Origin of the sequence: Streptomyces sp. ISL-1 (assembly GCF_018614585.1) — a bacterium.
Lineage (GTDB): Bacteria > Actinomycetota > Actinomycetes > Streptomycetales > Streptomycetaceae > Streptomyces > Streptomyces maoxianensis.
The window spans coordinates 1-57,671 of the sequence record NZ_JAGGOI010000027.1 but is presented as its reverse complement, the minus strand read 5'-3'; the positions used below and the strand labels follow the sequence as shown (position 1 = coordinate 57,671).

The 57,671-nt window shown below is 70.3% G+C and carries 36 protein-coding genes and 3 pseudogenes (1 of these 39 running past the window's edge); 25 read left to right on the top strand and 14 right to left on the bottom strand.

What is annotated here, in order from left to right:
* Nucleotides 1–752, top strand: partial view of a phenylacetate--CoA ligase family protein gene (locus J7E87_RS19570; RefSeq protein WP_215095717.1) — the 3' portion only. The gene continues 559 nt to the left of window position 1, outside the view; the window shows 752 of its 1,311 coding nt (coding positions 560–1,311); the start codon falls outside the window, past its left edge; the stop codon is at nucleotides 750–752.
* 190 nt (nucleotides 753–942) lie between these two features.
* On the top strand, nucleotides 943–6,321 hold the full coding sequence (locus J7E87_RS19565; protein ID WP_251017695.1) for a type I polyketide synthase: 5,379 nt from the start codon (nucleotides 943–945) through the stop codon (nucleotides 6,319–6,321).
* Between the two features lie 119 nt (nucleotides 6,322–6,440).
* On the opposite strand, the gene J7E87_RS19560 is transcribed toward J7E87_RS19565, so the two are convergent.
* Entirely contained in the window at nucleotides 6,441–7,139 is a 699-nt protein-coding gene (locus tag J7E87_RS19560; protein ID WP_215095715.1) for a TetR/AcrR family transcriptional regulator, read from the bottom strand.
* 195 nt (nucleotides 7,140–7,334) lie between these two features.
* Here J7E87_RS19560 and J7E87_RS19555 point away from each other — a divergent pair, with 195 nt between their 5' ends.
* From J7E87_RS19555 to J7E87_RS19510, 10 genes are all read left to right on the top strand, one after another.
* Nucleotides 7,335–8,885, top strand: a complete 1,551-nt coding sequence (locus J7E87_RS19555; RefSeq protein WP_251017694.1) for an MFS transporter — start codon at nucleotides 7,335–7,337, stop codon at nucleotides 8,883–8,885.
* A gap of 211 nt (nucleotides 8,886–9,096) precedes the next feature.
* A complete protein-coding gene (locus J7E87_RS19550) occupies nucleotides 9,097–11,013 on the top strand; it encodes a BTAD domain-containing putative transcriptional regulator (protein ID WP_215095712.1) in 1,917 nt (638 codons plus the stop codon).
* 272 nt (nucleotides 11,014–11,285) lie between these two features.
* Nucleotides 11,286–11,555, top strand: a complete 270-nt coding sequence (locus J7E87_RS19545; protein ID WP_215095710.1) for an acyl carrier protein — start codon at nucleotides 11,286–11,288, stop codon at nucleotides 11,553–11,555.
* A gap of 407 nt (nucleotides 11,556–11,962) precedes the next feature.
* Entirely contained in the window at nucleotides 11,963–18,742 is a 6,780-nt protein-coding gene (locus J7E87_RS19540) for a type I polyketide synthase (protein WP_215095708.1), read from the top strand.
* Nucleotides 18,743–18,876: 134 nt separating this feature from the next.
* Complete coding sequence (locus J7E87_RS19535) at nucleotides 18,877–26,208, top strand: beta-ketoacyl synthase N-terminal-like domain-containing protein (protein ID WP_215095706.1); 7,332 nt, start codon at nucleotides 18,877–18,879, stop codon at nucleotides 26,206–26,208.
* 37 nt (nucleotides 26,209–26,245) lie between these two features.
* A complete protein-coding gene (locus J7E87_RS19530; protein WP_215095703.1) occupies nucleotides 26,246–27,871 on the top strand; it encodes a PfaD family polyunsaturated fatty acid/polyketide biosynthesis protein in 1,626 nt (541 codons plus the stop codon).
* The gene (locus J7E87_RS19525) at nucleotides 27,868–29,598 is read left to right on the top strand and encodes an acyl-CoA dehydrogenase family protein (RefSeq protein WP_215095701.1); all 1,731 of its coding nucleotides are present in this window, start codon (nucleotides 27,868–27,870) and stop codon (nucleotides 29,596–29,598) included. The genes J7E87_RS19530 and J7E87_RS19525 overlap by 4 nt, the downstream gene beginning before the upstream one ends.
* Nucleotides 29,598–31,391 carry an acyl-CoA dehydrogenase family protein gene (locus J7E87_RS19520; protein ID WP_215095699.1) on the top strand — a complete coding sequence of 598 codons (1,794 nt, stop codon included), beginning with the start codon at nucleotides 29,598–29,600 and terminating at the stop codon, nucleotides 31,389–31,391. Before J7E87_RS19525 ends, J7E87_RS19520 begins: the two co-directional genes overlap by 1 nt.
* 117 nt (nucleotides 31,392–31,508) lie before the next feature.
* Entirely contained in the window at nucleotides 31,509–32,252 is a 744-nt protein-coding gene (locus tag J7E87_RS19515; RefSeq protein ID WP_215095697.1) for a 4'-phosphopantetheinyl transferase superfamily protein, read from the top strand.
* 26 nt (nucleotides 32,253–32,278) lie between these two features.
* Complete coding sequence (locus J7E87_RS19510; protein WP_215095695.1) at nucleotides 32,279–33,604, top strand: NAD(P)/FAD-dependent oxidoreductase; 1,326 nt, start codon at nucleotides 32,279–32,281, stop codon at nucleotides 33,602–33,604.
* 83 nt (nucleotides 33,605–33,687) lie between these two features.
* Here J7E87_RS19510 and J7E87_RS19505 read toward each other — a convergent pair whose 3' ends face one another.
* Nucleotides 33,688–34,752 carry an AfsR/SARP family transcriptional regulator gene (locus J7E87_RS19505; RefSeq protein ID WP_215095693.1) on the bottom strand — a complete coding sequence of 355 codons (1,065 nt, stop codon included), beginning with the start codon at nucleotides 34,750–34,752 and terminating at the stop codon, nucleotides 33,688–33,690.
* 181 nt (nucleotides 34,753–34,933) lie between these two features.
* On the bottom strand, nucleotides 34,934–35,551 hold the full coding sequence (locus J7E87_RS19500) for a MerR family transcriptional regulator (RefSeq protein WP_215095691.1): 618 nt from the start codon (nucleotides 35,549–35,551) through the stop codon (nucleotides 34,934–34,936).
* 85 nt (nucleotides 35,552–35,636) lie between these two features.
* Between J7E87_RS19500 and J7E87_RS19495 the strand changes: the two genes are divergently transcribed.
* The 4 genes from J7E87_RS19495 to J7E87_RS19480 all read left to right on the top strand — a co-directional run bounded on the left by J7E87_RS19495 (nucleotide 35,637) and on the right by J7E87_RS19480 (nucleotide 39,968).
* The gene (locus J7E87_RS19495) at nucleotides 35,637–36,050 is read left to right on the top strand and encodes a DUF3291 domain-containing protein (RefSeq protein ID WP_215095689.1); all 414 of its coding nucleotides are present in this window, start codon (nucleotides 35,637–35,639) and stop codon (nucleotides 36,048–36,050) included.
* Between the two features lie 1,200 nt (nucleotides 36,051–37,250).
* Nucleotides 37,251–37,733 (top strand): hypothetical protein, encoded by a 483-nt coding sequence (locus J7E87_RS19490; RefSeq protein WP_215095688.1) that lies wholly within the window; start codon nucleotides 37,251–37,253, stop codon nucleotides 37,731–37,733.
* A 100-nt stretch (nucleotides 37,734–37,833) separates the two neighbouring features.
* On the top strand, nucleotides 37,834–38,427 hold the full coding sequence (locus J7E87_RS19485; protein WP_215095686.1) for a carbonic anhydrase: 594 nt from the start codon (nucleotides 37,834–37,836) through the stop codon (nucleotides 38,425–38,427).
* The gene (locus J7E87_RS19480) at nucleotides 38,424–39,968 is read left to right on the top strand and encodes a SulP family inorganic anion transporter (RefSeq protein WP_374195195.1); all 1,545 of its coding nucleotides are present in this window, start codon (nucleotides 38,424–38,426) and stop codon (nucleotides 39,966–39,968) included. Before J7E87_RS19485 ends, J7E87_RS19480 begins: the two co-directional genes overlap by 4 nt.
* A 67-nt stretch (nucleotides 39,969–40,035) precedes the next feature.
* Here the strand turns inward: J7E87_RS19480 and J7E87_RS19475 are convergent, their stop codons facing one another.
* From J7E87_RS19475 to J7E87_RS36505, 3 genes and pseudogenes are all read right to left on the bottom strand, one after another.
* A complete protein-coding gene (locus tag J7E87_RS19475; RefSeq protein ID WP_215095684.1) occupies nucleotides 40,036–40,404 on the bottom strand; it encodes a VOC family protein in 369 nt (122 codons plus the stop codon).
* 81 nt (nucleotides 40,405–40,485) lie between these two features.
* Nucleotides 40,486–41,001: a hypothetical protein gene (locus J7E87_RS19470; RefSeq protein ID WP_251017692.1), complete on the bottom strand. Its 516-nt coding sequence runs from the start codon at nucleotides 40,999–41,001 to the stop codon at nucleotides 40,486–40,488.
* Nucleotides 41,002–41,025: 24 nt separating this feature from the next.
* Nucleotides 41,026–41,124 (bottom strand): annotated as a pseudogene (locus tag J7E87_RS36505) (hypothetical protein); the annotation flags it as partial.
* Nucleotides 41,125–41,202: 78 nt separating this feature from the next.
* Between J7E87_RS36505 and J7E87_RS19465 the strand changes: the two are divergent.
* A complete protein-coding gene (locus J7E87_RS19465; protein ID WP_308312975.1) occupies nucleotides 41,203–41,514 on the top strand; it encodes a helix-turn-helix transcriptional regulator in 312 nt (103 codons plus the stop codon).
* 32 nt (nucleotides 41,515–41,546) lie between these two features.
* Here J7E87_RS19465 and J7E87_RS19460 read toward each other — a convergent pair whose 3' ends face one another.
* A complete protein-coding gene (locus J7E87_RS19460) occupies nucleotides 41,547–41,984 on the bottom strand; it encodes a DUF6083 domain-containing protein (protein ID WP_308312974.1) in 438 nt (145 codons plus the stop codon).
* Nucleotides 41,985–42,440: 456 nt separating this feature from the next.
* Here J7E87_RS19460 and J7E87_RS19455 point away from each other — a divergent pair, with 456 nt between their 5' ends.
* Nucleotides 42,441–43,181: a hypothetical protein gene (locus J7E87_RS19455; RefSeq protein ID WP_215095680.1), complete on the top strand. Its 741-nt coding sequence runs from the start codon at nucleotides 42,441–42,443 to the stop codon at nucleotides 43,179–43,181.
* 379 nt (nucleotides 43,182–43,560) lie between these two features.
* Here the strand turns inward: J7E87_RS19455 and J7E87_RS19450 are convergent, their stop codons facing one another.
* Nucleotides 43,561–43,854: a hypothetical protein gene (locus tag J7E87_RS19450; protein ID WP_215095678.1), complete on the bottom strand. Its 294-nt coding sequence runs from the start codon at nucleotides 43,852–43,854 to the stop codon at nucleotides 43,561–43,563.
* Between the two features lie 133 nt (nucleotides 43,855–43,987).
* Complete coding sequence (locus J7E87_RS19445; protein ID WP_215095676.1) at nucleotides 43,988–44,785, bottom strand: aminotransferase class IV; 798 nt, start codon at nucleotides 44,783–44,785, stop codon at nucleotides 43,988–43,990.
* Between the two features lie 199 nt (nucleotides 44,786–44,984).
* Here J7E87_RS19445 and J7E87_RS19440 point away from each other — a divergent pair, with 199 nt between their 5' ends.
* The 6 genes and pseudogenes from J7E87_RS19440 to J7E87_RS19415 all read left to right on the top strand — a co-directional run bounded on the left by J7E87_RS19440 (nucleotide 44,985) and on the right by J7E87_RS19415 (nucleotide 50,747).
* Nucleotides 44,985–45,836 (top strand): STAS domain-containing protein, encoded by an 852-nt coding sequence (locus J7E87_RS19440; protein ID WP_215095674.1) that lies wholly within the window; start codon nucleotides 44,985–44,987, stop codon nucleotides 45,834–45,836.
* Nucleotides 45,833–46,207 carry an STAS domain-containing protein gene (locus J7E87_RS19435; protein WP_215095672.1) on the top strand — a complete coding sequence of 125 codons (375 nt, stop codon included), beginning with the start codon at nucleotides 45,833–45,835 and terminating at the stop codon, nucleotides 46,205–46,207. Before J7E87_RS19440 ends, J7E87_RS19435 begins: the two co-directional genes overlap by 4 nt.
* Entirely contained in the window at nucleotides 46,204–46,632 is a 429-nt protein-coding gene (locus J7E87_RS19430) for an anti-sigma regulatory factor (protein ID WP_215095670.1), read from the top strand. Before J7E87_RS19435 ends, J7E87_RS19430 begins: the two co-directional genes overlap by 4 nt.
* A pseudogene (locus J7E87_RS36500) lies at nucleotides 46,629–47,752 on the top strand (ATP-binding SpoIIE family protein phosphatase). The gene J7E87_RS19430 and the pseudogene J7E87_RS36500 overlap by 4 nt, the downstream one beginning before the upstream one ends.
* On the top strand, nucleotides 47,749–49,143 hold the full coding sequence (locus tag J7E87_RS19420; protein WP_308312973.1) for a sensor histidine kinase: 1,395 nt from the start codon (nucleotides 47,749–47,751) through the stop codon (nucleotides 49,141–49,143). The pseudogene J7E87_RS36500 and the gene J7E87_RS19420 overlap by 4 nt, the downstream one beginning before the upstream one ends.
* Entirely contained in the window at nucleotides 49,140–50,747 is a 1,608-nt protein-coding gene (locus tag J7E87_RS19415; protein WP_215095666.1) for a SpoIIE family protein phosphatase, read from the top strand. The genes J7E87_RS19420 and J7E87_RS19415 overlap by 4 nt, the downstream gene beginning before the upstream one ends.
* A 330-nt stretch (nucleotides 50,748–51,077) precedes the next feature.
* On the opposite strand, the gene J7E87_RS19410 is transcribed toward J7E87_RS19415, so the two are convergent.
* The 5 genes and pseudogenes from J7E87_RS19410 to J7E87_RS35155 form a co-directional block, all read right to left on the bottom strand.
* Nucleotides 51,078–51,647, bottom strand: coding sequence for a dihydrofolate reductase family protein (locus J7E87_RS19410; RefSeq protein WP_215095664.1), 570 nt, complete (start codon nucleotides 51,645–51,647; stop codon nucleotides 51,078–51,080).
* 280 nt (nucleotides 51,648–51,927) lie between these two features.
* Nucleotides 51,928–52,410 carry a hypothetical protein gene (locus J7E87_RS19405; RefSeq protein WP_215095662.1) on the bottom strand — a complete coding sequence of 161 codons (483 nt, stop codon included), beginning with the start codon at nucleotides 52,408–52,410 and terminating at the stop codon, nucleotides 51,928–51,930.
* Nucleotides 52,407–53,660 (bottom strand): IS256 family transposase, encoded by a 1,254-nt coding sequence (locus tag J7E87_RS19400; protein ID WP_215095660.1) that lies wholly within the window; start codon nucleotides 53,658–53,660, stop codon nucleotides 52,407–52,409. Before J7E87_RS19400 ends, J7E87_RS19405 begins: the two co-directional genes overlap by 4 nt.
* A gap of 168 nt (nucleotides 53,661–53,828) precedes the next feature.
* Complete coding sequence (locus J7E87_RS19395) at nucleotides 53,829–55,322, bottom strand: hypothetical protein (protein ID WP_215095658.1); 1,494 nt, start codon at nucleotides 55,320–55,322, stop codon at nucleotides 53,829–53,831.
* 185 nt (nucleotides 55,323–55,507) lie between these two features.
* Nucleotides 55,508–55,735: pseudogene (locus tag J7E87_RS35155) on the bottom strand (4a-hydroxytetrahydrobiopterin dehydratase); the annotation flags it as partial.
* 545 nt (nucleotides 55,736–56,280) lie between these two features.
* Between J7E87_RS35155 and J7E87_RS19385 the strand changes: the two are divergent.
* Nucleotides 56,281–57,519 (top strand): LPXTG cell wall anchor domain-containing protein, encoded by a 1,239-nt coding sequence (locus J7E87_RS19385; RefSeq protein ID WP_215095656.1) that lies wholly within the window; start codon nucleotides 56,281–56,283, stop codon nucleotides 57,517–57,519.
* Nucleotides 57,520–57,671 lie beyond the last annotated feature (152 nt).

Below are 57,671 nucleotides of genomic sequence, written 5' to 3'. Positions count from 1 at the left end.
TCGCGGCGGCGGCCAAGGCCGCCGGGCTGCGCCCGGACAAGGATTTCCCCGCGCTGCGGGCGATGTTCACGGCCGCGGAGCCGCTGACCGAGGCGCGACGTCGCCGGCTCAGTGAGATCTGGGGCGGCATTCCGGTCGTCGAGGAGTACGGATCGACCGAGACCGGCACGATCGCCGGCCAGTGCCCGGCCGGCGCCCTGCACCTGTGGGCGGACCGCGCCATCTTCGAGGTGTGGTCCCCGCAGACCGGTGAGTTGTCGGCGTCCGGCCGTGGCCAGTTGGTGGTGACCCCGCTCTACCGCGAGGCGATGCCGCTGCTGCGCTACAACCTCGCCGACGAGGTCGAGGTGTCCACCGCGGACTGTTCCTGCGGATGGCTGCTGCCGACGGTGCGGGTGCTCGGCCGGTCGGGAACGGGCTACATGGTCGGTGACTCGACGGTCACCCAACAGCGGCTGGAAGAGCTGGTGTTCGGCCTGCCGGCGAGCTACGAGGTGATGTTCTGGCGAGCCATGGCGCACCCGGACGTTCTGCGGGTGGAGTTCGAGGCGCCGGATGAGGTCCGCGGCCAGGCGGTCAAGGAACTGGCCGAGGCGATCGACCGGGAGCTGGGCATACCGCACCGGATCACCGGACTCCCGCCGCACACGCTGGTGCCCCACGAAGCGCTCACCGCGCAGCGCGACATCCTCAAGGCCCGCTATCTGTTCGGCGAGGGCGAGGACTGGGACAAGGCGGTCATGTACCAGTGAACCGCGTCCCGTTGCCGTCAGCGCCGTCAGCGCCGTCAGCGCCGTCAGCGCCGTCCGCGCCGTGCGGGCCGCCCGCGCCGTCCGCTCCAACTGCCCTCGGCGACCTTCGGGCGCCCCGCCGATCCCGGCCGACTTCTTCTCGTCCCGTCGTCCACAGCGGACGACACCCGACCCGTAAGCGGTGACCCCCATGGTGAGTGAGTTGTCCCCCCTCCCGCCGAGCTCCGAGGACCGGATCGCCATCGTCGGCATCGGCTGCCGCTTCCCCGGTGGCGTCGGTACGCCACAGGCGTTGTGGGAGTTGCTGATGGACGCGGGCGACGCGTCCGGCCCGATACCCGACGACCGGTGGGCCGCGCAGCGCGCCCAGTCGCGGGAGAACGCCGCCGTGTTGTCGAGAGTGACATCGAACGGCGCGTTCCTCACCGACATCAGCGGTTTCGACGCGGCGTTCTTCGGCATCTCCGCCACCGAGGCCCGGCAGCTCGACCCGCAGCAGCGCATGGCGCTGGAGGTGGCCTGGGAGGCGCTCGAGCACGCCGGCATCCCGGCGTCGAGCCTCGCGGGCACCGACACCGGCGTGTTCGTCGGCGTCGGGACCGACGACTACGGCCGCCGGCTGCTCGAGGACCTGCCGGGCGTCGAGGCGTGGACCGGGATCGGCTCCTCGCTGTGCGGGGTGCCCAACCGGATCTCCTACACCCTCGACCTGCGTGGCCCGAGCGTCGCCGTGGACACCGCGTGCTCGTCGTCGCTGGTGGCTCTGCACCAGGCGTGCGCCGCGCTGCTGCGCGACGAGGTGCCGGTCGCGCTGGCGGGCGGGGTCATGCTGATGGCGGGACCGGGGCTGACCACGGTGCTCGACCTGGCGGGGGCGATCTCGCCGGACGGCCGGTCCAAGGCGTTCGACGACGCGGCTGACGGCTACGGCCGAGGCGAAGGCTGCGGCATCGTGGTGCTCAAGCGGCTCGCCGACGCGGAGCGCGACGGCGACCGGATCATCGCGCTGGTCCGCGGCAGCGCCGTGCACCAGGACGGTCGCACCGACGGGATCATGGCGCCCAGCCCGGCGGCCCAGGCGCACCTGCTGCGCAAGGCGTACGCGGCTGCCGGGGTCGACCCGCACGAGGTCGATTACGTCGAGGCACACGGCACCGGCACCAAGGTCGGCGACCCGATCGAGGCCGCCGCGCTCGCCGAGGTCGTGGGCGGCCGGGCGGAGGGCCAACGCCCGTGCCTGATCGGGTCGGTGAAGACCAACATCGGGCACTGCGAGGCGGCGGCGGGGGTCGCCGGTCTGATCAAGACCGCGCTGGCGCTGGAGCACGGGATCATTCCGCCGACGCTGACCGTGGCAGGTCCGCGCCGGGAGATCCCGTGGTCTACGTCGGGACTCAGCCTGGTTGCCGAGGCCACGCCGTGGCCCGACTCGGGCCGGCCCGGCCTGGCAGGTGTGGCGAGTTACGGCTACGGCGGCACGATTGCCCACGCTGTGCTCGAACAGGCGCCCGCAACTGCCGGGTCGGCTGCGGTTGCGGCAGGGCAGAATGCCGTGCTCGCCGGGTCGGCCGGGGTTGCGGCCGGGCACGATGCCGGGCACACCGCGCGGTCCCTGGTCGCTGCCGAGCAGAACTCCGCCTTCGTCGAGGCGGGCGGGCCCGATTCCGGGCTCGCCGAGCCGGCTGCGGGGGTCGCGCCGGTTCCGGCAGTTTCGGTTGCGGTTGCGGCCGGGCAGGTTCCCGCGTCCGCCGCGCAGATCTTGCTCGCTGCCGGGCAGAACTCGGCGATCGCCGAGTCGGCTGCGGTCTCCCTCTTCCCCGTGTCCTCCGCGAACGGTCCCGGGCTCGCCGCGCAGGCCGGGCGGTTGGCCGGGGCCCTGCCCGCGTACGAGCTCCGCGACGTCGGACACACGCTCGCGCACCGCCGGGGGCACCTCGCGAGCCGGGCCGTCGTCGTCGCGGCCGACCAGGCCGAACTCGCCGCCGGACTCCAAGCGTTGGCCGAAGGCCGTACCGACCCCACGGTGATCACCGGAGAGGTGTCCGGCCCGACCCGTTCGCCGGTCTGGGTGTTCTCCGGGCACGGCGCCCAGTGGTCCGGCATGGGCCAGGGCCTGCTCGCCGACGAGCCGGTGTTCGCCGCCGCCATCGACCGGCTCGGCCCGATCTACGCCGAGGAACTCGGCGTCACCCCACGGGAAGTGCTCGAAAGCGGTGAACTCGGCTCGGTGGACATCGTCCAGTCGATGCTGTTCGCCATGCAGATCGGGCTCGCCGAGGTCTGGCGACGCTACGGCGTCACCCCCGGCGCGGTGATCGGGCACTCCGTGGGCGAGATAGCCGCGGCGGTCGTGGCCGGTGTGCTGTCCGAATCCGACGGCGCGAGGCTGGTCTGCCGCCGCTCGGCGCTGCTGCGAAAGGTCGCGGGCCGAGGCGCGATGATCATGGTCGACCAGCCGTTCGACGAGGTGCGGACCCGGATCGGCGCGACCGACACACTCTGCGCCGCCATCGCGGCCGCGCCCTCGTCCACCGTCGTCGCAGGCGACATCACCGCCGTCGACGAAGCCGCCGAGCAGTGGGAAGAGCTGGGCTGGACCGTACGCAGGGTCGACTCCGACGTCGCGTTCCACAGCGCGCACATGGACCAGATCTCCGCCGACCTGGCCGCCGCCGTGGCCGGTCTCGAAGCGGGGCAGGCGCGTGTGCCGCTCTACCTCACCGCGCTCGACGACCCGCGCTCCACCCGTCGGCAGGACGCGAGCTACTGGGCGGCCAACCTGCGTAACCCGGTGCGGTTCCACGGCGCGGTCCAGGCAGCCGTCGACGACGGGCACCGGATCTTCCTGGAGATCTCCGCGCACCCCGTGGTCAGCCACTCGATCACCGAGACCGTGTCGGCCGCGGCCGGCGCGCTGGTCACCCCCAGCCTGCGCCGCCGTCGCCCCGAACAGAGCACCCTGCTCACCTCACTGGCCGCACTCCACTGCCAGGGCGTCCCGGTCGACTGGTCGGTCCTGCAGCCCGCCGGGCGCCTCGCCGACCTGCCCACGACCGCTTGGCAGCACGTCCGGCACTGGGTCGACGGGCGGGAGCGTACCGAGTCGCCGGCGGACACACTGCTGGGCGCCGAGACCGCGGTGCAGGGTTCGCGCCTGAGGGTCTGGCAGACCACGCTCGATCTGCGTACGAGGCCGTACCCGCGCCGGCACCCCGTGCTGGGCACGGAGATCGTCCCGGCCGCCGTGCTGGTGAACACCTTCCTCACCGCGGGCAGCACCGATGTACTGACCGACCTGCGGCTGCGTCAGCCGGTCGTGGTGCCGGAGCAGGAGACCCGAGAGCTGCAGATCGTCCGCGACGAGAGCGGTCTGCGCCTTGTCTCCCGCAAGCTCGGTGCCCCCGAGTCGGCCTGGTCGACCCACACCCTGGCCACCGTCGGCGGCGGGGAGCGGCACACCCCCCTCGCCGCCGCCGTCGACATCGGGGAGGCGCCCGAGGCACTCGATCCCGGCCATGTCATCGACAGGCTGGCCGAGTTGGGCGTGGCGGACATGGGGTACCCGTGGCGGATCGAGGAACTGCGCCGCGGCGAGGGGACGTTGGTGGCCACCGCGAGCGCCGATCTCGACCGCAGTTGGGCGGCCGTCCTGGACGCCGCTCTGTCGATGGCATCGGTGGTCTTCTCCGGCCCGGCCATGCTGCGTATGCCCGCGCACATCGACCAGGTGACCCGCTCGGGCCCGCCGCCCCGGAAGGCCACCATCTCCGTCCGGCTCGACCGGGACCGTCCGACCACCGTGCATGTCGACATTCGCGGTGATGTGGACGGGAGCCCGTCCGTGCTCACCCTGCGCGGCCTGCACTACGGCGAACTCGACGGCGACGTCTCCGGCGACGAACAGAGCACCAGCGGCCGCTTCGAACTGGCCTGGCAGCCCTTCCCGGTGGACGCCGACGCGCACACCGCGCTGCCCGGCCGCACCGTGCTGGTGCTCGGCCCGACCGGCCTCGCGCGCTCGCTGGTCCCGGCGTGCGCCGCGCACGGAGCGACGGTGAGCGTCGATGGGGCCGGGCTCGCCGACGCCGACCACGTGCTGTTCGCGCCGCCCGCCGAGACGCCGGCGGCCGACGTCGCGGTGGAATTCGCCCGACTGGTCGGCGCGATCGACGCGCTGCCGGGCCGCAAGCCCGTGCTGTGGTGCGTGACCGCCGGCGTGCGGGACGCGGTGTCTTTCGAGGACCTCGGCCGGGCGCCGCTGTGGGGCATGGGCCGGGTCGCGGCGAGCGAACACCCGGAGTTCTGGGGCGGCGTCGTCGATCTCCCCGCGGGCCCCCTGGAGGAACTCCCCGCCAGGCTGTTGCTGAGCCTGCTGCATCTGCGTCCGGCCGAGCCGGTGATCGCCGTCGCCGACGGAGTGGTGCACGTGCCGCGGCTCGTCCCGGCCGCGCCCGCGCAGGACGGCGAGCCGTTCACCTGCCGGGCGGACGGTACGTACCTGATCACCGGCGGACTCGGCGTGCTCGGCCTCGAGCTGGCGGAGCATCTCGCCCGGCGGGGCGCGCGCAGGATCGTGCTGCTCGGGCGCACCCCGGTGCCGCCGCGCGCCGAATGGACCGACGGTGATCCGAGGACCGATGCGCTGCGGCGGCTCGAGGCCGCCGGGGTCACTGTCAGCACCGTGGCCGCGGACATCACCGATCCCGCCGCGACGAGGGCGGCGCTCGACGCCCTCCAACTGCCGCCGGTCCGGGGCGTCGTGCACGCCGCCGGCACGGTGCACAGCGCGCTCCTGCACCGGTTGGACGCCCGTCACCTGCGCGAGGTCATGCGCCCCAAGGCCGACGGGGCGCTGGTCCTGCACGAGCTGTTCCCGCCGGGGTCGACGGACTTCTTCGTACTGTTCTCCTCGGCCGGACCGCTGCTCGGGCTGCCGGGCCAGGGAGCGTACGCCGCCGCGAACTCCTTCCTCGACGCGCTCGCCGCACACCGGCGGACCGCCGGCCACCCGGAGTCGGTGAGCATCGCCTGGACGAGCTGGCGGGGTATGGGCATGGCGACCGCCGCCGATGCCACCGATGTCGAACTGGCCGCCCGCGGCACCGCCGACATCGCCCCGGACCAGGCGCTGCGCGCGTTCGACCAGACCGCCGCCTGTGCGCCGGGCGCGCTGGTCGCCGTGATCAGCCTGCTGCGCGGCCACACCGGGCCGCGGCCCGCGCTGCTGGCGGAGCTGGCCAGGGACGACGCCTCGCAGCCGGCGGAGGTACCCGACTGGGTCGGCCTCACCGGGGACGAACTGGCGGCGTACCTGCTCGACGATGTGCGTCAGCGGGTCGCCGTGGTCCTCGGCATGCAGCCCGCCGCGGTGGGTGTGCACCGGCCGCTGACCGAAGCGGGCGTCGATTCGCTGCTGGCCGCGGCCGTCCGCGTCGCGCTGGAACGCGACCTCGGTGTCGCACTGCCCGCGACTCTGCTGTGGAACTACCCGACGGTCAGCGAGATCGCCGGGTATCTGGCCGGTGTCCTCACCGACAACGCCGACCAGGAACGGCGGACCACCGCCTGACGGGAGTCACCGGGGAGCCACCGCCTGACCGGAGTCCCGTCCTGACGGAAGTGACCGGCCGGCAAGGGCGCGGTCAGCCCCAGCCGGTCAGCCCGTCTGTCGGTCAGCCCTTCAGTCGGTCAGCCGTTCAGGAGCGCCTGCGCGCCGTCGAGTGACCGCTCGACGGTGAGCTTGAAGAACGCCAGATCCTCCGCGGCGAGGTCGTCCGGGTCATCGGACCGGGCGACCGCCTGCGCGCCCGCGGCGGCCAGCCCGGGGCGGGTCGTGTCCGCGACGAACGCGGCCATGGCCCGCCCCATGTCGGCGCGGGCGCTGGGGAAGTAACTGTCCCGGTCGTCCTCCACGGCCACCAGCATGAAGGCGCTGTTGAGCAGATAGCGGTAGATCACGGTGGCGTGCTCGCCGAACCCGGCGCGCTGCAGCACCTTGATTCCCCTGTCGATGGTGGGCAGCGCGGACGGGACGTTCGGGCCGACCAGGACGAGACGGCGGGCCACACCGGGGAACTGCCGCAGGACGGCGCGCCCTTCCAGCATCAGCATGCTGAACCAGTCGCGCCACGGCACATCCGCGTCGGGCACCTGAATGCGGGCGATCACCCGGTCGGTGACCGCCATGACCACGGCGTCGCGGTCGCCGACGTGATGGGCGACCACACCCGGCCAGACATCGAGCTTGGTGGCGATCTGCCGGATCGTCCAGCCGTCGAGGCCGTGCTGCGCGGTCAGTTCGACCGCGGCATCGATGATCTTGTCCGCCGTGATGGGCGGCAGGCCTGCCGAGGCACGCGATCGGCGGCGGGGCGCTGACGCAGACATGTCCAAAAACCTAACGCTGAGGGGCTGTGGCCGAGGCAACTTGACGCCCGGCGACCCGCAGGGCATAGAGTCAGCCTAACCTATTAGCCACTGTCTAAGAGGTGCCCGTACAGACCCGTCCGCCGCCGGCGCTGTTGCGTGCGGTGCTGGTGAGGGCGCCTCTTTTTCTTCTCGCCCCTTGAGAGGCTCCGCGTCATGCGCAAATGGATGCCGCTGCTGGCGGTTTGCCTGGGCACCTTCATGCTGTTGATCGACGTGACCATCGTGAGCGTCGCCCTTCCCCAGATGACCGACTCCCTCGACGCCTCGTTCTCCGCCCTCCAATGGGTGGTCGACGTCTACGTGTTGGTGCTCGCCGCGCTGCTGATGGCTATCGGTTCGCTGTCCGACCTAAAGGGCGCCCGGCGGGTGTATCTCGCCGGGCTTGCCGTGTTCGCGGTCGCCTCGCTGACATGCGGCCTGGCGGACTCCAGCGGCATGATGATCGCGGCGCGTGGTGTGCAGGGGCTCGGGGCGGCGGCCATGTTCGCCACCAACACCCCATTGCTGGCCAGCAATTACCAGGGCCGCGACCGCGGGATCGCGTTCGGTGTGTGGGGTGCGGTCAACGGCGCCGCCGCCGCGGCGGGACCGATACTGGGAGGCCTGCTCACCGAGCACCTCAACTGGCGGTGGATCTTCCTGGTCAACCTGCCCGTCGCGGCCGTCGCGCTGTTCGTCGGCGTTAAGCACCTGGCCCGCTCGGCCACCCGTACCGATCGCCGCGTCGACCTGCCGGGCACGGTCGGTTTCACCGTGATGGCAACCCTGCTGATCTTCGCGCTGATCCACGCGGGCGACGAAGGGTGGGGCGCGACGACCACGCTCGCACTGTTCGGCGGGGCGGTGCTCGCCCTCGTCGCGTTCATCCTGGTGGAGCGTGGAAAGCCCGACCCGATGCTGGATCTGGCCCTGCTGCGTACACCGTCGTTCGGCGGGCTGATGGCCGGAGCGGTGGTGTTCAGCGCCGCCGCCTTCGCCAATCTGGTGTTCGTCTCGGTGTGGGCACAGTCGGTGCTCGACCTCAGCCCGGTCAAGGCCGGCCTGATCCTCATGCCACTGAGCGGAATGTCTTTTGTGGCCGCCGGGTTGGCGGGCAGGTTCCTGGCTGCCGTCGCACCGCAGTGGCCGATCGGCATCGGCCTGCTGCTCATCGGCACGGGCACATTGCTGGAGATGCTTGTCACCGGCACCTCGGGCTGGACGGCGCTGCTCCCGGGCATGGTGCTGACCGGCGTCGGCGTCGGTCTGGCCTCGCCGACCCTCGCCTCGGCTGCTCTCGCCGCCGCGCCGGCGAGCCGGGCGGGCATGGCGGGCGGCGCGGCGAACACGTTCCGGCAGCTGGGATTCGCGGTGGGCATCCCGGTGGTGGGCGCCATCCTGTCGGGCGCGATCGCGCGAAACCTCGCCGAGAGCAAGGCGTTCGCCGACTCCGGCGCCGCGGCCGAACTGGTCACCGGCGGTCAGTCGTCGGCCGTGCTCGCCGAACTCCCCGCGCAGTCACGGGCCGCCGCGGCGGGCGCGATCGAGGACGCCTATGCCGCGGGTCTCGACCAGGTGTTCCTGGTCAGCGGTGTCGCGGCCGTCGCCGCCGGGGTGCTCGTCCTGCTCCTGGTGCGCCGGGCGGCCGGGCAGCCGGACGCCGACGTGCCCGGGATTGGCGGGCAGTCCCAGGCGCGGGTTGAAAAGCCGCTCCGGGCCGTGTGAGGAGCAGTGAGGGCCAGTCGGCCATCAGGCCGACGTAGCCCAAAGGGTTGGTGACGGTTCAACTGAATTCCCCTGGAGTGTGCGGGTCATGTCATTTACTCACCTGGAATGATCGCTTCCGCGCAATCTTCGCAATAGAGTGCGTCGTTGGCGGACCGAGTGTCGGTGAAATTTGGCACCGACATAGCCAAATTCGTGTGAAAGGTGGGGGATGATTGCGGATGGTCGGGGAGACGGTCTGCGGGCCGCTCGGATCCAGGCAGGACTGACGCAGGACGAGGTGGCCCGAAGGGCCGGGATAAGCGTCAGAACCGTCCGCCATATTGAACGCGGACAGGTGCGGAATCCGCGGCACGAGACGCTGGTCCGCATGGCGCAGGTGGTCGGATACGACTGCGCGGCCACCCCCGGCTGCGAGACCGACGCCAATGCGCGGCAGTCCGAGCAGCCCGGACGCCCCTACGAGATACGCCTGCTGGGGCCGCTGACGGTCCTGACCTCGGGGCTGCCCGTGGCCATGCCGCTCAAGCAGCGAGCCATGCTCGGCCTGCTGGCCGTACAGCCGGACCAGACCGTGAGCCATGAAGAGATAGCGGACGTGCTCTGGAGCGGTGAAGCGCCCTCCGCGTACCCGACGTTGGTGCACACGTATGTGGCGCGGCTGCGCCGGATCATCGAGCCCGGGCCCGGCCGGCACGGCCACCGTGACGGAAGCCGCCGCCGGATCAGTACCGTGCGCGGCGGATACGTCTTCAACAGCGGCGGGGCACAGCTGGATCTCTGCCGGTTCGAGGAGCGCGCCGCCCAGGCGGCCAGGGCGGCGGGTTCCGATCCGAAGTCCGCGCTGGAGCTGTTCAAGCAGGCCCTGCGCGGCTGGCAGGGCCGGGTCCTGCAGGATCTGCCCCTGCTGTGGCAGCACCCCGCCGTGGTGCGGGTCGCGCAGCGGCACATCGACGTGGCCATCGAGTTCGCCGATCTGGCACTCCGGCTGAACCGCTCCGCCTACGCGATCGACCAGCTCAGGATCGCGTCGTACGAAGAGCCGCTGCACGAGCCACTGCAGGCGCGGATCATGCTGGCGCTCGCCGGGTCCGGCCGGCGGGCGGCGGCCCTGCGGCTCTTCGCCGACCTGCGGATGCGCCTGAAGAAGGAGCTGGGCGTAGAGCCGAGCGAAGAGGTCTGGCAGGCGCGGCACACCATCCTGATGCAGGACGGCCCCGACGGGCGTGCCGACCCGGCGGGCGCGGAGCCGCCCCAGCCGATGCCGGAGCAGTCGTACGGCGCCACCGGCGAGTTCTGGAACGGGCCGCTGCCCGCCCGGTTACCGGAGCCGCCTTCCTCCCGTCCCCGCAGCCTTGCCCTGCCGGCGCAGCTTCCACCTGTCATCACCCCATTCGTCGGGCGGCACGAGCAACTGGCCGTCCTGGACGGACTCCTGGCGCATGGGGGCAAGGGATGCGCCTCGGTGGGCATCGCGGCCGTACACGGGCCGCCGGAGATCGGGAAGACGGCCCTCGCCGTGCGCTGGGCCCACCACCGGCTCGAGGACTTCCCCGACGGCCAGCTCTATGCCGACCTGCAGGGCAGCGCGAACCCGCCGGACAGGCGCGTACACCCCCTCACGGTGCTCACCCGCTTCCTGCGCTCCCTCGGTGTGCCGGACGAGTGGATACCGGACACGCAGGAGGAGGCCTCCGGGCTGCTCCGCAGCCTGCTGGCGGGCCGTCGCTTCCTGATGGTGCTGGACGACGCCGCCGACGCGGCGCAGGTCCGCGGCCTGCTGCCGGGCACTCCCGGAAACCTGGTGCTGGTCACCAGCAGATCGCCGCTCATGGACCTGGTGACGCGCGAGGGCGCCAGGTCGATCGCCCTCGACGTCCTGTCCGCGACGGAGGCGTACGCACTGATCGAGACCTATCTCGGTCCCGAGCGGACGGCGGCCGAGCCCGAGGCCACGGCCGAACTGGCGGCGGTCTGCGGGCAGTATCCGCTGGAGCTGCGCATGGCCGTCGCCAGGCTCGCCGCGACCCCGCAGGTCTCGATCCGCGCGCTCGTCGCCGAACTCGCGCGGCGCGGGCGGCCCGTGGCAGTGGCTGACGTGGACGCTGACAGCCTTGCGTCAGGCTGACGCGCCACCCCTTCCCGTCATCTCCCGCACAATCGCCGCAGCTCAGCACAGGAATTCCGGACGGCGCGGCCCGGGCGATTGATTAAGCCCAGGTGAATGGACCTTTCCCGGTGCGGAGTTCGGTTGCCCGGACTGGGGCTCCGACCTATGGTCAAAGCTCGTTCCGGCCATTGCTGATGAGCCTTTGCGCCTCCACCGTACGAGGCGCCCTTACGGGGATATTCCAAACGTCCCCGAAAGGCGTGCAGCAAGCCGTCTGGAGAGGATTGGAAATGGCGAAAGTTGTTACGGCCGATGAAGCCCAGAAATGGCTGATCGACGAGATCGCACAGCGTCTGGGCATTGAGCCGACGGAGGTGCCGCCCGAGCAGTACTTCGACGAACTCGACCTGGACAGCACCACGGCGCTGATCATCGCCGGCGAGATGGAGAGCTGGCTCGGCTTCGAGCTCGGTACGACGGCGCTCTGGTACCACCCGACCATCAAGGCCCTCTCCGAGCACATCGCCGAGGAGTGCGAGCAGCGGGCCACCGCGGCGTAGCGCCGGTGGCGCACCGGGCCACACCGTGGAACCCCGGCAGGGAGACCGGCCCGCCCGGCCGGTGAAAGTTCCACGACGCCCACGTGGGCGGGCCGTTGTGCCGTCCGAGGACGACCGCACGCCTCCGGTGCCCAGATCCGTACAGCTGGTGCCCGGCAGGGCCCGAGGCGGCCCAGTCCCGAAGGACGAGACGCCGGCCGGGCGGAACTCGCCCCCGAACGGCCTTGCCGTGCACACCGCACCAGGCGACCACCACACGAAGCTGACCCGCGCGCCGCAGCAACCGTCGCCGATCTGGTCTGCCGCCTCCTCAAGGGCGGCGCGCCCCGCCCAGCCCTGCCCCCGGGTCCGTGTGCCGGGGCGCCCAGACCGAAGTCCCTGTTCGCCCAGATCCAGAGAGACTTGCCGTGAACTCTTCGCAGGAATCCGACCTCGACCGTCGGCTCGCCCGGGACCCCATCGCCATCGTCGGCCTCTCCGCGCTCTACCCCAAGTCCAGCAATCTGCGGGAATTCTGGGCGAACGTCGTCTCGGCCGCCGACTGCATCGAAGATGTGCCCGCCGGACACTGGGACGTGGACGAGCACTACGACCCGGACCCCACCGTCCCCGACAAGACGTACTCCAAGCGCGGTGGCTTCATACCCGACGTGTCCTTCAACCCGCTGGAGTTCGGCCTCCCCCCGAACACCCTTGAGGTCACCGACGTCCTCCAGCTCCTCAGCCTGGTGGTCGCCCGCGATCTGCTCAAGGACGCCGGGGCCGACCAGACCGGCCAGTCGTGGTACGACGCCTCACGCACCGGCGTGGTGCTCGGCATCACCGGCGCCAACCAGCTCACCCAGCCGCTCACCGCGCGGCTCCAGACCCCCGTGCTCAAGGAGGTCGTCCGCAGCTGCGGTCTGTCCGACAAGGACGCCGAGGAGATCGCCGCCAAGTTCCGCCTCGCCTTCGCCCCCTGGGAGGAGAACTCCTTCCCCGGCATGCTGGGCAACGTCGTCGCCGGACGGGTCGCCAACCGGCTCGACCTCGGCGGCATGAACATGACCGTCGACGCGGCCTGCGCCAGCTCCCTCGGCGCGGTCAGGGCCGCCGCCAGCGAGCTGCTCGAAGGCCGCGCGGACACAATGCTGGTGGGCGGCTGCGACGCCGAGAACACCATCTTCATGTACCTGTGCTTCAGCAAGACCCCGGCGCTGTCGAAGTCCGGGCAGATCCGTCCGTTCGACAAGGACGCCGACGGCACGCTGATCGGCGAGGGCATCGGCATGCTCGCCCTGCGCCGCCTCTCCGACGCCAAGCGCGACGGCAACCAGATCTACGCGGTCCTGCGTGGCTTCGGCACCTCCAGCGACGGCCGGTTCAAGTCCATCTACGCCCCCCGCAAGGAAGGGCAGATGGTCGCCCTGCGCCGGGCGTACGAGGACGCGGACTGCTCGCCGGCGAGCGTGGAGCTCTTCGAGGCGCACGGCACCGGCACCGCGGTCGGCGACGCCACCGAGCTGAGCGCGCTGGCGGCAGTGGTCGCCGAGGCGACCGACAGCCGGCAGTACGCGGCTGTGGGCAGCGTGAAGTCGCAGATCGGCCACACCAAGGCCGCGGCCGGCGCCGCCGGCATGATCAAGCTGGCGCTCGCGCTGCACCACAAGGTGCTGCCGCCCACGATCAACGTGAACGAGCCCAACCCGGCCATCGACCTCGCCTCCGGGCCGTTCTACGTCAACACCGAAGCCCGGCCGTGGATCCGCGACCCGGCCCGGCCGAACCGGCGAGCCGCGATTTCCTCGTTCGGGTTCGGCGGCACCAACTTCCACATGGTGCTGGAGGAGCACGGCGACGGCGACGACCTGCGCGTCGCGTACCCGGTCGCGGCCGTGCACCTGTGGCACGCGCCGGACACCGCCGCTCTCACCGAGGCCCTGGCCGCCGGTGCGCCCGCGCCCGCCGGCCCGGTCCCCCAGGGGCACGCCCGCGTGGCGCTGGTCGCCCGCGGCGCGGACGAACTGGCGACGCTGTGCGAGGTCGCGCTCGGCGAGCTGCGATCCCGGCCCGAGGCGGAAGCGTGGTCGCACCCCAAGGGTGTCCACTTCCGTCGCGGCTCCGCCCCCGTCGGTAAGGTCGCCGCGCTCTTCGCCGGCCAGGGAAGTCAGTACATCAACCTGGGCAAGACGGCCGTCATGGCGCTGCCCCCGCTGCGGGCGGCCTTCGACAGGGCCAACCGGCACTTCGAGGGTGCCGATCCGCTGTCGCGCATCGCCTTCCCGGCGCCGCTGTTCGACGATGCGGGCCGCGCGGCGCAGGAAACAGCGCTGCAGGCCACCGAGTACGCCCAGCCCGCCATCGGCGCGCTGTCGGCGGGACAGTTCCGCTATCTCGGCGAACTCGGCTTCGCGGCCGAGGGGTTCCTGGGACACAGCTTCGGCGAACTGACCGCCCTCTGGGCCGCCGGAGCCCTCGACGACGAGGCCTTCTTCGGGCTGGCCCGGGCCCGCGGCAATGCGATGGCCCCGCCGCAGGAGCCCGGGTTCGACGCCGGGGCGATGGCCGCGATCTCCGCTCCCGAGGAGCGCGTGGCCGAACTGCTGGCGGACCGGACCGGCCTGGTGGTCTGCAACCGCAACGCGGCGGACCAGATCGTGGTGGGCGGCGCCACCCAAGAGGTGGAGCGCCTGGTCGCGGCGGCCAAGGAGGCGGGCCTGCGAGCGAGCCGCCTGCCCGTGTCGGCCGCGTTCCACACCCCGTTCGTCGGCCACGCGGTCGACGCGTTCCGCAGCTATGTGGACCGTGTCGAGGTGGGACTGCCCAGCGGCACCGTATTCGCCAACACCAAGGGCGCGGTCTACGGCGACGACATCGCCGCCAACCGCAAGGTACTGGCCGAGCAGCTGATCCACCCCGTGGACTTCGCCGCCCGCGTGGAGGAGATGTACGCGGCCGGGTTCCGGGTCTTCGTCGAGTTCGGCCCCAAGAGCGTCCTCACCCAGCTGGTACGCCGCATCCTCGGCGACCGCGAACACACGGTTCTCGCCCTCGACGCCGGGCCCGGCAAGGACGCGGACGTCGCGCTGAAGCAGGCCGTGGCGCAACTCGCGGTGCTGGGACTGCCGCTGGCCACCACCGACGGCTATGTGGCTGAGCCGGTGAAGAGCGAGCCCACCAAGGGGATGTCGATCCTCCTCAACGGCATCAACTACGTCTCTCCCGAGCGCAGGGCCGCCTATCGCGACGCGATCGAGAACGGATACCGGATCGCTGTCCCGGCACTGTCCGCGACCGCCGCGGTACCGGCCCGGGCGGCTCAGTCCTCGCCCATCGCCGCTCCCGCTCCCGCGCCTGCCACCCCTGTTGCCCCCACGCCGGCAGCCCCTGCGCCCGCCGCCGCTGTGGCGCCCGTACCCGCACCCGTACCCGCGCCCGCCCCCACCGTCACGGAGACAGCCCACGTGGACAGTGATCGCCTGGCCGATCTGATGGCCGATCATCTCGCCCTGCACGACGACTACCTCAACGGCCAGCTGCAGAGCGCCGAACGCCTCGCCGGTCTGCTGGAGCGCGCCTCTGACCAGGGTCAGCTGGGGCAGGTGCTGTCCGGGGTCACCGCCGTGAAGGAACACGGCCTGGCCATCGGCCGTACGCATGTGCGGGCCAACGAGGTGCTGCGCGACCTGGCCGGCCTGGAGCTCGGCGCCGCCCCGGCGCCGCAGCGGCCCGCTCCGGTCGCTCCCGCGGCGCAGGCCGCCCCGGCGGCGCTCGCCCCCGCCCAGCAGCCGGCGGTGCCTGCCGCCCGGGTCCCCGCCGCCCTCCCCGCTCCGGCACCGGCTCCCGCCCCGGTAGCCCCCACCCCCGCCAGGGTTGCTCCCGCTCCCGCGCCCGCGCCTGCCCCGGCGCCCGCTGCTGTCGCCGCCGGTCCGGACGCGGCCGGTGTTGAAGCCGCGCTGCTGGATGTCGTGGCTCAGAAGACCGGTTACCCGGCCGACATGCTCGAACTGGACATGGATATCGAGGCCGATCTGGGCATCGATTCGATCAAGCGGGTCGAAATCATGGGGGTGTTGCAGGAGCGGTTCGCCCTGGACACCTCTGCGGGTCCGGAGCAGCTTGCGGAGCTGCGTACGCTGCGTGACATCGTCGGTTTCATGGCGGGCCAGTCCGCCCCGGCCGCCGCCGCCGCTGCCCCAGCCCCCGTCGCCGGTCCGGACGCCGCCGGTGTTGAAGCCGCGCTGCTGGATGTCGTGGCTCAGAAGACGGGTTACCCGGCCGACATGCTCGATCTCGACATGGATATCGAGGCCGATCTCGGCATCGACTCGATCAAGCGGGTCGAAATCATGGGGGTGTTGCAGGAGCGGTTCGCTCTGGATACCTCGGCGGGTCCGGAGCAGCTCGCGGAGCTGCGTACGCTGCGTGACATCGTCGGTTTCATGGCGGGCCAGTCCGGGCCTGCGCCCGCCCCGGCGCCCGCTGCTGTCGCCGCCGGTCCGGACGCGGCCGGTGTCGAAGCCGCGCTGCTGGATGTCGTGGCTCAGAAGACCGGTTACCCGGCCGACATGCTCGATCTCGACATGGACGTCGAGGCCGACCTGGGCATCGACTCCATCAAGCGGGTCGAAATCATGGGCGTGATGCAGGAGCGGTTCGCCCTGGACACTTCGGCCGGTCCCGAGCAGCTCGCGGAGCTCCGTACGCTGCGCGACATCGTCGGCTTCATGACCGGCGGTGCCGAGGCCCCCGCGGCCCCGGCACCGCAGCAGACCGCCCCCGCCCCCTCGCCGCAGCCGGACGCCGCGGCCGAGGGCCGAGGCCGGCTCGGGCGGGGGCAAGCAGCCCTGACTACCCTCCCCGAGCCGGACCTCCTCGTCGGCGCCTACGCACAGGGCGCCGGAGCGCTCGTCGTGGACGACGGCGGTGAACTCGCCCCGGTGGTCGCCGGACAGCTGTCCGACGACGGCTGGAAGGTGCACGTCCTGCGCCTGCCCGGAGTGCCCGAGCGGGCCTCCGGCGTACTGGACCACGCGCTGACCGGCTGGGGTGTGACCGAGCTGGCCGCGCGCCTGGAGGATGTCCTCGCCGACAACGTCAGCCTCGTGCTCGACTTCACCACCGCCGAGCGCAGCGACTGGGCCGACGGGGTGCGCCGCCTCGCGCACACCCTGCTGCTGGCCAAGCACGTCGTCGAACCGCTCACCACCGCCGCCGCGTTCGGGCGGGCCGCCTTCACCACCGTCACCCGGCTCGACGGCCACTTCGGCCTCGGCGGGGTCGCCGAGGAGCTGGTCCCGGCCGGCGGTGTGGCCGGTCTGGTCAAGACACTCGCGGTGGAGGCGCCCGAGGTGTTCTGCCGCGCCGTCGACCTCGCCCCCGCACTCGACACGGCGGCCGGCGCCGCCCTGGTCCTCGCCGAGGTCCACGACGCCGCCGCCGAACCGGTGCAGGTGGGCCGCGACGGCATCCGCCGCGTCGGCCTGACCCTCGCCGACCAGCCCCTGGGCGGCGCCCGGGACACCGCTGCCGCCCCGCTCACCTCGGACGACCTGCTGGTGGTCACCGGCGGCGGACGCGGCATCACCGCCGCCTGCGTGGCCGAACTGGCCCGCGAGCACCGGCCGGGACTGCTGCTCCTGGGCCGTACCCCGCTCGACGCAGAACCGGCCTGGGCCCAGGGCATCGAGGACGCCACGCTCAAGGCGGCGGCCGCCGCCCACCTGAAGGGCGCGGGCGAAAAGCCCACCCCCAAGCGGGTCGAGCAGCTCTACCGGTCAGTCGTCGGCACCCGGGAGATACGGGCCACGCTGCAGACCGTACGGGCCGCCGGCAGCGAGACCGAATATCTCGCCGTGGACATCACCGACCCGGCCGCCACGGCCGCCGCGCTCGCCCCGTACCGGGAGCGCGTCACCGGTCTGGTGCACGGCGCCGGAGTCCTCGCCGACCAGCTCATCGCCAACAAGAAGGCGTCGGAGGTCGAGCGGGTCTTCGCGCCCAAGCTGACCGGGCTGCGCTCGGTCGTCGCGGCGCTGTCCGGGGACACCCTGCGCCATGTGGTGCTCTTCTCCTCGGTCGCCGGATTCTTCGGCAACCGCGGCCAGTCGGACTACGCGATGGCCAACGAGGTGCTGAACGCCTGGGCTGCCTCATGGAAGCAGCGCCACCCCGAGGCCCGCGTCACCTCCCTCAACTGGGGTGCCTGGGACAGCGGAATGGTCTCCCCGGAGATCAAGGCGGTCTTCAAGGAGCGCGGTATCACGCTGATCCCGGTGGAGACCGGGACCCGGATGTTCGCCGAGCAGTTCGCCCCCGGGCGCGTGGACGACGTGGTGACCGTGCTCGGCCCGACGACGCCGCTGTCCGAGCGCGAGGCCGCGGCGCCCGCCTCGGCCGTCACCGTGCGGCGTGAGCTGTCCGGCCTCGCCGGTGACCCGGTCGTCGCCGACCATGTGATCGGCGGGGTGCCGGTCCTCCCGGCGGCAGTTGCCCTCGGCTGGGCGATCGGAGCGGTGGAGCGAGTCACCGGAGCCCCGGTCGGCCGGGTCAGCGACTTCGCGGTCCACAAGGGCATCGTCTTCGACGAGAACCTGCCCGAGCAGACCCAGCTGGTGCTGAGCCCGGCCGGGAACGCGGTGGAGGTGGCGATCCGCTCGACCGCCTCCGACGGCGCCGTACGACCGCACTACGCGGCCGTGGTCGCCCACGCCACCGCAGCCGCCCCGGCACCCGTCACCGCACTGCCCGCGCTGGGCGGCGGCCGCGACGCCGCCGGCCTCTACACCGACGGCACCCTGTTCCACGGCCCGTCCCTGCGCGGCGTGCGCCGGGTGCTGGCAAAGGACGAGTCGCGGCTGGTCCTTCAGTGCGCGCTGCCCGAACACCGCCCGGCCGGAGGCGCCTTCGGCGGCTCCCGCTTCGCGCCCGGCACCGCCGATCTGCTGCTCCAGGCCGGCCTGGTGTGGGTGAAGCTGTTCCGCGGCTCGGCCGGACTGCCCCTCGCCGTGGGCGGGGCAGACCTGCACCACCCGCTGCCCGACGGCGAGCCGTTCCTGGTCGTGGTCGAACCGGCCGCGGCGGGCGCCGGATCCGGCTCCTCGCTCACCATCACCGCGTGCGCCCCGGACGGACGGGTGCTCACCCGCCTCGACGGCGTCTCGGTGGTGTCGGCCCCTCAGCTGGCGGCCAAGTTCGTCAGCGGCTGACCCCGCCCCTGGGGGTGCCCGGCCCGCCGGGCACCCCCTCCTGACTGACGTACGCGAACCCGGTCGGTCCGGCCTGCGCGCAGACGGCGCCCGCCGGCCGGACCGTCCGACCCGAGAAGGGACCCCAAGCTCCCATGAGCAAGTACGCCATCGTCGGCCTCTCCTGCCTTTTTCCGGGAGCGGAGACGCCCGACCAGTTCTGGCAGAACCTCCGCTCCGGCGCGGACAGCCGCCGGGACGGGGGCGAGGAGATCTTCGGCCCCTCCTCCGACGCCCGCGACGCCGATCCGCAGCACGAGATCTACTGCCGGCGGGGCGGCTTCGTCACCGGCTTCGACTTCGACCCGTCCGGCTATCTCATCGACCCAGGCCACCTCTCCCGGCTCGACCGGATCTTCCACTGGTCGCTGCACGTGGCGCGTGAGGCGCTGCGGGACAGCGGCCACGCGGACCGACCCGACGTGCTGGCCCGCACCGGTCTGATCCTCGGCAACTACTCCTTCCCCACGCCCACTTCGGCCCGCCTCAGCGTGCCCCTGGCGCGGGAGGCGGTACTGGAAGGGCTCCGCCAGGCCGGACTGCCCGCCCTCGACGGCCTCCCGGCGGGCACCCCTCTGGTCGACCGCGACGCGCTGCAGCCCGAGAACCTGCGGGTCAGCGGCTCCCCGGCCGGCGTCGCCGCCACCGCGCTCGGCCTCGGCGGTCCCCGCTACGCGCTGGACGCGGCCTGCTCGTCGACGCTGTACGCCCTCAAGCTCGCCTGCGACCATCTGGCCGCCGGACAGGCCGACCTGGTGCTCGCGGGCGGCGTCTGCGCCCCCGACCCGACCCTGATCCATCTGTCCTTCTCGGATCTGCAGGCCTACCCCCGCGACGGGTTCAGCCAGCCCTTCGACGACCGGTCCGGAGGCATCCTCACCGGCCAGGGCGCGGGCATGCTGGCGGTCAAGCGCCTGGCGGACGCGGTACGCGACGGCGACCGCATCCACGCGGTGGTGGACGGCATCGGGCTCACCAACGACGGCAGCGGACGGCATCTGCTGGTCCCGCAGTCCGGCGGCCAGCTGGAGTCCTACGAACTCGCCTACGCCGACGCCGGGATCGACCCCACCGCCATCGACTATCTGGAGTGCCACGCCACCGGCACCCCGATCGGCGACACCACCGAGGCCGAGTCCGTGGCCGCCTTCTTCGGCGAGCACGGCAAGGTGCCGCTCATCGGCTCGGTCAAGGGCAACATCGGTCACCTGCTGACCGTGGCCGGCCTGAGCAGCATGCTCAAGGTCGTCCTCGCCATGGGAAACGGCCACATCCCGCCGACCGTCGGCGTGGACCGGCCGGTCCGCTCCAAGGACGGCCGGGTCGGCGACGATGTGCTGGTCCGCACCGGACGGCAGTGGCCGCGGGGCGAAGGACCGCGCCGGGCCGCGGTCTCCGCCTTCGGCTTCGGCGGCACCAATGCCCATGTGGTGCTCTCCGGTCACCACTCCGGCGACGTGGCCGAAGAGCCGTACGCCCCGGCGCCCGCCCTCGATGTGATCGGACTCGGGGCGCACTTCGGCTCCTTCGGCTCCCTGGACGCCTTCGAGCGCGCCGTCCACGCCGGTACGGACAGCCTCGGCCCGCTGCCCGAGCGGCGCTGGCGCGGTCTGGAGCAGACCACGGGCGGCTCGCTGGAGAGCGCCGCCGGGATCTCCCCTGACTCCCCGCCGTCCGGGGCCTTCGTGGACGGTGTCGGCATCGACCCGGTCGACCTCAAGATCCCCCCGGCCGACCTGCGGACGTACAACCTCCAGCACGCCCTGGCCACCAAGGTCGCCGACGAGGCGCTGCGGGACGCCGGGTTCAGCCGCGCCGTGCCCAAGGGGCGCAACACGCCCGAGCCGCGCCGGATCGCGGTCGTGGTGGCCATGGAGATCGAGCCGTACACCCACGCCCGGCTGACCCGCTACAGCCTCGGCGGTTTCCTGCGCGAGGAGTTCGACCGGGCCGGTCTCGAACTGACCGAGGAGCAGCGAGCCGCCCTGGCCGCCGTAGGCCGGGACGCGGTGGTCGATCCCATCGTCGCCAATGAAGTGCTCAGCTACATCGGCAATGTGATGGCCAGCCGGATCTCCGCCCTGTGGAACCTCACCGGCCCCTCCTTCACCGTCTCGTCCGACGGCTCGGGAACCGCCGAGGCACTGGAGATCGCTCAACTGCTGCTGCTCGACCCGAGCATCGAGGCGGTGCTCGTCGGCGCGGTGGACCTGGCGGGGTCGGCCGAGAACGTGCTGCTGCGCCCCGGCGCGGTCGACGCGGCGGGGCTGACCTTCGGAGAGGGCAGCCGGGGCCGGCGCATCGGCGAAGGCGCCGGCGCGGTCGTCGTCACCCGTCCCGGCGAGAGCACCTCCGAGGTGTACGCACGTGTGGACGCGGTCGCGGTACGCCACGCCGTACCGGTCGACGGACTGCTGCCGGAAGCCGACGCCGAGCCGCTCGCGGCCGCCGCCGGCGCGGCCCTGGCCGCGGCCGGGATCACCGCCGCCGACGTCGGGTACCTGGAGGCCCACGCGGGCGGCACCGACGCCCAGGACCGGGCCGAACTCGCCGCCCTGGCCCGGGTCTACCCGGCCGGCGCGGCCAGTGTGGCGCTCGGCAGCGCCAAGGCGCAGATCGGCGACGCCGGCTGCGCGGCGGCCATGGCCGGGCTGATCCGGACCGTGCTCTGCCTGCACCACGGCTATCTGCCCGGCACCACCGGCTGGCGCCGCCCGGCCGGGGAACTGGCCGAGGACTTCGCCGCCTCCGCGCTGTACGTACCGGAGGCCTCCCGGCCGTGGCTGCGCGCCACCAGGACTGCCCGCCGGTACGCGGCGGTCGACTTCATCGGCTCCGGCGGGGCCCACGGCCACCTCGTACTCTCCGCCGACCGGACCCGCGGCCGTCTCACGCCGACCGACTGGCAGCGCGCGGGCGGTCCCGTACTGCTGCCGATCGGCGCGGAGTCCCTCGACGAACTGCTCGCCGCCATCGAGCGCCACCGCAAGCTGCTGGACGGCGGCGCCGATCCGTACCCGCTCGCCCGCGAGGCCGCCCGGCAACTGCCCGGCGACGGACTGCGAGTGGTGCTGGTCGGCAAGGACAGCACCGATCTGCGGCTCCAACTGGAGCTGGCCGCACGGGACATACCCGCCGCGCACGCCAAGGGCGGCGAGTGGGCCACCCCCGCCGGGTCCTACTTCACCGCGCGCCCAATCGGACCCGACGGCAGGGTCGCCCTCGTCTACCCCGGCGCGTTCAACTCGTATCCGGGCCTCGGCCAGGACTTCTTCCGGACCTTCCCCGGCCTGCTGGACCGCTTCGAGGAGCAGGCGGACGAGCCGGCCAAGCTGCTGCGCGCCGCCCACCTGTACCCGCGGACGCAGACCACACCGCAGCGGCGGGACCTCATGGCGCTGGAGACCCGGCTCGGTGAGGACATCCCGTTCATGCTCGCCACCGGCACCAGCTTCTCCATTCTCTACACCGACCTGGTCCGCGAGGTGCTCGGCGTCACCGCGCACGGCGGCTTCGGCTACAGCCTCGGCGAGAGCAGCATGCTCTTCGCCACCGGCGGCTGGCAGCCCGCGGGCCGCCGGGACGACCTGATCAGCAATACGCCGATCTTCCGCGACCGGCTCTGCGGACCCCGCAACACGGTGCGCGAGCTGTGGAAGCTGCCCGACGAGACCCCCGACAAGGCCGTCTGGGCGACGTTCGTGGTGCTCACCGACGAGGACCGGGTGAACAGCGCGCTGGAGCGCTACGACCGGGTGCACCTCACCCACATCAACACCCCCGCCGAGCTGGTGATAGCCGGCGATCCGGCCCAGTGCCGGGCCCTCATCGAGGAGCTCGGCTGCCCGGCCGCGGCCTCGCCGGTCAACGTCGTGATGCACAACCCCGTCGTGGACGCCGAACTCGAAGGCCTCGCCGGGCTGAATACGTACCCCACCGGCTCGTTCGGCGACCTGGAGCTGTTCAGCGCGTACGACTACGAGGTGCTGCCCAGCCTGGAACGCGACGAGATCGCCCGGCGTATCGCGCAGACCCTGCGCTCCACCATCGACTTCCCGCGCCTGGTGCGTACCGCCTACGACCGGGGGTTCCGCTACTTCATCGAGGTCGGGCCCAGCGCGACCTGCGCCCGGTGGGTCCGCGACACGCTCGGCGACGCGGCCCATGTCGCCGTCTCCGTCGACCGGCGCGGCGTGCCGGCCACCAAGTCGGTCGCACAGCTCGTGGCCCGGCTGGTCGGGCACGGCCTGGAGGTTGACCTGGCGGCGCTGCTGGGCCCCGCCCCGGTGAGCGACGCCGCCACCGCTGTCCGCGCCGGCCGTACCGACCGGTTCCGGGTGGGCGGCGGCGACCCCGTCCCGTCCCGGATCGCGCGCGACGCCGTCGCGATCGCCGCGGCCGCCGGGCTGCTCCCGGCGGCCACTTCCGCCGCCGCCGTCGCCGTTTCCGTTCCCGTCCCGTCAGCCGCCCCGCCGGAGGAGCCAGCGCTCATGCCCGCCGACCCGACACTCGCAGAGCCCGAGGTCATCGCCTTCGACGGTGATCCGATCACCTTCCTGCCGTGGGCGCCGTCCGCGCCGTCCGCGGCGCCCGGGATGCCTGTCACGCCCGCGGCACCGGACGTCCGTACACCGGCGCCCGCCGGTCTCGCCCCGACTGCCCTGCCCGCCCGGCCCGTTCAGGCTCCCGTGCCCGTCGGGGCCGCCGGATCCGCGGCGCCCGAGCAGGCCGCCGCCGAACTGGTCCGGGAGATCCGCCAGCAGGTGCTCACCAGCCACTCCGTGGTCATGGAGACCCAGCGCATCCTCCAGTCGGCGACCCTCAGCCGCACGGAGGCGCTGCTGGAGGGGACCCCCGTGCCGACCACCCGGACCGCCCCGCAGCAACCGGCGGCGGCCCTCCCCGCCCACGCGGTTACAGCCCCCGCCCCGGCCCTCCTGCCCGCCACGGCCGCGTGCCCGGCGCTCCCGGCACCGCCGGCTGCGACCCTTGCGAACCCCGCGCCCCCCGCGCCCGATGCTGTCAAGTCCCCCCGGGACGGCGTCATCTGGGACGAGGCGGATCTGCTGGAGTTCGCAACCGGCTCCGTCGCCAAGGTCTTCGGCCCCGAGTTCGCGGTCATCGACTCGTACGCCAAGCGGGTGCGGCTGCCCGCACTTCCGTACCACTTCGTCACCCGCGTGACCGCGCTGGGAGGTGAGACCGGGGTCTTCAAGCCCTCCACCATCACCACCGAGTACGACATCCCCGAGGACGCCTGGTACGCGGTGGACGGCGGCGTTCCGCCGGCCGTCACCGTCGAGGCGGGCCAGTGCGACCTGCTGCTCGTCAGCTACCTCGGCATCGACTTCCGCAACAAGGGCGAGCGCGTCTACCGGCTGCTCGACAGCTCGCTGATCTTCCACGGCGGTCTGCCGCGCACCGGCCAGACCCTGCGCTACGACATCTCCATCGACCGCTTCGTCCACCAGGGCGACACCACCATCTTCTTCTTCAGTTACCTCTGCTACGCCGACGGCGAGCTGATCCTGGAACTCAAGGACGCCTGCGCCGGCTTCTTCAGCAAGCAGGAGCTGGACACCCCGCTCGGTGTGGTCATCACCGACAAGGAGAAGGCCGCGCGGGCCGCGCTCACCAAGAGCTGGTTCAAGCCTCTCGCGTACACCGACAAGAACGTGCTGACCAGCGCCGATCTGGAACTGCTCGCCCAGGGCCGCCCCGGCGACGTCTTCGGGCCCGACCACGCGCAGGACCCGGGCATCAACCCGGCGCTGCGGCTGCCCGACGAGCGGCTGCGGATGGTCGACGAGGTCACCATCGACCGCAGCGGCGGCCCGCGCGGTCTCGGCACGCTCAGCGCCGTCAAGCGGCTGCAGCCGGACGCCTGGTACTTCGTCTGCCACTTCCCGGACGACCCGGTGCTCGCCGGGTCCCTGGTGGCCGAGGGCGCGGTCCAGCTCCTCCAGATCTATCTGATGCACCAGGGCATGCATCTCACCCTCCCCGACGCCCGCTTCCAGACCATGACCGACCTGCAGATCGACGTACAGGTACGCGGCCAGATCACCCCGGCCCACCAGGAGATCCGGTACGAGGTCGAGGTGATGGAGCTGACGCTGCTGCCGCGTGCCTCGGTGGTCGCCGACATCCTGGTCTACCTGGGCGACAAGCCGGTCATCCGGATGAAGAACCTCGGTCTCCAGGTCCGGGAGAAGGACGGCACCCCCTACCGGCCCGAGACCGGCGGTGTGCCGCAGTTCCTGGGCCGCCGCAACCGCGACGGCGAAGCCGCCATGATCAACGAACTGCATCTGGCGCACGCCGCCAAGGGCGATCTCGACATGGCCATGGGCCCCGAGTTCGAGGTCTACCGCGACAGCCGCGCGCCGTACATCCCCAACGGGGACTTCCAGTTCGTCGACCGCGTCATGTCCCTCAAGGGCACCCGCGGCGATCTGAGCCCCGGCTCGGAGATGGTCACCGAGTACGACTCCCCGGCCGACGCCTGGTACTACCGGCAGAACTCCCATCCGCACATGCCCAACTGCGTGTACATGGAGAGCTCCCTGCAGGCGGCCATCTTCCTCGGCTACTACCTCGGCGCCACGCTCAAGCGGCCCGAGGAGCAGTACGCCATCCGCAACCTCGACGGCCGCGCCACCCTCGTCAAGGACATCGACCTGCGGGGCAAGACCATCCGGCACCACTCCAAGCTGCTGATGACCAGCGCGGTCTCCGGAGCGGTCCTGCAGAACTTCTCCTACGAGCTGTCCGCCGACGGAGAGGTCTTCTACACGGGCGAGTCGCTCTTCGGCTACTTCAGCGACGCCGCCCTCGCCAACCAGGCGGGCCTCGACAACGGTACGTACGTCGCGCCGTGGATCGAGCAGGAGCAGCCGGCCGCCGGCCGTGTGCGCCGTATCGAACTCCCCGACGACGCACCCGCCTTCACCGACCCCGCGGGCGGACAACTGCACCTGCCCGGCGGCCAGTTCCACCTCGTGGACCGGGTCGACCTGGTCGAGGACGGCGGCCGGCACGGTGCCGGATATCTGCACGGCCACCGCGAGGTCCGCCCCGACGAGTGGTACTTCGACCGCCACTTCCACCGCGACCCGGTCATGCCGGGCTCGCTCGGCGTCGAGGCCGTCATCCAGGCGCTGAGGCTGTTCGTCCTGGAGAAGAACCTCGCCGACGGCATCGAGCGGCCCCGCTTCGCGATGGCCACCGACGTGGAGATGAGCTGGAAGTACCGGGGCCAGATCCTGCGGCACGACCGCGAGCTGAGCTTCGACGTACACATCAAGGAAGTCCGCCGCGAGGGGGACCGGCTCCTGGTGATCGCCGACGCGGACCTGTGGAAGCCGGGCCTGCGCATCTACGAACTCATCGACGTGGCCATCGAGGTCCGTCCCGCGGGGGCCTGACCCGCACCCGCACCAGCCCAAGGAGCTGCGTTTTCCCATGGAGAACCGAGAGACCCCCCTCCGGTGGTACGGAGAGCGGTACCCGAATACCGACCCGGCCGGGATCTACGAAGTACTGACCGACCTCGACCAGCCCTGTTTCATCGTCGTCACCCCCCAGGGCATCGGCGCCGTCTCCGGCGGCTCGGTGGCCGCGGGCGGCGAAGGACTGCCCCTGCTCGCCGCCGCACCCCCGCTGCTCCCGCACCGGCTCGGCTCCGGCGCGTTCCTCGCCGCGCACGGGGTCCGACTGCCGTACATGGCAGGCGCGATGGCCGGCGGCATCGCCTCGGCCGACATGGTGATCGCCCTGGCCCGGGAGGGATTCCTGGCCTCGTACGGCGCGGCGGGCCTGCTGCCGGAGACCATCGAGAAGGCCCTGGGCCGGTTCGCCGCCGAGATCCCAGGACTGCCGTACGCGGTCAATCTCATCCACAGCCCCAGTGAGGACCGGCTGGAGCGGGAGGCCGTGGAGCTGTTCCTGCGGCACGGGGTGCGCTGCGTGGAGGCGTCCGCCTACATGGGCCTGACCCCGCACGTCGTCCGCTACCGGCTGGCCGGGCTGCGCCGCGGCGAGTCCGGGCGGGTGGCCGCCGACAACCGGCTGATCGCCAAGGTGTCCAGGACCGAGACCGCCGAACGCTTCATGCGCCCCGCACCGGCCACCCTGGTCAGCGAGCTTCTCGAACAGGGCCTGATCACCTCCGACCAGGCCGCGCTCGCCCACCATGTGCCGCTGGCCGACGACATCACCGTCGAGGCGGACTCGGGCGGCCACACCGACCGGCGCCCGCTGCCCGCGCTGCTGCCGACCATCCTGCGGCTGCGTGACACCGTCCAGCGCGAGCACCGCTACCCCGAGCAGATCAGAGTGGGCGCCGCGGGCGGGCTCGGTACGCCGGCCGCGGTGGCCGCGGCCTTCGCGATGGGCGCGGCCTATGTCGTCACCGGGTCCGTCAACCAGTCCTGTCTGGAGTCCGGCGCGTCGTCCGCCTCCCGGGTGATGCTCGCCGAAGCGGGCATCGCCGACTGCGAGATGGCCCCGGCGGCCGACATGTTCGAGATGGGCGTGGAGCTCCAGGTGCTCAAGAAGGGCACCCTCTTCCCGATGCGCGCCAAGCGTCTCTACCAGCTCTACCTGGCGTACGAGGGCCTGGAGTCGATCCCCGCCGCCGAGCGCGCCAAGGTGGAGCAGCAGATCTTCCGCCGCCCCCTGGAGGATGTCTGGCAGGAGTGCGTCGGCTACTTCGAGCGGCGCGACCCGGAGCAGCTGGCCCGCGCGGCCGGCAGTCCCAAGCGCCGGATGGCCCTGGTCTTCCGCTGGTACCTGGGGATGTCCTCGCGCTGGGCGGTGACGGGTGACCCGGACCGGGCGATGGACTACCAGGTCTGGTGCGGCCCGGCGATGGGCAGTTTCAACGACTGGGTGACCGGCAGCTATCTCAAGACGCCGGGCAACCGGCGGGTCGCCGACGTCGCCCACCACCTGATGCGCGGCGCCGCCTTCCACACCCGGCTGGCCGCTCTGCGCACCGCCGGGGTGCACATCCCGGCGACCGCCGCCGACTACCGGCCGGTGCCGCTGGACGCGTCGGCGTACGGCTCCCCGGCGGGTGCCCGATGAGCGGCCTGATCACCCCGGAGGAACTGGAGAGCCTGCTCGGCGAGCCGGGCGACGACACCAACCCGTACGGCTTCGCCGCAGCGGTCGGCCGCGACGAGCGCGACGAATTCCCCGCCGCGCTCTGCGAGGAGCTGCGCCGGGCCGGGTTCCACCTCAACTACCTGCCCAAGGAATGGGGTGGCGCGTTCGAGTCCTTCGACCGCAGCCTCACCCTGGTGCGGTCGGCGGCCCGCCGGGACGTCAACGTCATGCCCGGCACGATGTTCAGCATCATCGCCGCGACCTGTCTGCAACTGCACGGCACGCCCCGGCAGCAGCGCCGGGCGGCGGAGATCCTGTGCCGCGGCGGTGCCGTGGCCTTCGCGCTCACCGAGGCCGGGCACGGCAGCGATCTGCTCGCCAACGAGGTGCGGCTGACGCCGGACGGCCGGCTGAACGGCGAGAAGTGGATGGTCGGGCTCGGCATGCGCTGCGAGGCGGTGTATGTCATCGCCCGTACCGGCGAACGCGGCCCCGGCGCCTTCTCGGCCGTACTGCTGGACCTGGCCGATGTGCCCGAGGGACAGCTGGAGCGCGTGCCCGCCCCCCGCACCGGCGGGATGCGCGGTATCGACCTCGCCTATCTGCGCTTCAACGGGCTGCGGGTGCCCGAGGAGGCGCTGGTCGGCAAGGAGGGCGAGGGGCTCGAGGCGGCGGTCAAGGCTCAGCAGGCCGTCCGGCTGATGAGCATGGCCGGCAGCCTGGGCTGCGCGGACACCGCCGTACGCCTGACGCTGGACTTCGCCACGGGCCGCCGGGTCGGCCGCACGGTCCTCACCCAATCACCGCACCCGCGAAGGGAGTTGGCCGTCGCGGCGGCGGCGCTGCTGGCGGCGGACGCGGTGGCGCTGACCGCCGCGCGCGGCATCCACGCGGCGCCGGAGGCCTTCAGCGTATGGGCGCCGGCTGCCAAGCATGTGGTGGCGGAAGCCTCCGACGAACTGATCCGTCGCTGCGGCACGGTGCTCGCCACCCGCTCGGTGCTGCGCGAGGGGCAGCGCGGGGCGGGACTCTTCCAGAAACTCCAGCGGGACTCGGCCGTGGTCCGGGTGATCGACGCCAGCACACTGGCCAACCTCCGTTCGTACGCGGGCCAGTTGCCCACCCTGACGGAAGGTGAAGCACAGCCTGACCCGGCGGCGGTCGCTGTGCTCCTGTCGGGCTTTTCGCTCGACGCGGAGCTGCCCGCGTACGAGCCCGCCAGGCTCGACATGTTCGCCCGGGGCGTCGACCCGGTGCTCGCCGGGCTCCCGGACGTCGCCAGGGCAGTGACCGGGGCCCTGGGCGACGAGCAGGCCACGGCCCCTGTCGTGGCCCTGGCGCAGCAGCTGGCGGCGGCCGTGGCCGGTCTCGGAGACCTGACCCGGGCCGCGCGCCGGCCCGGCGCCGACCCGAACGAGCTGGTGGACACCGCCGAGCGGTACGCCTGGCTGCACGCCGCCGCCTCCTGCCTGCACCTGTGGTGGGCAAACCAGGACCGGTCGCTGTACGGCACGCAGCCCGGCTCCGCCGGCTGGCTGGGCGCGACGCTCGGCTATCTGCTCGCCCGCGCAGACGGCGTGGACCCCCGGCACCAGGGGCCCGTTCTGTTGCCGGCGCTCGACGCCGTGGTGGCGCTGCGGGAGGCCAACCAGCTGTTCTCCGCCCTGCCCGTCCGACTGGCCACCGCCACCGAAGAGGAGTCCTGATGTCCAAGGCCGACCTGACCGCACTGGCCGCGCAGCTCGAGGAGTACCTCGGTGACCCGCACGACGCGGGCAGCCGGATGTCCTTCACCAGGGTGCTGGATCACGACGAGCACGAGGAGTACCCGTACGCGTTCGTCAGCCAGCTCCGCCGCTGGGGCGTGCACGAGTACTCCCTGCCCGCCGAACAGGGCGGCAGGGCGGGCAATGTGGAGACCGGCTTCAACCTGATGCGGCTCGTCGGCAGACGTGACGCGACGACCGCCACCGCCCTGGTCATCACCAACCTCAGCTTCATGCCGCTGTGGATCGCGGGCAGCGACGAGCAGAAGCGTTCGGCTGTCGAGGACATGAAGCGCGGCGGCGGGCTGTCCTGGGGACTGTCCGAACGCGATCACGGCAGCGATCTGCTCGCGAACGAGATGGTCGCCGAGAAGACCGACGGCGGCTATCTGCTGACCGGCGAGAAGTGGCTGATCGGCAACGCCACCGTCGCCGACACCATGGTCGTCTTCGCCCGCACCGGCAAGCGCAACGGCCCGGCGGCCTACTCGATCTTCATCGTGGACAAGCGACAGATCCCGGCCATCACCGCCGAGGAACTGCCCGTCGAGAAGCTGCACGGGCTGCGGGCCCTGGACCTCAGCGGACTGCGCCTGAAGGGGGCCTTCGTACCCGACTCCGCCCGGGTCGGAGCCGAGGGCCAGGGCCTGGAGATCGCGCTGAAATCCACCCAGCTGGCGCGCACCGTCATCAGCAGCCTGGCGATGTCGGCCGTCGACACCGGGCTGCGGCTCACTCTGGACTTCACCGAGGGCCGGGTGCTCCTGGGCACCGCGGTCAGCGATGTCCCCTACAGCCGACGCCAGTTGACGGAGGCGTTCGCCGACCTGATGGTGGCCGACGCGGTGAGCCTGGGCGCCGTACGCAGCCTCCAGGCCGCGCCGGAGCAGCTCAGCGTGTGGTCGTCGGTGGTCAAGTACCTGCTGCCGACGCTGCTGGAGAAAACCATGTCGCAGCTGAACATGGTGCTCGGGGCGCGCTTCTTCCTGCGGGACCACCCGCACTACGGCCCGTACCAGAAGATGCTGCGCGACCTTCTGGTCGCCAACATCGCGGACGGCAACACCGTGGTGAACCTGCGCAATCTGGGCCAGCAGCTGGACGGCCTGCTGGCCAGTGCCGGCGGGGCCGCCCCGGCAGTCCGGGAGGCCGCGGCCGAGCGCGCGGCCACCCTCTTCGGCATGGACCGTGAGCTGCCGGTGTACGAGCCGTGGAAGCAGGAGCTGTTCAGCCGCGGCCAGGACGACGCCATGCTGGCCGCGCCCGACGGACTGAGCCGGCTGCGGGCTCTGGCCGAGGAGGCCAAGGGCACCGAGCGCGACCGGCTGCTGCGCGCGGCGGACGAGGCCGAGGAACTGCTCGACCGGGTCGGTCCGCTGACCGACCGGGCCGCCGAGCTCAAGGCCGAACTGGGGCGGGAGTACGCGCAGTCGGCCGAACTCTTCGAACTGTCCAAGGAGTACTGCCTGCTGCACGCGACCGCGGCGTGCGTGCTCACTTACGTCCACTCGCACGGTGTGCTGGACGACCCGTTGCCCAGCGGAGCGCTGCTGCTGCTCCAGATCGAGCGGCTGCGCAGGCATCTGTACCCGCATGAGTCCGTCACCGATCCGTCCGTGATCGACGAGGTGATGCGGGTGCTGCGCCACCTGCACCGGGAGAACCGGCTGTTCTCGCACTGGCAGTTCCCGCTCGCGGAGCGCGTCGCGGACCTCACCGCGGCCCGGCTCTGACACCTCGCCTCTGACCGCCCGATACCTCGCCTCCGACAGCCCAGTCTCCGACAGCCTCGCCTCCGATCCCCCCGTCCACGATCCCCCCGTCCGACATCCCCGCCCGAGGAGCATGGAGTGACCTCGCCGACGCGTCCTGATCCGACGTCCCTGTGGCTGCTGCCCGAGCAGGCCGTGGACGGCTTCGCCGCCGCGCTCGGCGGAACCAGGCTGCTCACGGCGGACGAGCGGGCCCGGCTGGAGCGGCGGCTCACCCCGGGTGCCAGGCGCCGATACCTCGGCGCGCGGCTGCTGTGCCGCTACGCACTCAGCGCCCGCACCGGCCGGCCGCCGGACCGGTGGCGCTTCCGCCTCGGTGAGCACGGGCGTCCCGAACCGGAGCCGGACGAGGAGGGCGTGAGGTTCAACCTCTCGCACACCGAAGGCCTCATCGCCTGCGTCGTCACCCAGGGCCGCGGATGCGGGGTCGACGTCGGCCCCACCCCCTCCACTGCGGAGCTGGTGACCCACCTCGGCCGCCGCCTCGCTCCCGCCGAACGGGCCGAGCTGGCCGCCACCGCTTCCGGTGCGCGCGCGGCCCGGGCGAGCGAGCTGTGGGTGCTGAAGGAGGCGTATCTCAAGGCTCGGGGCACCGGGCTCTGCCGGAGCCTGGGCGGATTCTCCTTTCTGACAACTGCCGTGGGCCGTATCGCCGTTCACGACCCGGAGCAGCCGGCGGGGGCGGACGCCCGCTGGTGGTTCGACCTGCTCCACCCCGGCCCGCAGCACGTCCTGGCCGTCGCCACGGAGGACGGGCGCCCGGGAGCCCTGCGCCGCACAGACCTCTCCGATCTCTCGCTCTCCGACATCTCGTACGTATGAGACCGATCGTGCGTACGAGACCGACCATGAAGGACACGCCCATGCCGCAGCCCACCACCCCTCGGGTCGCCATCGTCGGTGCCGGTGTCGCCGGCCTCTCGGCCGCCTATCACCTGCGTGATCGCGCCCGCATCACCATCTTCGAGCGGGAGGACCGCCTCGGCGGTCACGCCAACACCGTGGAGGTCGAGGAGGACGGCAAACTCCTCGGCATCGACACCGCGTTCGTCGTCTTCAACCGTCCCGCCTACACCAACCTCTGCGAATTCTTCGACGAGCTGGGAGTCGAGGCCGTCGAGCACCGCGGGGCGTTCAACTTCTTCGACCTCGACACCGGACTGGAGTACGGGACCAAGGAGTTCGACCTCAAGGAGGAGGAGGTCGCGGCGCGCTACTCCACGGAGTTCCTGACCATCTGGCGCGAGGCCAGGCGCTTCCACACCGAGGGCCGCAGGGACTTCGTCCGTAAGCGGGCCGACATTCCGCTCGGTGAATATCTCGACCGGGGCGGATACAGCCAGGCATTCCGTCACTCGTATGTGATCCTGCTCTGCTCGGCTGTCTGGTCGATCCCCGCCGAGCTCATCTGGCAGATGCCCGCCAGCACGGCGATCGCCTTCTTCATGGGCCACGACGAGGGTGGCCTGGGCGGCCGCCAGGTGGACTGGCGTACCGTCGGCGGCGGTTCGATTTCCTACGTCCGTAAGGCGATCGCCGCCATCGGACCGGAAGTCCGTACGGGCGAGCCGGTCACCCGTCTTCACCAGGACGACGACGGGGTCACGGTGACCACCGCCAAGGGCAGCGAGACATTCGACTACGTGGTGGTGGGCGCCCACGCGGACGAGGCGCTCGCGATGCTCGACAATCCGACCGAGCGGCAGAGCGCCGTGCTCTCCAAGGTCCGCTACAACTCCTCCCGGGTCATTTTGCACACCGACCCCTCGGTGGTACCCGCCGACCGGAGTCGCTGGGAGGCATGGAACTACGGAAAGGTCGCGGTCGACGGGGAGCCGCGCACGTATGTCGCCTACTACATGAACAAGCTCCACGGTTTCACGGCGGAGAAGGACTACTTCGTCACGCTGGACTACCCGGGCGAGGTGAGCCCGGAGACGGTGATCGCGGAATTCCCGTACACCCACCCGATCATCGACAACGACGTCCGCGATATGCAGAAGGACATTTACAACGTCAACCAGGGAACCCGCGTGAAGCTGTGCGGCTCGTACTTCCACGCCAAGCGGCACGGCTGGGACCAGATCGGCTCTCACGAGGCCGGCTATTCCTCCGGAATGGAGACCGCTGCCCAGCTCATTCGCGAAACTCTGATCACGGCCACTGATCACTGAGCCCTGCGCACACAAATGCCCCCGCGTACCGCGAAAGGCGGTACGCGGGGGCGGCTTGCCATGTCCGGCTTCAGGCTTCGGCTTCACACACCACCGGTGTGCAGAGCCTGCCCGCTGAGGAGTTCGGCCAGATATCCGACGACCGACCGTGCCGTCTCCTGTTCCGCCTCTTCGTACCGAGGCCGGTCCACTTCGTACCGAGGCCGGTCCACTTCGTACGGCGGCCCGTCGATTTCGTACCGAGGCCGGTCCGCTTCGTACGGCGGCCCGTCGATTTCGTACCGAGGCCGGTCCGCTTCGTACGGCGGCCGGTCGATTTCCCGCCCGGTCGGCAAAGGCGCCGTCGCTTCGCTGCGCGCCCAGCTCTCCGGGATCTCCGTTCCCGCGGCGAACAATGCGGGGGACACCACGCTGATCTGTTCCAGCCGGGCTGACAGCAGCGGAGTCCGGCCGCCGGCCGCGCCGATTCGCTGCCGGGCCCGGGTATAGACGCCGATCGCCTCCGCTCCGCGTCCGGAGCGGCACAGTGCCAGCATCAACTGGTCGTGGAAGCGCTCCCGCAGGGGGTGGGCAGCCGTCACTTTGTCGAGCTCCGGAATGATGGCTTGGTGCCGTCCGGTGCGCAGGGCGCAGTCGAAGAGGATCTCCAGGGCCTTGAGCCGCTCCTCCTCCAGCCGCGTCACCAGCGCCGCCGAGACCGGACCGTGGGCGCCGCCCGCCAATGCGGCGCCGCGCCACAGCCCGAGCGCTCCGCGAAGCGTGTCGTACGCACCCTGCGGATCGTCACCCGCCATTTTCCGGGCTCGCGCCACCGCCAGGCAGAACTGCCCGCTGTCGGTCTCTGTCGCGCGGGCATGAAGGATATATCCGGATGCCCACGCGACGAGACGTGGTGTATGGGTACGCTCCGGCTCCAGCTCCGACAGGGCCTTTCGCAGCCCGGAGACGTGGGCGTTGAGAGTGTTGGCCTTCTTTCGCGGCGGTAATGCGCCCCAGAGTTCCCGGACCAGCCACTCCCTCGGCACGGATGAATTCGCCCCGGCGAGCAGCGCGCCGAGCAGCAGCCGCTGTTTGGGACTGGTCAGCGGTAGGAGGCGCTGCCGTTTCTCGTCGTACAACTCGGGTGAGCCCAGAATCCGGAACTGCATGCTCTTGCCTCCCCGTGCGCGGCCCACGGCATTCACCGTGGAGCATTCCGCACACGAGCAGACCACTCGCGTGGCCGAATATCCTGAGTCATCGGTACTCACCTTCCGCACCCCGACCGCGGCGCACTGTCCTATTTCAGGACGCGGGACCCGCGACTAAGGTGAGTACCGGCCACTCAGGTCAACTGCGGTATCGAACGGTTGACTCGGCTTCCTGTGCGAGGCGGCGCAGGGCCAGCAGCGCCGGCTCCAGGAGAAACGTCAGCAATACGGCGCGCTCGGCCTTTTCGAGCGGATCGTCCGGACCTTCGAGCTGGTCCAGGTCCAGGGTGGCGGTCTTCTCGGCGAGCTGCGCGTAGGGAACGAGGGAATGCCAGTCGTAGTCCATGCCGAGCGAGCGCAGGGTCTGGAGTGTCTGGGTGATGACGTCGCGGGCGGGATTGTGCTCCGAAACCTTCCAGCCCATCTGCGCCAGCAGCGCGCCCACTTCGGAGTCGTCGGCGTCCTCATCCTTGGCGGGCCCGGAGGCGGGCCAGACACCGAAAACGAGGCCGAGGAGCTCATGCGTGTCGGTCGCGTACTCGGAGACGGCATCCAGTACATCCTTGGCTGCACTGACCGACAGCCCCCGCACGCCGATCAGGGCGCGGATCAGCCGGAGCCGCCGCACATGCGACTCCCCGTACTCCGCCTGGGTCGCCGCGGTGGCGCGGCCCGGCGGCAGCAGCCCTTCGCGCAAGTAGTACTTGATCGTCGCGGTGGCCACCCCACTGCGGCGGCTCAACTCAGAGATTCGCATCCGGTCCTGCTTCCCACTGGCTATTGGGCAGCTGCACTGTCTAATATAGATACTGCCACTCACCAACTGTGGAGGCGAGACTACCGTGCCGACTCTTCCCTGGACGAAGCCGAACCCGGCTCAGCCCAACACCCGTGCCCTTGTCATGGCCTCCCGCCTTGAGGTGAAGTCCATGAAGTACGTGCCGGGCTTCTTCCTGAAGGCGCTCTCCGCCTGGGGTCAGGTGCGCAAAGCGCCGGGCGCGCTGGGGGCGTCCCTCGAAGCCCAGCTGACGAAGGGTGTCTTCTTCACCCTGTCCGCCTGGGAGGACAGGGATGCGCTCTACACCTATGCGAAGGCCGAGCCCCACAAGAGCATCATGACGGGCCTGCGATCCACGATGCGCGGCTCGACCTTCACGTTCTGGGAGGTGCCGGTGGAGGAGCTGCCGATCACCTGGAAGGACGCCAAGGCGCACATCGACGCCCAGGCCCGCGTGGACGCGGAGAGCGCCCACTGACCGCAGGACGCCGGCCCTGCGCCTGAACCCCCGGCCCGGGGCCTCCCCCGCCCCCGGGCCGGGCCACTGCGTGGCTGACCCGGCGGTGGGGGCCTGTCCCGGCGGCTGATGCGGTGCGGGGTTCGTGACGTGGGGCGACGCCGCGTCGGCGTGGGCGGCGCTGCCCGCGCCGACGGTTACGGCATTCCCGGTCGGCACTTCCCGCGAGGCCCGGCCGAAGGCACTGGTCGCACCGGCGGTCACGGCCGTTGCTTCTCGCGCGTCTTGGCCGAGGGTGCTTCGCGCACCGGCGGTCACGGGTGGCGCTCTTCGCGAGGCCATTGCCGCCGGGCGCCGCCGACGCCCCCGCACGGCTGATGCTTCCCGCGCTGCCTGCACTGACCGCATTGCCCAACCTGCCGGCCACGGCCCGCAATTGGGGACGTCGCCTGCGCTGCTTGTACTGCGGCACTGGTCGCACCAGCGGCGGCCACGGCCGCCGCGTCCCGCGCTGCCTGCTCTTCCCGCATCGCCTGTAGCGCTCGCACTGCCGGGCAAGGCCCGCAGTGGCGACGCTGCCCGCGTTGCCGGCACCGCGGGTATGGCCGGCATCGCGCTCACTGCGCATCCCGCACCACCCGCACGGCCGGGACCACCCGCACCGCGGCACCGCCCGCACCTGCGGCCGACGGGCCGTTACCTGTGTGGTGGAAACGGCAGCCGATGCGGGCAGTACACAACCGCTGGTCCGCACCGCCCCTGACGCAGACCAACCTGGGCGCCGCCCTCTCGGGCAGGCTTGCCGCGAGCGGCCGCACCGCCCCTAACGCCGACCAACGTGGGCGCCGCCCCAAACCGTGTCATCCGCCGCTGCGACGCGCACCCCTGGCGTATGAGCGCCGAGACTGCGTGCTCCTTACGGCCCGCGTTCGGCTGACCGGTACCCCGCAACTCGCCCCCATCGGCTTCCCGTAGAGGCCGCCGGCGGTATGGGCGCGGACGGTCGCCGCTCGTCCCCTACCGCGGTGCCGGGGCGCAATCAGCGCCTCAACTGGGGTGACCCGCGGTAGCGCCGCCAAACGCCCGCTGTCAAGTGGTGTGACGCTCACGAATGTTTAACGAATCGCTGACTTTTGCGCCGTCGTGGTGTCACAGTGACTGAAGAGGCTGGAGTTACTGACCGGTTGGACCAATTCCTGAGGACCGAAGTCGGGGAGGGAAATGAAACGGCGTATCGCAGCAGCGGACACACTCGCCGCACTGTGCACCCTGATGCTCGCGGTCCTCCTGCTCTCCCAGGCGGCCGTATCCGCCGCCGGGGGAGTGGAATTGGACGCCGGAGGGACCTCCCGGGAGGCCGACTCCCTACCCGAGCTGCCCGACGAAGCGGACCCCACTGGTGAGGCCAACTCACCCAACGACCCCGGCGTGCCCGGCTCACCCGCCGACCCGTCCGCGGACGATCCTGATCCGGATCCCGATCCCCTGGACAAGCCGCCCTCCCGCAACGGCGGCCGGCCCAACGGCCCGCTGACCGCCCACGCCCCGCCCACAGGCGATCGTTCCTCCTCCGTCCGACCAGTGAGGGCCGCCCCGCCGCACTCCGGGTGCTGCACCAACCCCAGGTGCACCGGCCACAACCCTGGCCCACCCGGACAGCGCCCTGCAGCACGCCCCGCCGTTCTGCAGGTGTTCCGCCTCTGATCGATTCGTCGGCTCCCGCACGGCTTCCCCCACCCAGCACATGCGATCCGACATGACGACTCACCACCGCGCGCCCTGGGCGCGCTGGAGGAACACCCCCATGCACATGCTCATGAAGAATGCCCGCGCCTTCCGGGACCGGGCCGCCGCCCGCGCCGACGAGTTCGGCCGCCTCGCGGACGGTCAGTCCCCGCAAGCGCTGTTCATCACCTGCTCCGACTCGCGTGTGATCCCCTCGCTGATCACCGGAGCCCGCCCCGGCGAGCTCTTCGAACTCCGCACGGCGGGCAGCATCATCCCCGCGCACGACCCCGACCGGCACTCGAGCGAGGCGGCCACCATCGAATACGCCGTCGAGGTGCTCGGTGTCGCCGACATCGTCGTCTGCGGCCACTCCCACTGCGGTGCCGTCGGCGCGATGGTGCGCCGCGAAGACCTTTCCGCCGTCCCCGCGGTCCGCGGCTGGCTGGAGAGCGCGTCACCCCCGCCCGTCTTCACCGACCCCTCGTCCCCTGCCATCGCGGAGGCCGTCCAGCACCATGTGATGTGCCAGCTCCGGCAGTTGCGCGACTACCCGTGCGTCGCACGCCGGGCCGCGGAAGGACGGCTGAGCCTGCACGGCTGGTTCTACGAGATAGACACCGGCTCCGTGCTCGTCCACCGGCCGCACGACGACGCGTTCCTTCCGCTGTGAGCGCCGCCGACACCCGCGAACGCGGGAACCGCGGACGCCACCGGCGGGCGGCGCCGCAGCGCGCGGAGCGACCCTCCGCCTCCACGCTGCGAGCCGATTTCACCGCTTCCGTCGTCGTATTCCTCGTCGCCCTGCCACTGTGCGTGGGCGTGGCCGTCGCCTCGGGCGTCCCGGCGGAACTCGGCCTGGTCACCGGCATCGTCGGCGGGCTCGTCACCGGACTGCTCCCCGGGAGCAGCCTCCAGGTCAGCGGACCCGCCGCGGGGCTGACCGTCCTCGTCCTCGAAGCCGTCAACGAATTCGGACTCGGGGCCCTGGGCGTCTTCGTCCTCACGGCGGGCTTGCTCCAGCTGGCCATGGGCGCGCTGCGGCTGGGCCGCTGGTTCCGGGCCATCTCCATCGCTGTGGTGGAGGGGATGCTGGCCGGGATCGGCCTCGTGCTGATCGCCGGTCAGCTCTACGCCATGGCCGACGCGAAGGCGCCCGGCTCGGGCCCCGCCAACCTCATGGGCCTGCCCGAGCTCCTCATCCGCACGGCCCGCTCGCCGGAGGCACTGACCGCCTTCGTTCTCGGCGCGGTCACCGTCGTACTGATGGCCCTGTGGAAGCATCTGCCGCCCAAGGTCCGAGTGGTCCCCGCACCGCTCGCCGCCGTGGCACTGACCACTTCCGCGGTGGCGCTGTTCGCACTGCCCGTGAAACGGGTCGAGGTGCAGGGGCTGCTGGGCGCGATCCGGCCACCGTCCGCCGACGACCTCGGCAGGATCACGGATGCCGGATTGGTCGGGGCGATGGGCACGGTCGTCGCCATCACGCTCATCGCTTCGGCGGAGAGCCTGTTCAGCGCAGCGGCAGTCGACCGGCTGCACAGCGGACCCGGCACCGACTACGACAAGGAACTGATGGCGCAGGGCGCGGGCAACGCCTTGAGCGGAGCCCTCGGGGCGCTGCCGATGACCGCGGTCATCGTGCGCAGCGCGGCCAATGTCCAAGCGGGTGCACGCACCAAGGCGTCACGGGTGCTGCACGGCGTATGGCTGCTGCTGTTCGCGGCGCTCGTACCGGCCGCGCTCGGCCTCATCCCGGTCGCCTCGCTCGCCGGCATCCTGGTCTTCTCCGGCTGGAAGCTCATCCCGCTGAAGGAACTCGGGCCGCTGTGGCGCGAGCACCGCGGGGAGGCGCTGATCCTGGTGGCGACCGCGGTCGCCATTGTCGCGACCAACATGTTCGAGGGCGTACTGGCCGGGTTGCTGCTCGCCGTCGCCAAGGCCGCCTGGGAGACCTCGCACGTCCAGGTGCAGGTGGACGAAGGCGCCGACCGCAGCGGCCCCCTGCGTGTGGTCGTCTCGGGCAACGCGACCTTCCTCCGCCTGCCCCGGATCCTGGACAGCCTCGAGGCACTGCCCAAGGACCGGCACATCGAGCTCGACCTGCTCGACCTGCGCCATCTCGACCACGCGTGCAGTACGGCCCTCGCCAACTGGGCCGACCGCCACAACAAGGGGGAAGGAGCCACCCGTGTCCTGATGCCCGCGGTCTGACCCACCCGGGCACGGCCCGGCCCGTACTGCGCCCTGACCGGTGCGCCGTACGGGCCGGGCCGGTCCGTCAGCCGTGACTCGTGTCGATGACACAGAAGCGATTGCCGTCGGGATCCGCGAGTACGACGAAGTCGGCGTCGTCCGGATAAAGGTCCCAGTCGACGCGCCGGGCGCCCAGGGATACCAGCCGCTCTACTTCGGCGGTCTGGTCGGCCGAGTCCCCGGCGTACAGGTCCAGATGAATCCGCGGATGCTCCTTGACCGGCGTCGCGCTGAAGCCCAGCGACAGCTGGACGCCGGCCCCTTCCGCCGGCACCAGCACCACCCAGTCGTTCTCCATCTCCTCGCGCGGGACGTACCCCAGGGCCTCCATCCAGAACGCGGCCGCGCGCGGCACATCCGAGACGCCCAGCACAACGGACCCGATTCTCAGCATGCGCCGATTCTGGCGGACAGCACCGTGCCTGATGCGGCACCACCTGATGCGGCACCGGTCGGCCTCGCAAGGCGTACTGGCCTAGGACTCCGGAGCGTGCACAGCGACCACGTGCCCTTGCGCATCAACGGTCAGGGCGACCCGCTCGACCTTGTTCGTCACTGTGAGAACGACCCACACCACAGCCCACAGAAAGCAGGTGACGAGGCTGAGGATGGCGTGCAACACATGGTTCACCGGCTGACCACGGACCAGCACCGCCTGAGTCTCCGAGCGGGATTCCACGCGCCATCCGCTCGCGATGCGCTGACTCACCGCCCAGTCGAGGATGAGGCGTCGCTGCGCCTCATCGGGCACGCTCCCGTCGGGTCCGAAGTAGCCGGGTGGCGGCTGGAGTGGTTCCCCCCACCCGGCTGTCACCTTGCGGAGCTTCATGAGCTCACCTCCAGATGTGGGGGGTCCTCCGCCTCGCCATGCGATGAGCGAGGGCGTTCCCACCGCGGTCTCGTCGATGCACTCCAGCCCTGCGCGCAGTACGAACTCGGTCACGTCGCTCACGCTGTGGACCAGTCCGAGGATCTCGCCGTCCAACCGCACGCGTGGTCCACCGGACAGGCGAGGTCATGTGTCCAGAGTGCGTCGCGGGACCGGACACAGCACGCCGAGACCGGTATCGGGCCGGCAGTACGGACACGGCGGGACGCCGTCCTCCGCGATTGCGCGGACTTTCCGGCTTCAGGTGACAGAGCGTGGCCGGATTGCCCGGAACGCTGACCAGAGAAATCTACGGTACGTAGAGTGCGCGCACCGGTACGGTCGGTTGTCCGTCCGGGGTGGCGGGTGGTCGTGGTGTTGAACGAGGCTCAACAGAGGAACCCCGAAAGGCGTCCGGATCTGCCTCAGGGCGCGGACGGCGCGGCGGATCTGTACCGAGCCGTGGGCAAGCAGTTGAAGCTGCTCCGGGAGCGGGCCGGCTGGACGCGGAAGGAACTCGGGGACAGGCTGGGGTACGGCGAGGACCTGATCTCGGCCTTGGAGCGCGGGCGCAGGACACCACAGCCGGAGTTGGTGGAGCCGCGGACGAACTGCTGGGCGCGGTCGGCCTGTTGAAGGCAACCAACCACGTCGCGCCACCGCTTTCCCTATTGGCCCGACGCTTGCTCCTGCTCGACTTCGTCCACGGCGTCCGGGCTGAGGCACACCGCCCGATGAGCAGGGCGTACGAGTTCGCCCGGAAGCGGTTCGATTCCGCCGACCCGCACGGCCACAACGTCAACGGGGACGTAGGCGTGATGAGCCCGGATGGGCACAAGCCGCCAGCGATAGCGAGGAGGGACGTCCTTCGCCGGGTGGTCCCTGGTAGCGAGATGGACCCAGCGGTCATAGTTGGTGGGATAGGGCCTGACCTCCACCTGGCAGTGAGGGCAGCGCGGTGGCTCGTACGCAGTCACGTCATCCGGATCGGGTTCGGGCCTGGGCGTGTCCGTGGCGCCCTCCTGGCCGGCAATCTCGGCGGCGTGCGCGTCCCAGCAGAGTTCGCAGAGCACGGCCATGAGACTGATGCGGCCACGCTCCCTCACGGTCGGACCGTCGTCACGACAGCCTTGGCATACGATCCCGTGGTTGCCCCCAGTCGCCCCCATGCGTTCGAGACTGAGCACGGACGTTCAGGGTCGAAAGGGCGCGTTTGGGTCGCATCGGTGCGCGGCCGTCGTAGAGCCTGAGCCGGACGGCTACGAGCTGCGCCCCCGCAACGGCGCCGGGAGGCAGCCGGCCAAACAGCGCTGTTCCCCTTGGCTCTCAGGCAGAACGGGCATGCGAGGGATACGTGCCACGGACCAGCGCGGCTGTGCCCGCATCGGCACGTGACGAAGCGGGCGGTGGCGTCTTGGCGGTGCCCGCCACATCTGCGCGACGCTGCTTCACGCGGACGCAACATCGCTCGGGGCTGACTGCTCTCGCTCCGAAGGTCTTGTCTACTCTTCTACGACTTACCGCATTCGGCACTTACCGCATTCAGCTGGGGGGATTACTCCGTGCACGTTTCACTGCGCCATGGCGCGATCGCAGGACTGGCCATCTCGTCGCTGCTGCTGATCTCCGCCTGCGACGGGGGATCGGACAGCGCCAAGGCATCCGGCAGCAAGACGAAGAACGCGCCGCCCGCGCCGCCCACCTACATCTCCTCCAAGCAGGCGGAGCAGGCTCTCGTCACCGGTGCGGAACTGGCCGAGGGGTGGCAGCGGGAGCCGGACACCATCATCGACAAGAAGGCGGCCGGGGCCGAGGAAGAGTCGTTGAAGGGGGTTCGCAAGGCCTGCGCGCCGCTGGCGGAGATTCTCAACTCCGGGCGCCCGGACGCCGACCACAAGGCCACGGCCCAGGCGGTCTTCTACAAGAAGGGCGAGGAGACCAACCTCGCCCAGGACGTCTCCGGATACCCCCGTGCCCAGGCGGTGGGCCTCATGAGCGGCCTGCGAACGGCCATCAAGGAATGCGGCTCGTTCGACGGCACGATGTCCGGCAAGAAGGCGAAGGTCAAGGTCACCACCCTTGAGGTGCCGAAGTACGGTGACGAGTCGGTCGGCTACGCGATCAGCATCACGAGCGACGACATGGTCATGGACTTCGACATGGCCACCGTGCGCAGCGTCGGTGGCATCACCACGCTCAGGAACAACTACAGCGACACCGGCGACCGCGGCAAGGGTGCCTTCAACGAGGGGTTGGCTCACGCCGCCGAGAAGCTGAAGGCGGCGACAGCCAAGACCGTGTAATGCGGTGACCCCCAGCGGTTCTGCGCGTCTCCCTGTCACCGCAGGTGCCGGCGCCGGGCGACGGGCCACGGGCCGCTTCCTTCATCGAGGGAGCGGCCCGTGCGTTCAAGACCGCGGGGAGGGGGCTACAGCGCCGGAGGCTTACCCGCCCTCCTGACACATCGTCGGAATCAGTCTCTGGAACGCTGCCGGGGAAGTCGCCTTCGGCGCCCGCGACTTGCGAGAGTCTGCTTCGCCGGGGTGCCGCAACGGCCGGGCGTCTTGGTGACGTATGTAACCGGACGAGGCCCGCACAGGCTCGTTGCCGGCCGTCGGGTCGGTCTCCACAGGTCACAGACCTGACCGGACAGTCGGACAGTTGGGACACCCGCAGCGGGCTTCAGCGGACCCGTGTCGACCGCCGCGCGACCCACATCATCGCCAGGGCGATCAGCGCTCCTGTCACGCCCAGGCCGCTGAACAGGACGTGTGCCTCCGGGCTGTCCCATACGGCGCCGGCTGTCTGGACGGCAAGGCATGCCGCTATCAACAAGGACGCGTAGCCCCACAGGCGCGGCCGGAATACCCGGCTGCGCAGCCACGGCAACACCCATCCTGTTCTGATCGCAGCGGTACCCTCGGCCGCCGCGAGCATTGCCACGCCCGCAAGCGGCGCCACCAAATACCAGCTCATCTGCCCCACCCCTGGGCGCATGGCCCCGACGGGGCCGAACGCGGCCGATCATGGCACGGCCGTCACCTGGACGGATTGATGTAGATCGCTTGTGCTCCAACAACATGACTCCTGGCACCACGCATGCGCGTCCTTACACGAGGTCCCAGGGAACTTCCGCCCAGGCGGTGTTGAGAGCGTCGGGCAGCGCACCGCCATCGCCGGGGAAGACTGTCTCGTCGATGCCGGCCAGCGGCTGGCTGGGACAGTGAGAGTTGGTCGCTGCGGCAGCCCGCAGGGTCGGAAGGTCGTCCAATGTCAGACGCCGGCTTGACCACGGCACGCCGATTCTTGTCAGAGCGGTCTGCAGCAGCTGCATGGTGATGCCGGGCAGTACGGCAGCCTCAGGCCACACGACCTGCTGCTCGTCCCAGAAGGCGACGTTCCACACCGAGCCCTCACGTAGGGCTCCGTCCCGGCCTACGAACAGAACGTCGTCGAATCCTGCTTCCCTGGCCTGGAGCCAGTGGTAGGTGAGTCCCATCGTTGCGACGTGCTTGAGGTGTGGCAACTCGCGCTCGTATGTCGTCGTGCGGACTCGCAGGGCCGGCTGCGGCGCATCGGAGACCGGTTCGGAGACCGACACCATGACGTCTGTCAGCGGCGGCGCACCGACCTGGGGGACGACAGTCACTCGGACCGATGCGGCGCGTTGTTCGCCGAGCGCGTGCCGGATGAGCTCCCGGATCCTGTCCCCATCGTCGGTCGCCCCCTCGCCGAAGAGTGCCTGTGACGCTCGATTCAGCCTCTGCAGGTGCAGATCCAGGCCGCGGACCGCCCCTTCACGCACCTGCATCGACGTGAAGTGTCCGTAGTTCCACGTAGCCACCCGGTGCACGTCCGCGACGTCTGCGGGCCGACCGTTGATCTCTATTTTCAGCACCCTTGCCATGCTGCCAGAACCGTGTCCGCGCAAGGTCGGGAGAGCCGGGGGCGGCACCGCCGCCCGGCCGCGACACCGCCGCAGGGACCAGTCCGGCTGCCCGGGCTGTGCCCAGCTCGGACACCTCTGGCTCGATGGGGCCCGCCAGTATCGTATTGTCGAAAGAGTTGTCGGGTAACATCTTTTTAATATTCAAGGAGCGGGCGGGATGGCGAAGCAGGAAAGCGTGAGCGGGCTAGTCGGACTGTTGGAGGCCGACGGGGAGGCGCTGGCCGACGAGTGGGTTGCTCTGGTGGCCGGCGCTCTGGGCGGTCGCATCAGTCGTGCTGAGCTCGTCCGTGAGCTTCGTGAGCTGTATTCGGCGCTCCTTGAGGCCATCCGGTCGGGAGCTGACGACGCGCACGCGGAGGGTATGTCCGAGGTGCGCGCGCTGCTCACCGAGCTGTCGCGCAGCCGTGCGCGACAGGGATTCACTCCGAGCGAGACGGCGGTCAGCGTCCTGGCTCTCAAGCGCGTTCTGGAGCCGGGGCTGCGGGAGGGGGCAGCGGAGAAGACGCAGGCGTACCTGCAGCTGAGCCGGGTGCTGGACGATCTGGCCCTGTTCACCATCGAGACCTACACGCACACGCGCGAGGACATCATCAGCGCTCAGGCGGATCAGCTGATGGAGCTTTCCACGCCGGTCGTCAAGCTGTGGGACGGCGTGATCGCCGTTCCGCTCGTCGGCACCCTGGACTCCGCCCGTACGCAGGTGGTGATGGAGAAGCTCCTTCAGGCGTTGGTGGACACCGGGTCGGAGCAGGCAATCATCGACATCACCGGGGTCGCCGCGGTCGACACCCAGGTCGCCCAGCACCTTCTCAAGACGATCGTGGCCGCCCGTCTCATGGGCGCCGAGTGCACCGTCTCCGGCATCCGGCCGCAGATCGCACAGACCATCGTGGCGCTGGGCATCGAGTTCGGCGATATCGTCACCAAGGCCACGCTGGCAGACGCGTTGCAGCTGGCCCTGATGAAGTCCGGCGTGGAACTGGTTGCTCAGCAGGGCCTCCAGCGATGAGTGAACGCGTGCCGGTTCTGCGGATCGGCGACATCCTCCTCGTATCCATCCAGGTGGATCTGGAGGATCAGACGGTGATGAACCTGCAGGAGGACCTCGCCGAGCAGATCGTTTCCCGGTCCGCGCGCGGTGTCGTCATCGACATCACCGCCGTCGAGATCGTCGACTCGTTCGTCGGCCGGATGCTGGCCACGATTGCCTCGATCTCGCGCCTGCTCGACGCCGAGACCGTTGTCGTGGGGATGCGCCCCGCAGTCGCCATCACCCTGGTCGAACTCGGTCTGTCCCTGGGCGGTGTGCGCACCGCACTCGACCTCGAGAAGGGCCTGGCGCTGCTGCGGCGGTCCGTCAGCCGCACGGACCGGCGATGACCACGCCCCCGCCGTGGGCAGCAGAAGGCGGGCAGCAGACACACGCGATAGCGAAGAACGATGACGTGGTACGGGCACGCCAGCTGGCCCGTACCCTCGCTCAGGAGTCCAAGTTGTCCCTGGTGGACCAGACGAAATTCATCACCGCCGCCAGTGAACTGGCCCGCAACACGATGGTCTACGGCGGCGGCGGTGAGCTGCGGGCGGGGCTGGTGCGAAGGAACGGCCGCCTGGGAGTCGCAGCCGTCTTCGACGACACCGGCCCCGGCATCGCGGACGTCGACCTGGCCATGACCGACGGCTGGACATCCGGCCTCGGCCTCGGCCTCGGTCTCAGCGGCGCCCGTCGTCTCGTCGATGAGTTCCTCCTCGACACGGAACCGGGACGCGGCACCACGGTCACGATCATCAAGTGGGCGCGATGAACGACCTCGCGCTGCTGAGCTGTGACGATATAGCCTGGTTCCGCCATGACCCGGCATTGCCGTCGGCGGCCAGGGGAGCGGCTGCGACCCTCGCGCGCCGTATCGGGCTCGACTCCCACCGTGCATCGGAAGTCGCTCTCGCAGTGACTGAAGCGGCGACGAACCTCCACCAGCACACAACCGACGGCGCGTTGCTGTTGCGCGTCGTGCGCACCGCGTCCGCAGCCGGTGTGGAGCTCCTGACCGTGGACACCGGCCCGGGCATGGCCGATGTGGCCGAGGCCCTCATGGACGGCACCTCCACCGCCGGAACTCTCGGTATCGGACTGGGCGCCGTCGCCCGGCTCGCTGACCGGTTCGACATCCACTCCCTCCCCGGGAAGGGCACCGTCCTCGCGGCCCAGTTCTGGCCCCGCACCCCCGGCAACGCCCGCACACCGACACAGCTTCCTGGGCTCGGGGCAACGGTGGCTTCCGGAGTAACCCGTCCCATCAGTGGCGAGACGAGCTGCGGCGATGCCTGGGCCGTCCGCGTCGATCCCGGCACGCAACAGGCGGCCTGCCCGCCGACGGGCGCGGTGGCTTTACCAGTGGGCAGCCGGAGTCCGACCCGACGGCTCCCGCGCTGCTCGTCATGCTGTGCGACGGACTGGGCCACGGACCCCTGGCGGCGCTGGCCGCAGACGCTGCTGTCAAAGCATTCCGGCAGTCGCGAATGCGCCGACCGGACGACCTTCTGCGTGACATTCACACCGCCCTGCGCGGTACCCGCGGCGGCGCTGTCGCGGTTGCCCGAGTGGAACCGGCGGCGCAGCGCCTGCTCTACTGCGGCATCGGCAACGTCAGCGGCTTCCTCATCGGACCGGACTCCCGCAGCGGCCTGATGTCCGCCCCGGGCATCGTCGGACAGCAGATGCGCAGCCTGCGCACCTTCGAACTCCCGCTCCCGGAAGGCGGAGCGCTGGTCATGCACTCCGACGGCCTGAGCGAACGCTGGGCTCCGCAGGATATGCCGGGTCTGCTCCGGCACACGCCGGCAGTGATTGCGGGGCAGCTGTTGCGAGAAGCAGCCGTCCGCCGCGACGACGCGGGGATCGTGGTCATCAAGGGGGCTTGGTGACCCCCGGCGAAGGGCCGCTGGCCGTCTTCGACCTCTCCTCGGAGCGCGACGTCTTCGCCCTGCGTCGCAGCGGCCGGAATGCCGCCGAAGCGCTCGGACTGGAACGCCAGGACCAAGTCCGCCTCGCGACAGCGCTGAGCGAGGTGGGCCGCGACCGGCTCGGGTGTGACGGACTCACCGCCACCTTCACCCTGCGTGCCGATGCCCCCCGCGCCCTTGTCGTCACTTTCGAGTGGGCGGGTGGAACTGCTCCGACGCCCGAAGCGCTGGCCCTCGCCGCCCGGCTGGTGCACAGTGCCCGATACGAGTCCGGGGAGGGGCGCGGGCGAATCACCGTCGAGCAGCCTTCGCCGGTGCGCGACGCCTCCGCCTCCACTGACCGCGCAGTGCGGGACGCGCTGCGCCGCCACACATCCAGTACCCTCGCCGACGACCTGCGCGCCCAGGCTCGGGATCTGATCGCCATTTTGGACGAGACCCGTGCGCAGAGGGAGGAACTACGCCGGCTCAACGAGGAGCTCGAGGAGACCAACAGGGGCGTCCTCGCGCTCTACACCGAGCTTTCCAAGGAGCTTGAGGAAACCAACAGCGGTGTGCTTGCTCTCCATACGGAACTGGACGAAAAGTCACGGCAGCTGCGCGCAATCAGCGAGGCCAAGACCCGTTTCTGGACCACGATCAGCCACGAACTGCGAACCCCCGTCAACGCGGTGGTGGCCCTGTCCCGGCTGCTCACCGCCCCCGGCTCCTCGCCTCTCGACGACGAACAGCGCCGTCAGATCTCACTCATCACCTTCTCGGGTCACACCCTGCTCGCTCTGGTGAATGACCTCCTCGACGTCGCCAAGGCCGAATCAGGTCAGCTGGCCGTTGTGTGGGCCGAGGTAGATCTTCGTATCGTCGTCGGCCAACTCACCGGCGTGCTGCGCAGTACCTACCCGTCGCAGGATGTGGTGCTGGTGACCCCTGATCCCAAGACGCTGCCGGTCGTGGTCACCGACGAGGTACTCCTGACCCGGATCCTGCGCAATCTCCTGTCCAACGCTCTGAAATTCACCGAGAAGGGCGAGGTGCGCCTGGAGCTCGCCCAGGATGCCGCCGAAGGACGCTCTCGGACGACCTTCACCATCAGCGATACGGGTGTGGGCATTCCCGAGGACGAACTCAGCCGGGTCTTTGAGGAGTTCTACCAGGTTCCGGGACTCCACCAGCGGGGATACCAGGGGAGCGGCCTCGGTCTTCCCTACGCCCGCACCCTCACCGAACTGCTGGGCGGATCCCTCACCCTCACCAGCACCCCCGGCACCGGCACGTATATCCGTGTGATTCTGCCCGACCGGCCGGTCACGGCCGCCGCCCCAGACATGGAAGAACGGGAGGTCGGCTTGTGACCGAGGCCTTTCTGCGCGACAGCGCCCCCGCCGTCGTCCTGGTGATCGACGACGACGAAACATCTCGCTACATCCTCTCCCACTGGCTCAGTCGTGCCGGCCACACCGTGCTCGACGCGAGCACTGGCACCGAAGGGCTGGCACTGCTGGCCTCCTCGCACGCCCCACGGCCGGAAGCAGCCATCATCGACGTAAAGCTGCCGGACATGAGCGGCTTCGAGGTATGCGAACGCATCAAGGGTGACCCGCGGACCATAGGACTGCCCGTCATCCACATCTCCGCCACGGCCATGACGCCCGAGGACCACACAGAGGGACTGCAGCGCGGAGCCGACGCTTATCTCGACCAGCCGGTCGACCCCGACGAACTCCTGGCCACCGTCACTGCCGCCCTGCGCTACGCCCGTGCCCGCCGCCGTGCGGAACACCTCGCCCGGCAACTCGCCACCCTGAACCGCGCCACCCTGGACGTCTACCGGGCCATAGGCTTCCACTCCTTTGCGGCAGCAGCAACGATCGGGGCGGCCGCCCTGCTCTCGGCTCCCGCCACCGCACTCTTCCTGAGCCCCGAGGGCCAGGCCGTCCACAGTGTGACGACGGGCCCCGGGGCCGCTCCCCGCACCCTGCCCGCCCCCGTTGAACTGCTGAGTTCGCTCGCCTCCCATGCGCTGGGCTCCGGAACCGGAGCCGAGGTCACCCGGATCCCGCAGGCCCAGTGGAAAGCGTTGCTGCCACTCGATCACCTTGAGGGCGACATTGTGCTGGCTGCGGCCCGCACCAAACGTGGCAGACCCCCTATCCACCTCGCCGTACCTTCCGGGGCGGTCAGCGGCAGCGACGACCGTGAGCTGCTCCAACAACTGGCCAGCGCCTGCGCCCTCTCCCTGGAGGCATTGCGCAGCTACAACGAGGAGCACAGCCTCAACCTGACCCTGCAGAAGACGTTCCTGCCGGACCGCCTGCCGACCGTTCCCGGAACGGAACTCGCGGTCCGCTACCTCCCCGCCTCCGAACAGGCGGAGATCGGCGGGGACTTCTACGAGGCTCTCGACACCCCCCAGGGCCTGCTATTGGCCATCGGAGATGTCGTCGGCCATTCCCTGTTCGCAGCCACCGTGATGGGAGAGGTCCGGCACGCTCTACGCGCCTACGCCCTCGAAGCCCACGCACCGCACCAGATCCTCCAACGGCTCGAGGTACTGCTGGCGTACTCACGTCCCGGCTTCACCGTCACGGTGTGTCTTGTACTCATCGACCCTGACCGCCGTCACGCCCACGTGGCCAACGCCGGACACATTCCTCCGCTACTGCTCCGCGACGAGGGCCCGGCCGAATACCTCCACGAACACGGCCCACTCCTCGGACTCGGCCTGCCCCACCCACCTGCCACCACCGTCAGCACGGCGCCCGGCAGCCGCATCCTGCTCATCACCGACGGACTGGTGGAGGTACGCAACGAAGACCTCGACCACAGCCTCACCACATTCAGCAGCGCCGCGGCCTCCGGCCCCGGCGAGCTGGAAACCCTGTGCAACGTACTCCTCGAGCGATTCGGCCGGGACAAAGACGACGACATCGCCCTCCTCGCTGCGCGTCTGGACTAGGACCGTGGCGCGACCACCGCCAACTGGCGGTCGTAGCGCACCGCGGTGCACTCCTTCCACTGCAGGGCGCGCGGCGCGGCGTGAAGGCCGCGGCTGGTTGCGCTTGACCACCAGGATGTAGTGGGCGTTCTTCTCCTCGACGAGGAATAGTCAAGACCTGTGGATCTAGTGCCACGTCAGGCAACGTTTGCCCTGTCCGCTACCGGCACCTCGGGGCGATGTCCCCCGTCGATATGTCCGCCGTTCGGGGGCACGGCCAGCGCGGGGCAACGCGACCCCGAGCCGTCGTTCCGTCGCGAGGGAGCGGCCAACGTGCCAGGACAAATCACGTCAAGCCGTAACTCGCGTGGGCCGGTATCGCAGGGCTACCGCCCCCGACCGGAACTCATGGCGGTCCACGAGCTCGAGCTGGATGCGCTCGCGCAGACCTGCGAGCAACGTCGGCCCGTGTCCGGCAAGGACCGGCTGAACAAGGAACTCGTACTCGTCGATCAGTCCCAGATCTGCCAACGTCAGGGGGAGCGTCACGCCACCCACCCACAGGCCCTCGCCTGACTCCTGCTTGAGCCGCTGAACCGCTTGCCCCAAGTCGCCTCGCACCAGGTCGGCATTCCAATCGACCCCGCTCAGCGTGCTCGACACGACGTACTTCTTCGCCCGGTCGATGGTCTCGGCGAACGGGATCTGCCACTCATCCATCCAGTCAGGCCACGTGCCCGTGGCCGGCTTCCGCCACGCCGACTCCATCATCTCGTAGGTCACCCGGCCGAATAGCAGGGCATCGGCTCGCTCCATCTCAGCGGTCCAGTAGCGCATCGACTCCTCGTCCGGGGGGAGCCCTGCCTCGTGATGGCAGCAGCCGTCGAGCGTGACGTTGATCGAGTATCGAAGTGGTCTCATCTCGTTGCTCTCCCTCGATGCGCGCCCCGCGTTCACCGGAGCGTACTCAGACGACTGCCGGCGCCATTTCTCATCGGCACCCCGATCGCACCTACTTTGACGCCGTCGTGATGCGAACCAGACCGCAGACCGAGCGCGCGACCGATTCGGCGCTCGGGGCGTTCAGGTTCGCAACGGGACAGCGCCCATAACGCTCGACTTCGATGCACGGTGCCGCGTCACCTACCGTCGGCTCAGGGTCAACGACGAACGTCGCAAACGTTGCCTGACGCGGCACTAGTCAGTTCGGTGGTTGATCCAGTTGTTCCATCCGTCGGCTTGCCGCGTTGCGGACGCGGCGGGTTCGTCCCTGTTCGGCGAGCAGGCTGAGGGCGTCGGATGAGGTAATGATCTGCGCGGTCGCGGCTGTGCGTTGGAACCAGTCGGATGCGGCGGTAAGCGCCTCGGCGGCCCATGGCTCGTCCAGGGCGATGGTCCTCAGCAGGGTCCACTCGCGCAGGCGGCGGGCGAGGTAGTCCCGCTCCCCGATGACCGCGGCCATCATGTGAGCCCAGACGGTGAACTCGGCGTCGGTCAGCAGCTGGGCTGCCCGGCGGTCCAGGTGGTGAACCACCGCGCCTTGCGCCATCGCCTCATCCTGATCGCGCAGCACTGCGGCCACCAGCTCGGCCTCCTCCGCCTCCGAGACGGCATCGAGGGCCTGCAGGTAGTGCGCGTAACGCTGGTGCTCGGCGGGTTCACGGTCGTGCTGAGGGTGGGTCATGCGGCCCTTCCTTCGGGCCGTTCGACCAGCTGGCCGCGTTCGAAGCGGGCGCCGGCACGGACGAGGGCGACGAGGTGGGGTGCGTTCACGGCTCGCCAGCGGGCCTGGGCGGACTCGATAAGCTTGAAGACCATGGCCAGGGCGGCGGCCCGGCTCCCGGCACCCTTGGTGACCCTCGTTCGAAGTCGCACGGTGGCGAAGGTCGATTCGATAGGATTCGTCGTACGTAGGTGGATCCAATGCTCGGCCGGGTAGTCGAAGAACGCCAGCAGCTCGTCCTCGTCGTCGGTGATCCGCCTGACGACCTTGGGGTACTTCGCGCCGTACTGCTTGGCGAAGGCGGCCACCGCCCGCGCCGCGTGCTCCTTGTCCTCGGCGTTGTAGATCTCCTGGATCGCGCGCTTGGCCGCCGGCTGCGCGGACTTCGGTAGCGCGTCCAGACAGTTGGCGGTTTTGTGAACCCAACACCGCTGGTGGCGGGTCATGGGGAAGACCTCGCTCAAAGCGTTCCAGAAGCCGAGTGCACCGTCGCCGACGGCCAGCACCGGGGCGCGCATGCCGCGGCGGGCGCAGTCGCGGAGCAGACCGGCCCATGCCTCTGACGACTCGCGGTAGCCGTCACTCATCGCGATCAGCTCCTTGGTGCCATCGGCGCGCACGCCCATCAGCACCAGCACGGCGGCCTTCGTCTCCTCTAGGCGGATGCGCAGGTGGACGCCGTCGGCCCAGACGTAGACGTAGTCGGTGGCCGACAGGTCGCGATCCTGGAAGGCGGTGTGATCAGCCTGCCACTGCGCGGTCAGCCGCGTCACTGTCGCTGGGGACAGACCGGCCGAGGAGCCCAGGAACTGCTCGAGCGCGGGCACGAAGTCACCAGAGGACAGGCCATGCAGGTAAAGCAGCGGCAGCACCTCGCTGACCTTCGGGGACTTGCGGCACCACGGCGGCAGGATTGCCGAGGAGAACCGCCGACGCTCGCCATTCGCCTCATCGACGCGCTTGTCGTTGACGCGCGGCGCCTTCACCTCGACCGACCCGGCGGCGGTGGTGACCCTCCGCCGCTGGTGGTAGCCGTTGCGCACCACCAGGCGGCAACCGGACTCGTCGCGCTCCTCGGCCACCTCGGCTATGTAGGCATTGACTTCCGCCTCCAGGGCGGCGGCCAGCATCCGCCTTGCGCCCTCACGGACGATCTCGTCGATCAGGAAGCCGTTCGGGGTGGAGCCATCGGCATTGACTACGCTCAGCACGGGCGTGCCTTCCCGACCGACGTTCGCAGCGTCGGCCAACTCGGTGACCATCAATCGATCACTCGGGAAGGTACGCCTTTCGCGCGCCTCCCGAGCCCCGATCCACAGGTCCTGAGCATTGCTCCTCCTCGTCGACAGGTAGCGGGCCTGTTCGCGGAGGACTTTGAATCAGCGCTGTCCCGTGGGGGGCTTGACCAGCGCCGCGAACGACTCCCGTACCGTCCCGCTGTACATCCAGAACAGACCGTAGCTTTCGGAGGTTTCTTCCCATTCGAGTGCGCTGGGCTCACGCCCCTCTTCACCCTTCAGTGAAATTGTCGCAATTATGTTGCCATATTCATCGAACTTGACGTCGGGCGACTTATGAGCCACCCGCCAAAGAGTGACGTACCGAGGGCGACGGGTCACATTGAGAATCTCGGTGCTGTAACGAAGGCGGGCATGAAATTTAATGTACTCGTCCCCCGCCTGAGCCACCCACTTGGGAGCATCTTCCGCGTGGGAAAGATCGTCATACCACGATGCAGTCGCCGAGTCGACGTAGTCGCTGCTGAGCGTTCCCCGATCCTTCCTCAAGACCACAGCCTGAGCAGATCCATCGATCGAGTCGAATTCGGAGGTTGCGGAGATGCTGACGATCTTATCCTCCCTGAATTCGTCACCCGCCTCCAAAAAGGAACCGCTTTCGTCGACCATGATCGCACCGAAACTAATCAATTCACGCCCCAACACCTTGATATTACGTTCCACATCGCCACCAGCCTGAAGGTCACCCTTCCAATCCTTCATCCCCCTGGCCTTCTCGGTGAAGTCGGCCGAGCGCCCGTAGACCTCATAAAGGCTACCCAGAATATAGAATGGCACCTTTCCGCTGTTCTTGACTGACACGGTCATCGGAAGATAAAGGACCGTGCGCTCGGCGTTGAGCTGCGGTTTTCCAAAGTTGACCACCATGCGCATGGTAATAGGATTGCTGTACGGTATATACACCTGCGAGTAAATCAAGTTCGCGATGGCGATGAGCGCCGTTACTGCTGCACCGATCGCGACTTTCCTGGGATGGGGTGATTGCCTCCATACCTGTCGAGGGTTGACCTTCCACAGTGCCCAGAAAGACCAGAGCAGGACTGTGGGCCAGATCCAAGCGTAATGAGTGTATTCTCCGGCATCGATCTGCATGAATAGCAGCAGAGTATTCACGGCCAGTGCGATCACGACGCCTATGAGAACCGCCGCTCCAGAGTAAACCCAGCGCCGCTTCCCCAAGTAGTCGAAGACAGCAATTGCCGCGATCACCTCCACAGCACCTGCGAAGAGAAACGTGGCGCCCGCCACGCGCCCCCCGTACGTCAGGGCCTCCGAGATGTCGGTTTTCCCTATTCTGCCGAGCACGCCTGCCGTGATGAGGAGACCTGCAGCCATGAGGACGGATATTGCTCGCCGCCTCCAAGGACGGTCCGGCCAGGCCTCGAATCCGCCGCCACGCCAATGGATAAGCTCACTGTCCTTGAGGTCCAGGTCCTTCGGGACTCCGGCACGGCGCAACAGATTGCGTAGGTCTTGCAGAGACCAGGCCCGGCCGACGACCTCACCGCGCACGCGGACGTCCCGCAATCCTCGGCTGTCCGGCGGCTCCACCACGATCAGGGGTTGGCTGTTCACGGCACCAGGCTGATCCGGAACGAGACGCGAACGCATGTGGGGCACCCCGGGTGCGCAGCGGTTCAGCGCTGGAGTGTCCAGGTCAACGCGCAAGTCTCGGACAAGCTGAGCGCTACGCCGTGCGGGTTACTGGCTGCACGGTCCTGGGCGCCGCTCACCCAAGCAGACGTCCCACCCCATTCGGCTCACGCCGCGCCGTGGCACTCCGCGATTCCTTCCACTCGGGTCGCGAGCGTGAAGTCCTTCTCCGTGACCGCGCCCCCGGCGACGTGGGTGTTCACCGACGGAGCGACGGTGTTGTAGCCCAGCGTCAGGTCCGAGTGGTGGTTCAGTTCGTCCTGGATTCGCGCGATGTGCACAACCATCGCGGTCACCGCGAAGTGGCTGGGGAGGCGGTACCCCCGGGCGATGCGTCCTGCTGAGTCGGTACGCCAAGAGCATCGATGGACGGCAGGAGGTCGCCAACCGTCGCATCGAGGGTCTGCTGCGCGAGTACGACTGAGACTCAGCGTCCCCGAGACGCGCTGCCTCCGGATGCGCGCGGCTCGGCTGCTTCCGCCGGCGTGGGGACCGTCCGGGCCCGGCTCCCCGCCACGGTCCCGCGCGGCCCGGCCAATGCCCAGGTCAACGGTGAGTTCTGGCGGACGGGCGCTGTTGCAGAGTGGTGACAGTACGGGGATTGTCCGGCCGATCTTGGCGGGTGAGGATGAGCACATCGCCGCACAGCCGGAACCGAACAGGGCCGGACGGAAGGCGTGTTCACGCACCATCCGGTAAGCCTCTCCGCGCTGCCCGATCAGTTCCACCCCGTACTGCCTCGTTCCTTTTGCTGTCTCGTACCACCTCTCATCTGCTTCACCGTGCCGCGGCACTTCGCCGCGCTGCTCCTGCGTTCGGCCGACACCCGCCCATCCAGCGGAAGCCCGGCCCCTAGTCGATTCCTTGGGGGGAGTCCACCATGTCCGCTCGCTTCGCCTCCGCCGCTGCTCTCACCGTCGTCGCTGCCGTCGGCACCACCCTCGTCCCGCTCTCCGCGTATGCCGCGCCGGTGCCCTCCGGCAAGCCCCTCACGATCGAGCTGGGCACCCCGGCGCCGGCCGGACCGCTGACCCGTGGAGGGGCTACCGAGACGTTCGCGTTCACCGTGAAGAACTCCTCGGACAAGGCGGTCGACTTCCTGCCGTGGATGGTCGCCGACTCGGACGGTGCGAGCCCCGTGGCGTCCTCCCACATCGTCTTCGACGTGGAGCCGGTGAACGCCCCGGCGACGGACGACTACGTCATGCAGCAGGACGGCTCTGCGCAGGGCCTCTTCTACCCGGCCGGAAAGCCCAAGGGCGACCCGTTCTCGGTGCCCGCCAAGGGCGAGCTGAGTTGGAAGGTGTCCGTCGGCCTCGGCAAGAAGTACCCCTCCAACAACGGCAACTTGAAGCTGGACGCGGCCGACCTGCTCAACCATGCCCAGCGCGAGAAGGACGACACCCTCGTCTTCGAGACCAGCCCGAAGGTCGAGTCCGGTCCGGCCAGTCTGCGCCTTCTGTCCGACCCGAAGACGCCCATCAAGCCCGGCACGTACGGCCAGGTCTCCCTGATCCACCAGCTCAAGGGCACGGCTACGTTCGACTCCGACCTGGCGACGACGCTGGAGGTCGAGCAGGGCCCCGACGACACGCAGTTCGTCCCCGAGCTCGTGGTCGAGGAGCTCGCGGCCGACGGCGGCTACATCAAGGCCACCCGGATCGACGGCCAGAACAAGTGGCAGCTGTCGGACATCGGCAAGAGCTTCATCATGCACCGCACCACCCTTCGCGTGAGCGTGGTCGACTTCAAGGGCATCCAGAAGCCGCTCAAGCTGAAGCTGCACGCGTCGAGCTCGCTGACCGAGGGCAACGTAACGCCGTTCCTGGGCGCGGACGGCGCGATCACCATCGCCCCCGAGCGCGACACCACGACGCCGGGCGGAACGCCGTCGGCGACCCCGTCCGCCACGCCGTCGCCCACGGCCTCGGCGTCCGCGTCCCCGGCTCCGTCCGCCTCGGCCACGGACACGGCGACGACCGGCGCGAACACGCCCGGCACCACCACCGGTGCGCTCGCCTCCACGGGCTCCTCCGACACCACCTGGTACGCGGCCCTGGCCGCCGCTCTGATCGGCGCCGGCGGCGTGCTCATCGCGTTGCGTCTGCGCCGCCGCTGAGGCAGTGCGGGCGATGCGTCGATTTCAGCCGTGGGCATGGGGGAGGGGCTGAGCCGGGCAATCAACCGTCGCTGCCACGAGACAGCCAGAGGTTGAAGAACAAGCTGTGAGCGAGCGGCAATACGCTTAGCCTCGGCGTTTCGGTTGCAGTG

Coding starts and splice junctions, on each gene's coding strand:
- J7E87_RS19545 (WP_215095710.1), top strand. CDS start 11,286: ATGGCGAAAGTTGTTACGGCCGATGAAGCCCAGAAATGGCTGATCGAC.
- J7E87_RS19520 (WP_215095699.1), top strand. CDS start 29,598: ATGTCCAAGGCCGACCTGACCGCACTGGCCGCGCAGCTCGAGGAGTAC.
- J7E87_RS19440 (WP_215095674.1), top strand. CDS start 44,985: ATGGCGAAGCAGGAAAGCGTGAGCGGGCTAGTCGGACTGTTGGAGGCC.
- J7E87_RS19490 (WP_215095688.1), top strand. CDS start 37,251: ATGAAACGGCGTATCGCAGCAGCGGACACACTCGCCGCACTGTGCACC.
- J7E87_RS19385 (WP_215095656.1), top strand. CDS start 56,281: ATGTCCGCTCGCTTCGCCTCCGCCGCTGCTCTCACCGTCGTCGCTGCC.
- J7E87_RS19530 (WP_215095703.1), top strand. CDS start 26,246: ATGGAGAACCGAGAGACCCCCCTCCGGTGGTACGGAGAGCGGTACCCG.
- J7E87_RS19555 (WP_251017694.1), top strand. CDS start 7,335: ATGCGCAAATGGATGCCGCTGCTGGCGGTTTGCCTGGGCACCTTCATG.
- J7E87_RS19405 (WP_215095662.1), bottom strand. CDS start 52,410: ATGACCCACCCTCAGCACGACCGTGAACCCGCCGAGCACCAGCGTTAC.
- J7E87_RS19525 (WP_215095701.1), top strand. CDS start 27,868: ATGAGCGGCCTGATCACCCCGGAGGAACTGGAGAGCCTGCTCGGCGAG.
- J7E87_RS19445 (WP_215095676.1), bottom strand. CDS start 44,785: ATGGCAAGGGTGCTGAAAATAGAGATCAACGGTCGGCCCGCAGACGTC.
- J7E87_RS19450 (WP_215095678.1), bottom strand. CDS start 43,854: ATGAGCTGGTATTTGGTGGCGCCGCTTGCGGGCGTGGCAATGCTCGCG.
- J7E87_RS19510 (WP_215095695.1), top strand. CDS start 32,279: ATGAAGGACACGCCCATGCCGCAGCCCACCACCCCTCGGGTCGCCATC.
- J7E87_RS19560 (WP_215095715.1), bottom strand. CDS start 7,139: ATGTCTGCGTCAGCGCCCCGCCGCCGATCGCGTGCCTCGGCAGGCCTG.
- J7E87_RS19550 (WP_215095712.1), top strand. CDS start 9,097: ATGATTGCGGATGGTCGGGGAGACGGTCTGCGGGCCGCTCGGATCCAG.
- J7E87_RS19565 (WP_251017695.1), top strand. CDS start 943: ATGGTGAGTGAGTTGTCCCCCCTCCCGCCGAGCTCCGAGGACCGGATC.
- J7E87_RS19505 (WP_215095693.1), bottom strand. CDS start 34,752: ATGCAGTTCCGGATTCTGGGCTCACCCGAGTTGTACGACGAGAAACGG.
- J7E87_RS19500 (WP_215095691.1), bottom strand. CDS start 35,551: ATGCGAATCTCTGAGTTGAGCCGCCGCAGTGGGGTGGCCACCGCGACG.
- J7E87_RS19475 (WP_215095684.1), bottom strand. CDS start 40,404: ATGCTGAGAATCGGGTCCGTTGTGCTGGGCGTCTCGGATGTGCCGCGC.
- J7E87_RS19485 (WP_215095686.1), top strand. CDS start 37,834: ATGCACATGCTCATGAAGAATGCCCGCGCCTTCCGGGACCGGGCCGCC.
- J7E87_RS19435 (WP_215095672.1), top strand. CDS start 45,833: ATGAGTGAACGCGTGCCGGTTCTGCGGATCGGCGACATCCTCCTCGTA.
- J7E87_RS19535 (WP_215095706.1), top strand. CDS start 18,877: ATGAGCAAGTACGCCATCGTCGGCCTCTCCTGCCTTTTTCCGGGAGCG.
- J7E87_RS19410 (WP_215095664.1), bottom strand. CDS start 51,647: ATGAGACCACTTCGATACTCGATCAACGTCACGCTCGACGGCTGCTGC.
- J7E87_RS19430 (WP_215095670.1), top strand. CDS start 46,204: ATGACCACGCCCCCGCCGTGGGCAGCAGAAGGCGGGCAGCAGACACAC.